The 57,671-nt window shown below is 64.6% G+C and carries 38 protein-coding genes and 4 pseudogenes (2 of these 42 running past the window's edge); 34 read left to right on the top strand and 8 right to left on the bottom strand.

Translation table 11 applies throughout. The features are described 5' to 3' along the window. The 5 genes and pseudogenes from NCR34_RS22285 to NCR34_RS22265 all read left to right on the top strand — a co-directional run. Window positions 1–968, top strand: the 3' portion of a protein-coding gene (locus NCR34_RS22285) for a CaiB/BaiF CoA transferase family protein (RefSeq protein WP_248324778.1). Its footprint begins 184 nt before the window's first position; only the last 968 of its 1,152 coding nucleotides appear in the window; its start codon lies beyond the left edge, outside the window; the stop codon is at window positions 966–968. Window positions 969–1,006: 38 nt separating this feature from the next. Further along, window positions 1,007–2,082 (top strand): annotated as a pseudogene (gene hppD / locus NCR34_RS22280) (4-hydroxyphenylpyruvate dioxygenase). Between the two features lie 86 nt (window positions 2,083–2,168). Then, window positions 2,169–3,608 (top strand): MFS transporter, encoded by a 1,440-nt coding sequence (locus NCR34_RS22275; protein WP_248324706.1) that lies wholly within the window; start codon window positions 2,169–2,171, stop codon window positions 3,606–3,608. A 50-nt stretch (window positions 3,609–3,658) separates the two neighbouring features. Further along, window positions 3,659–5,632, top strand: coding sequence for an aconitase family protein (locus NCR34_RS22270; RefSeq protein WP_248324705.1), 1,974 nt, complete (start codon window positions 3,659–3,661; stop codon window positions 5,630–5,632). A gap of 179 nt (window positions 5,633–5,811) precedes the next feature. Continuing rightward, window positions 5,812–5,925 (top strand): annotated as a pseudogene (locus NCR34_RS22265) (homogentisate 1,2-dioxygenase); the annotation flags it as partial. Between the two features lie 273 nt (window positions 5,926–6,198). Here NCR34_RS22265 and NCR34_RS22260 read toward each other — a convergent pair. Beyond that, on the bottom strand, window positions 6,199–6,852 hold the full coding sequence (locus tag NCR34_RS22260) for a helix-turn-helix transcriptional regulator (protein WP_248324704.1): 654 nt from the start codon (window positions 6,850–6,852) through the stop codon (window positions 6,199–6,201). A gap of 51 nt (window positions 6,853–6,903) precedes the next feature. Beyond that, window positions 6,904–7,890: an ornithine cyclodeaminase family protein gene (locus NCR34_RS22255; RefSeq protein ID WP_248324703.1), complete on the bottom strand. Its 987-nt coding sequence runs from the start codon at window positions 7,888–7,890 to the stop codon at window positions 6,904–6,906. 165 nt (window positions 7,891–8,055) lie between these two features. Here NCR34_RS22255 and NCR34_RS22250 point away from each other — a divergent pair, with 165 nt between their 5' ends. Together NCR34_RS22250 and NCR34_RS22245 are read left to right on the top strand one after the other, a co-directional pair. Then, window positions 8,056–8,838, top strand: a complete 783-nt coding sequence (locus NCR34_RS22250; RefSeq protein ID WP_248324702.1) for an ABC transporter substrate-binding protein — start codon at window positions 8,056–8,058, stop codon at window positions 8,836–8,838. Between the two features lie 21 nt (window positions 8,839–8,859). Beyond that, window positions 8,860–10,101: an NAD(P)/FAD-dependent oxidoreductase gene (locus tag NCR34_RS22245; protein WP_248324701.1), complete on the top strand. Its 1,242-nt coding sequence runs from the start codon at window positions 8,860–8,862 to the stop codon at window positions 10,099–10,101. Here NCR34_RS22245 and NCR34_RS22240 read toward each other — a convergent pair. From NCR34_RS22240 to NCR34_RS22230, 3 genes are all read right to left on the bottom strand, one after another. Next, entirely contained in the window at window positions 10,098–10,526 is a 429-nt protein-coding gene (locus NCR34_RS22240) for a helix-turn-helix domain-containing protein (protein WP_248324700.1), read from the bottom strand. The genes NCR34_RS22245 and NCR34_RS22240 overlap by 4 nt on opposite strands. A gap of 190 nt (window positions 10,527–10,716) precedes the next feature. Continuing rightward, complete coding sequence (locus NCR34_RS22235) at window positions 10,717–11,016, bottom strand: hypothetical protein (protein ID WP_248324699.1); 300 nt, start codon at window positions 11,014–11,016, stop codon at window positions 10,717–10,719. After that, entirely contained in the window at window positions 11,013–11,342 is a 330-nt protein-coding gene (locus NCR34_RS22230) for an ArsR/SmtB family transcription factor (protein ID WP_248324698.1), read from the bottom strand. The genes NCR34_RS22235 and NCR34_RS22230 overlap by 4 nt, the downstream gene beginning before the upstream one ends. A gap of 87 nt (window positions 11,343–11,429) precedes the next feature. Here NCR34_RS22230 and NCR34_RS22225 point away from each other — a divergent pair, with 87 nt between their 5' ends. From NCR34_RS22225 to pelG, 20 genes and pseudogenes are all read left to right on the top strand, one after another. Beyond that, window positions 11,430–12,527: an NADH:flavin oxidoreductase/NADH oxidase gene (locus tag NCR34_RS22225; protein ID WP_248324697.1), complete on the top strand. Its 1,098-nt coding sequence runs from the start codon at window positions 11,430–11,432 to the stop codon at window positions 12,525–12,527. A gap of 718 nt (window positions 12,528–13,245) precedes the next feature. Further along, a complete protein-coding gene (locus NCR34_RS22220; RefSeq protein WP_248324696.1) occupies window positions 13,246–14,583 on the top strand; it encodes an NRAMP family divalent metal transporter in 1,338 nt (445 codons plus the stop codon). A gap of 557 nt (window positions 14,584–15,140) precedes the next feature. Next, window positions 15,141–16,611, top strand: a pseudogene (locus NCR34_RS22215) (argininosuccinate lyase). A gap of 479 nt (window positions 16,612–17,090) precedes the next feature. Continuing rightward, a pseudogene (locus NCR34_RS28235) lies at window positions 17,091–17,210 on the top strand (peptidoglycan-binding domain-containing protein); the annotation flags it as partial. 169 nt (window positions 17,211–17,379) lie between these two features. Next, window positions 17,380–18,798, top strand: a complete 1,419-nt coding sequence (locus tag NCR34_RS22210; protein ID WP_248324695.1) for a hypothetical protein — start codon at window positions 17,380–17,382, stop codon at window positions 18,796–18,798. Between the two features lie 1,074 nt (window positions 18,799–19,872). Further along, window positions 19,873–20,370, top strand: a complete 498-nt coding sequence (locus NCR34_RS22205) for a hypothetical protein (RefSeq protein WP_250501062.1) — start codon at window positions 19,873–19,875, stop codon at window positions 20,368–20,370. 23 nt (window positions 20,371–20,393) lie between these two features. Further along, entirely contained in the window at window positions 20,394–24,929 is a 4,536-nt protein-coding gene (locus NCR34_RS22200; protein ID WP_250501061.1) for an autotransporter outer membrane beta-barrel domain-containing protein, read from the top strand. A gap of 214 nt (window positions 24,930–25,143) precedes the next feature. Further along, window positions 25,144–26,454: an SGNH/GDSL hydrolase family protein gene (locus NCR34_RS22195; protein ID WP_248324693.1), complete on the top strand. Its 1,311-nt coding sequence runs from the start codon at window positions 25,144–25,146 to the stop codon at window positions 26,452–26,454. Window positions 26,455–26,719: 265 nt separating this feature from the next. Next, complete coding sequence (locus tag NCR34_RS22190) at window positions 26,720–27,598, top strand: NmrA family NAD(P)-binding protein (RefSeq protein ID WP_248324692.1); 879 nt, start codon at window positions 26,720–26,722, stop codon at window positions 27,596–27,598. A gap of 123 nt (window positions 27,599–27,721) precedes the next feature. Next, on the top strand, window positions 27,722–28,006 hold the full coding sequence (locus NCR34_RS22185) for a hypothetical protein (RefSeq protein WP_248324691.1): 285 nt from the start codon (window positions 27,722–27,724) through the stop codon (window positions 28,004–28,006). A 464-nt stretch (window positions 28,007–28,470) separates the two neighbouring features. Continuing rightward, window positions 28,471–32,598 (top strand): chemotaxis protein CheB, encoded by a 4,128-nt coding sequence (locus tag NCR34_RS22180; RefSeq protein WP_250501060.1) that lies wholly within the window; start codon window positions 28,471–28,473, stop codon window positions 32,596–32,598. 198 nt (window positions 32,599–32,796) lie between these two features. Continuing rightward, window positions 32,797–32,976, top strand: coding sequence for a CsbD family protein (locus NCR34_RS22175; protein WP_248324689.1), 180 nt, complete (start codon window positions 32,797–32,799; stop codon window positions 32,974–32,976). Between the two features lie 161 nt (window positions 32,977–33,137). Beyond that, window positions 33,138–33,521 (top strand): response regulator, encoded by a 384-nt coding sequence (locus NCR34_RS22170; RefSeq protein ID WP_248324688.1) that lies wholly within the window; start codon window positions 33,138–33,140, stop codon window positions 33,519–33,521. A gap of 166 nt (window positions 33,522–33,687) precedes the next feature. Next, window positions 33,688–36,642 (top strand): bifunctional glycoside hydrolase/polysaccharide deacetylase family protein, encoded by a 2,955-nt coding sequence (locus tag NCR34_RS22165; protein WP_248324687.1) that lies wholly within the window; start codon window positions 33,688–33,690, stop codon window positions 36,640–36,642. Next, on the top strand, window positions 36,617–41,062 hold the full coding sequence (locus tag NCR34_RS22160) for a tetratricopeptide repeat protein (protein ID WP_248324686.1): 4,446 nt from the start codon (window positions 36,617–36,619) through the stop codon (window positions 41,060–41,062). Before NCR34_RS22165 ends, NCR34_RS22160 begins: the two co-directional genes overlap by 26 nt. Before the next feature lie 46 nt (window positions 41,063–41,108). Continuing rightward, entirely contained in the window at window positions 41,109–41,654 is a 546-nt protein-coding gene (locus NCR34_RS22155; RefSeq protein WP_250501059.1) for a penicillin-binding protein activator LpoB, read from the top strand. A 4-nt stretch (window positions 41,655–41,658) separates the two neighbouring features. Further along, window positions 41,659–43,116: a PelD GGDEF domain-containing protein gene (locus NCR34_RS22150; protein WP_248324684.1), complete on the top strand. Its 1,458-nt coding sequence runs from the start codon at window positions 41,659–41,661 to the stop codon at window positions 43,114–43,116. Continuing rightward, complete coding sequence (locus NCR34_RS22145) at window positions 43,103–44,158, top strand: tetratricopeptide repeat protein (protein WP_248324683.1); 1,056 nt, start codon at window positions 43,103–43,105, stop codon at window positions 44,156–44,158. The genes NCR34_RS22150 and NCR34_RS22145 overlap by 14 nt, the downstream gene beginning before the upstream one ends. After that, on the top strand, window positions 44,155–45,735 hold the full coding sequence (gene pelF / locus NCR34_RS22140; protein WP_248324682.1) for a GT4 family glycosyltransferase PelF: 1,581 nt from the start codon (window positions 44,155–44,157) through the stop codon (window positions 45,733–45,735). The genes NCR34_RS22145 and pelF overlap by 4 nt, the downstream gene beginning before the upstream one ends. Before the next feature lie 16 nt (window positions 45,736–45,751). After that, the gene (gene pelG / locus NCR34_RS22135) at window positions 45,752–47,122 is read left to right on the top strand and encodes an exopolysaccharide Pel transporter PelG (RefSeq protein WP_206470830.1); all 1,371 of its coding nucleotides are present in this window, start codon (window positions 45,752–45,754) and stop codon (window positions 47,120–47,122) included. A gap of 6 nt (window positions 47,123–47,128) precedes the next feature. Here the strand turns inward: pelG and NCR34_RS22130 are convergent, their stop codons facing one another. Continuing rightward, entirely contained in the window at window positions 47,129–48,052 is a 924-nt protein-coding gene (locus NCR34_RS22130; RefSeq protein WP_206470829.1) for a LysR family transcriptional regulator, read from the bottom strand. A 114-nt stretch (window positions 48,053–48,166) separates the two neighbouring features. Between NCR34_RS22130 and NCR34_RS22125 the strand changes: the two genes are divergently transcribed. The 3 genes from NCR34_RS22125 to NCR34_RS22115 all read left to right on the top strand — a co-directional run bounded on the left by NCR34_RS22125 (window position 48,167) and on the right by NCR34_RS22115 (window position 50,882). Next, window positions 48,167–48,910 carry an SDR family oxidoreductase gene (locus tag NCR34_RS22125; RefSeq protein WP_248324681.1) on the top strand — a complete coding sequence of 248 codons (744 nt, stop codon included), beginning with the start codon at window positions 48,167–48,169 and terminating at the stop codon, window positions 48,908–48,910. Between the two features lie 207 nt (window positions 48,911–49,117). After that, window positions 49,118–49,570: a DUF2231 domain-containing protein gene (locus NCR34_RS22120; RefSeq protein ID WP_175945446.1), complete on the top strand. Its 453-nt coding sequence runs from the start codon at window positions 49,118–49,120 to the stop codon at window positions 49,568–49,570. Window positions 49,571–49,595: 25 nt separating this feature from the next. After that, complete coding sequence (locus NCR34_RS22115; RefSeq protein ID WP_371747512.1) at window positions 49,596–50,882, top strand: PQQ-dependent sugar dehydrogenase; 1,287 nt, start codon at window positions 49,596–49,598, stop codon at window positions 50,880–50,882. A gap of 95 nt (window positions 50,883–50,977) precedes the next feature. Here NCR34_RS22115 and NCR34_RS22110 read toward each other — a convergent pair whose 3' ends face one another. After that, on the bottom strand, window positions 50,978–51,169 hold the full coding sequence (locus tag NCR34_RS22110; RefSeq protein ID WP_248324680.1) for a hypothetical protein: 192 nt from the start codon (window positions 51,167–51,169) through the stop codon (window positions 50,978–50,980). 655 nt (window positions 51,170–51,824) lie between these two features. Here NCR34_RS22110 and NCR34_RS22105 point away from each other — a divergent pair. The 4 genes from NCR34_RS22105 to otnC all read left to right on the top strand — a co-directional run bounded on the left by NCR34_RS22105 (window position 51,825) and on the right by otnC (window position 56,878). Next, a complete protein-coding gene (locus tag NCR34_RS22105; protein WP_248324679.1) occupies window positions 51,825–53,567 on the top strand; it encodes a hypothetical protein in 1,743 nt (580 codons plus the stop codon). Window positions 53,568–53,757: 190 nt separating this feature from the next. Beyond that, entirely contained in the window at window positions 53,758–54,819 is a 1,062-nt protein-coding gene (locus NCR34_RS22100) for a sugar-transfer associated ATP-grasp domain-containing protein (RefSeq protein ID WP_248324678.1), read from the top strand. Between the two features lie 101 nt (window positions 54,820–54,920). Next, the gene (gene otnK / locus NCR34_RS22095) at window positions 54,921–56,222 is read left to right on the top strand and encodes a 3-oxo-tetronate kinase (protein ID WP_248324677.1); all 1,302 of its coding nucleotides are present in this window, start codon (window positions 54,921–54,923) and stop codon (window positions 56,220–56,222) included. Then, window positions 56,219–56,878 carry a 3-oxo-tetronate 4-phosphate decarboxylase gene (gene otnC / locus NCR34_RS22090; protein ID WP_248324676.1) on the top strand — a complete coding sequence of 220 codons (660 nt, stop codon included), beginning with the start codon at window positions 56,219–56,221 and terminating at the stop codon, window positions 56,876–56,878. Before otnK ends, otnC begins: the two co-directional genes overlap by 4 nt. A 16-nt stretch (window positions 56,879–56,894) precedes the next feature. Here the strand turns inward: otnC and NCR34_RS22085 are convergent, their stop codons facing one another. Beyond that, window positions 56,895–57,671, bottom strand: partial view of a hybrid sensor histidine kinase/response regulator gene (locus NCR34_RS22085; protein WP_248324675.1) — the final stretch only. It continues 2,217 nt past the right edge of the window; 777 of the gene's 2,994 nt are visible here — the last part of the coding sequence; its start codon lies beyond the right edge, outside the window; it ends in the stop codon at window positions 56,895–56,897.

Below are 57,671 nucleotides of genomic sequence, written 5' to 3'. Positions count from 1 at the left end.
TCAATCGCAACAAGAAGAGCGTCGTGCTCGACATCAACACGGTGGAGGGCAAGGAAGCCGCGATCGAACTGATTGGCACGTGCGACGCGATGCTCGAGAATTTTCGACCGGGCCTGATGGCGAAACTCGGCCTCGACTACGACACGCTGTCGAAGCGCTATCCCGGTTTGATCTACGTGTCGCACAAGGGCTTTCTGCCGGGACCGTACGAGAAGCGTCTCGCGCTCGACGAGGTCGTGCAGATGATGGGCGGTCTTTCCTACATGACGGGTCCGGTCGGCCGGCCGCTGCGCGCGGGAACTTCGGTCAACGACATCATGGGCGGCATGTTCGGCGCGATCGGCGTGCTGGCCGCGCTGCGCGAACGCGAGCAGACCGGGCGCGGCCAGGAAGTGCAGAGCGCGCTCTTCGAGAACTGCGTGTTTCTCTCGGCCCAGCACATGCAGCAATACGCGATGACGCGCGAAGCACCGCCGCCGATGCCCTCGCGTGTATCGGCGTGGAGCGTCTACGACGTCTTCACGCTCGCCGATGGCGAGCAGCTTTTCATCGGCGCCGTCAGCGACAAGCAGTTCGTCACGCTATGCGACGTCCTCGATCGCCCCGACCTGCCGGCCGAGCCGCGTTTCCAGACGAACGCGCTGCGCGTTGCGATCCGCTCCGAACTGCTCGAAGTGCTCGGCGCAATCCTCAAGGAGCATCGCGTTGAAGAGCTATCGCCGAAGCTCGAAGCGGCCGGCATTCCTTATGCGCCGATCGTGCGGCCCGAGCAACTGTTCGACGATCCGCATCTGAAGACGAGCGGCGGGCTCGCGCCGATGGAGACGGATGATGGCAGCGTGACCGAAGTCGTGCTCCTGCCGCTGACCATGGGCGGTCGTCGTCCCGGCGTGCGCCATGCGCTCGCGCGAGTCGGCGAGCATACGCACGAAGTGCTGGCGCGCCTCAAGAGTCGGGTGATCGCATGAATTTCGCCGCCATTGCATCGAATAACGGAGCGAATCAAATGGAATCTCTTTTCGACAACCCGATGGGTCTCATGGGATTCGAATTCGTCGAATTCGCGTCGCCCACGCCGAATACGCTCGAACCCGTGTTCGAGAAGCTCGGCTTCACGCTGGTCGCGCATCACCGATCCAAGGACGTCGTGCTGTACCGGCAAGGCGGGATCAATTTCATCGTGAATCGCGAGCCGAAAAGCCCAGCTGCTTACTTTGCGGCCGAGCACGGACCGTCCGCGTGCGGCCTCGCGTTTCGCGTCAAGGATGCCCATGCCGCTTTCGCGCGCGCCATCGACCTCGGCGCGCAGCCTCTTGAGATGCCAACCGGCCCAATGGAGTTGCGCCTGCCCGCCATCAGAGGAATCGGCGGCGCGCCGCTCTATCTCATCGACCGCTTCGAAGACGGCGAGTCGATCTACGACATCGACTTCAAATTCCTCGAAGGCGTCGACCGGCGGCCCGAGGGTTATGGACTGAAGCTCATCGATCATTTGACCCATAACGTCTATCGCGGACGCATGGCTTTCTGGGCCGGCTACTACGAGAAGCTCTTTAACTTCCGCGAGATTCGCTACTTCGACATCTCCGGCGAGTACACCGGCCTTACCTCGAAGGCGATGACCGCGCCCGACGGCAAGATTCGCATTCCGCTAAACGAGGAATCGTCGAAGGGAGCAGGACAAATCGAAGAATTCCTGATGAAGTTCAACGGCGAAGGCATCCAGTTGTGGCCTTGCTGTCAGACGATCTGCTTAGCACCATCGACAAGCTCGCGATGGCGGGCGTCCCGCTAATGACTGCGCCGAGCGAGACCTACTACGAGATGCTCGAAGAGCGTTTGCCGGGGCACGGGCAGCCGGTGTCCGAGTTGCGCACGCGCGGCATTCTGATTGACGGCAACACGAGCGGCGGTAATCCGAGGCTATTGCTGCAGATCTTCTCCGATACGCTGCTCGGACCCGTGTTCTTCGAATTCATTCAGCGCAAGGGCGATGACGGCTTCGGCGAAGGCAACTTCAAGGCGCTCTTTCAGTCGATCGAACGCGATCAGGTTCGACGAGGTGTCATCGGGCAGCAATAGTTCTCGATACGCGGATCATCACTTTCATGTCGGCAGGCGTTCGCCCAAAAGAGACGCCGCCGATGCAAAGAACAGGAGACATAGACATGCAGCAGACCGTCACCGCGGACAGCCCCCCGCTCTTCGCGCCGAACGCTCGCGTCGGTATCAATCCGGGTGCTGAAATCTCAGCGCGGATGGACCGATTGCCGATTACCCGGCATCTTTGGATGCTCGTGTTGCTCATCTCCCTCGGCGGGTTCTTTGAAGTCTACGACCTGATCTTCACTGGCTATATCGCGCCGGGCATGGCCAAAAGCGGCCTCCTGCGAACCACTACACATTCATTCTTCGGTTTCAACGGAATAGCGGCGTTCATCGCGGCAACGTTCGCCGGCCTGTTCGTCGGCACCTTCGGTTTCGGCTGGATGCCGGATCGCTACGGGCGCCGCACCGTCTTTACGTTCTCTCTGCTGTGGTACTCGGTCGGCTCGGCGGTCATGGCCTTCCAGACGACGCCCGAAGGCGTGCTGCTGTGGCGCTTCATCACAGGCATCGGCGTGGGCATCGAGATCATCACCATCGACAGCTACGTGACCGAACTCGTGCCGCAGTATATGCGCGGCCGTGCCATGGCGTTCAACCAGATGGTGATGTTCGCTGCTGCCCCGGTCGCCGCGATTCTCTCGTACTGGCTCGTGCCGACGACGCTGTTTGGCATCGACGGATGGCGAATCGTGGTGCTCGCCGGATCGGTGGGCGCGGTGCTCGTGTGGTTCATCCGCCGGGCGGTGCCGGAAAGCCCGCGCTGGCTCGCGACGCATGGCCGCGTCGAGGACGGCGAGCGGATCGTAGCGAAGATGGAGAGAATCATCGCGAGTCAAAGCGGTGAACCGCTGCCGCCGCCGCTCGCGGTGATCGAGCAGCCAGTGCATCGCCGGGCTTCGTTTTCGGAACTGCTGCAGCCGCCGTACCGTTCGCGCCTCATCATGCTGATCGTCTTCAACTTCTGTCAGGCAATCGGCTATTACGGGTTCGTGAACTGGGTTCCGACGTTGCTGATCGGACAGGGCATCACCGTGACGAAGAGTCTGTTGTACTCGTTCATCATCGCCTTCGCCATGCCGGCGGGTCCGATGCTCGCGATGCTTTACGCCGACAAGATCCAGCGCAAATGGTTGATCGTGGGCGGCGCGCTCGCAGTGGCCGCTTGCGGATTGACCTTTGGACAAATGAAAGAGGCCACGCCGCTGATCGTGCTGGGCGTCCTGATCAGTCTGGCCGGGCAGACGATTTCCGTCGCGTTCCATGCTTATCAGGCGGAACTCTTCCCGACAGCGGTGCGGTGCCGTGCAAGCGGCTTCGTTTTCTCCATCAGCCGCATCGGCGCGATGTTTTCAGGGTTTTTCATTGCCTTCCTCCTACGCAATTTCGGGGTCGTGGGCGTCTTCACGGGCATCACCGGTTGCATGCTGGTGGTTGCAATAGCGATTGGCGTCTTCGGACCCCGGACCAATGGTGTCCGACTCGAGGAACTCAATCACTAAGTCGTACGACCGCCCCAGTTCTCTGCACCATTTCAGTATCGGAGACAGACATGTCCCAATCACCTTCCTGGCGGTCTGAACCGTCGAAGACCGTGCGCTTCGATGGTCGTGTGTTGTTTCTGTCGCAAAGCGCAAGCGTCATCGAGCGCCAGTTGCTCGGTGAAGACGTCACGCTCGAAGATGCAGGGCCGCTGCGCAACGACATCTCCACCGATGAGATTACGCCCGCCTACATCTGCTACTACTACGACGAGAAGCTGGGCGAGTACCCTTACCTTGGCCTCGACTGCATGGCCGCTCGGCCAGTCAGACAAGGCAGCGTCAAGGCGGGCGGCTTCGCAGTCACTGTGGCAGGTCGCCGCTATGGAAAAGGATCATCGCGCGAGGCCAGTCCGTTCGCCGAGTGGTGCGCGGGTATCCGTCTGGTCATTGCCGAGAGCTTCGAGCGGATCTACCGGCAGAACTGCCATAACCTTGGCATTTTCACTTCGACGGACTTTGGCCTGATTGCGCGGATCCGTCGAGGCGAGAACATTCCGGTGGAGGAATTCACCCGCGGAGAAGATGCGCTCACGGTGGAACTGATTCGGAGGGGCGGATTGTTCCGCTTGACGGAGGCCAGGCGGAATGGATGGCGGCCTTCGGAGCAACCTCTCGGGTCACGGCCCATGACCTACGCCGAGAAGATTATCAGCCGAGCGGGCGGCTGCTCGGGCGTCGCGCCGGGTCAGAGCTTGTTCGCGAAGACCGACTGGCGTTACGCGCACGAGTACGTTTCTCCGATGTCTATCAGCTTCCTGCGCCGGGAGTGCGGCGACAAGATCGAACTGCGCGACCCCAGCAGCATCGTGTGCTTCTCCGACCATCTGACATTCATCCACCGCAGCATGCCACCTGAGCGTCGCGCGCTTGGCCTGCTGGACATTGCGCAAGCGATGGGGCAGGTGCAACAGCGCTTCTGTGAACAATACGGGCTGCGCCATCATGGGCTGTTGACTGACCGGGAAGGCTCGGAGGGAATCAGCCACTCCATCATGGCCGAGCGGTATGTCAAACCGGGGCAGCTTGCCGTCGGCACCGATTCTCATACTCCGCATTGCGGCGCATTGGGCGCACTTGCGTTCGGGATTGGCGCCACTGAAATGGCCAACGCGTGGCTCACCGGCGACGTCCGTGTGAAAGTACCCGAGACGTGCCGAATAAACTTCAATGGAACCTTGCCGGCTGGAGTGGAAGCGAAAGACATCGTCCTGCACCTGCTTCGCTTGCCCTATTTTCGTGAGGGTAATGCGATCGGGCAGATATTCGAATATCGTGGGGAGACCCTCACGTCTCTATCTACCGACGAGCGGGCGACCTTGACGAACATGGTCGCGGAAATGGGTGGCTTCAGCGGCATCATCGCTCCTGACGATGAAACGCAGCGCTTTCTGCGCGAGCGCCGGGGGATTGATTTCGAGATCGAGCCGTGGATGCGCAGCGACGACGATGCGGTGTTTGCGCATACCATCGACGTCGACTGCTCCCGACTGGAGCCCATGCTTGCGCGCCCGGGCGACCCTGGCCAAGGAATCGCCCTGTCCGAGGTTCGCGACTCGATACCGGTGGATATCGCTTACGGCGGCTCCTGCACGGGTGGCAAACGCGAGGATTTGCAGCGCTGCTACGAGGTGTTGAACTGGGCGTTGAGCCGCGGCTTGAGGGTTGCCGAGTCGACTCGCTTCTTTTTGCAGTTCGGCAGTCAGGACGTGCGCGACTACTGCAGCCGCGCAGGAATGCTCGATGTTTTCACGCGTGCCGGAGTCGAGCTCATCGAACCCGGGTGCGGTGCATGCGTCAACGCGGGTCCCGGAGTTTCGGAACGGCCCGACCAGGTGACGGTCAGCGCCATCAATCGAAATTTTCCCGGCCGATCTGGACCCGGGATGGTGTGGCTAGCCAGCCCTTCGACCGTTGCCGCAAGCGCGGTAGCCGGGCGGATTATCAGCTTCGAACGACTGCGAGCATCGGTCGGCGAACCATGACAATGCCCTCACACATTCCATCCCTCGCTCGGCTCTCACCTGCTGACGAACCTGGCGCGATGGCCGTGCGACGGATCCCAAGCGCGGTCGACTCTTGGTCACACAGGTTGAATCCTCCGCAGTGCAACGCCGTGCTGCTGATTAACGGAATGAGGAATGACATGCCGAAGAGCGGACCCGGCATGCTCGATGTCGAATCGCAGGAGATCGCGGTGATTCCGCGCGGCGTGCGCGTCACGGTCGCGCTGCCCGACGGGCGCGCGCGTGGTTACGTCTGCGAGAACTTCGGCGCATAGTGAGATCGATTCACAGAATCGCGTGCGCGGATTCTCGTATTGGCTTGGCGAGGCGACAGCCGTCGATCGAGCTTTAGGCAGGTACAGCTCGCCCCGCTGCGACGCGGCGCGAGCTCGTGCCTGGCCGCGCCGTTCAGTGTCGGGCAATACCACGGCCGCCATGGAGTTAGCGTTGACGATCGCTGAATGCTTACGGTTGCATCCTTATCCATAGAAAACTCAACCGCTAGCCGCAAGCCGCGCGGGCTCCCTGCCGGCGCAGGTTACCACTTAGACGCTGTTTTTCATCTCACGCAGATGCTTGTAAACGGTCGCGCGTCCCATGCCGAGCACTTTGGCCACGTAGTTCGCCGAACTCTTGCCCTTGAACGCGCCCTGCGCGTGCAGCGCCTCGACAAGCTCACGCCGATGTTCGCGCGTGAGCGAATTGAACGCGATCTGCCGCTCGCGCAGCCAGCCGTGCAGAAACGTGTTGATGCGCTCCTGCCAGTCGTCTTTGAATAGCTCGACGGGCTGCTCGACGACGCCCGCACCGCGCAGGAAGAGATCGAGCGTCGAACGCATTTCCTCGAAAGCCGCGATGTTGAAGTTGATGCACATGACGCCGGCGGCGTTCCCTGCGTCGTCAAACAGCGCCGTGCTCACGCAGCGCATGCGGCGGCCATCCCAGTTCAGCTTCTCGTAGGGACCGACGAGCCGGTCGCGCGCGGTGTCCTCGACATCCTCGAGCGCGGAGTCGTCGCCGATCTCGCGCTTCGACAGATTGTTCGACAGATACGCGACAGTCTGATCTGACAGGTCGTGGATTACGACTTCCGCATAGGGAAAGAACAGCGTCGTGATGCTGTCCGCAATGTGCGCATAGCGCGCGAGGAGCGCCTCCCGCGCGATGGCACCGGGCTTCGGCGTCTTGCGTCGTGACATTGACTGGGATTGGGGCATGAGTTCCAAAACGTTGAAGGCCGATGATACTGCTTAATCCGCGGCGCGCGGCTTCGCGAGATGAACGTAGAGCGCGTGCGCGATCGCAATGTCTTCGAGGCCGAGGCCAATAGAGCGGAAGAACACGCTGCGCTCGAAAGAAGGCGCCGGGCACGCGCCGCGCACGAGTTCCGCGAGATCTCCGCGAATCGTATTGGGCGACCAGCCGTGACACTCTTGCGCGATCACCATTTCGCCCGCGCTCGACGGCGTCGTCTGCCGATAGTCGCAGTAGACGTCGAGAGCATTCAGCGCGGCCGGATCGATCTCGTGCGCTCGAGCGACGTTCGTGCTGATCGAGGTGATGAGCGCGGGCTTCGTGAGCGCATCGAGCGAGAGCACCGGCGTACCCGACGACGTGCACAGCAGCACGACATCCGCATCGCGCACGCACTCGGCGACCGATGCCGCGACGTGCACGCGTGCGTCGAGCGCCCGCGCTTCGTCGGCGCGTTCGTGGTCGTTCACCAGGCGCGGCGAATGGATGCGGATCTCCGACCATGCGCGCAACGGTGCAACGTGCCGCAGATGCGCAAGCGCGACGCTCCCCGAGCCGATGATCGCGAGACGCTCGCTCGACTCGCGCGCGAGCCGCGCGACCGCGAGCGCCGTCGTGCCCGCCGTGCGCTCGGTGGTGAGGAGCGCGGCATCGCACCACATGAGCGGCGCGCCGGTGTGCATCGACATCAGCGCGGTCCAGGCGGTGACGATCGGCGCGCCGGGATGCACGATATACGGCGAGAGCTTTGCGCCGAAGACGCCGTGTTTCGCGAGCGCGCCGAGATAAGTGATGAAATCGCCAGCGCCGCCCGGAAAAGGCGTGAGCGTCTGCGGTGGCTGCACGGCACCGCCGCCGCCGAGCGCGTCGAACATGTCTTCGAGCGCCCCGTTGATGTTCAGCGACGGCAGGGCTCGCCGCACGTCGTCTTCGTGAACGATGAAAGGCGTCTTATCGCGCGTGGTTTCGGACAGCGAATTCATGCGGAAGCCTCCGGTTCGCGCGGCCATGGTCTCGCCATACAGCCGCTCTAGGTTGAGTAGACATTTTTGTCTATTCTAGACTTTTATTCTGATTTTCGACTATATTTCCCATGGGCGCTCGGCGAAGCCTGGGCGGCGGACTACACACGAACTTGGGTGGCGACAATGAACTGGAAGATGATTTGCTTCGCGGGCGCGGCGAGTTTCGCATTCGCATTCGGCGTGGCGCACGCGGATTCGCAGACCTTGCGCTTCGGGGTCGAGGCGTCGTATCCCCCGTTCGAGAGCAAGACCCCGGCAGGTACGCTTGAAGGCTTCGACATCGACATCGGCAATGCCGTGTGCGAGCGGGTGAAAATGAAGTGCGTGTGGGTGGAGAACAGCTTCGACGGACTGATTGCCGCGCTGCAGGCCCGCAAGTTCGACGCGATCAATTCGGCGATGAACATCACGGCCAAGCGCAAACAGGCCATCGACTTCACGCCGCCCGTCTACGTGATGCCGATCGAGATGGTCGCGAAGCGCGGCTCGCATCTGGAGCCGACGCCCGCAAGCCTGAAAGACAAGCGGGTCGGCGTGCTGCAAGGCTCGACGCAGGAGGACTACGTGCGCAAGCACTGGGCGGGCGCAGGCGTGCAAGTCGTGACGTACCAGAGCCAGGACCAGATTTTCGCGGATCTCTCGGCCGGGCGGCTCGACGGCGCGGTGCAGGAAGTGCAGACGGCGATCGACGGCTTTCTCGCGAAGCCCGAGGGCAAGGCCTTCGATTTCGCGGGCGGCCCGCTGACCGATCCGTCCACGCTTGGCGAAGGCACGGGCATCGGCTTGCGAAAGGACGACGCCGCGTTGAAAGCGAAGGTCGTCGCCGCGCTCGATTCGCTGAAGAAGGACGGAACCCTCAGCCAGCTCTCGCAAAAGTACTTCAAACGCGACATCATCGCGAAATAACCATTTCACCAGGCTCTGCACATGGCTCATGACGTGATCGTGCTCGGCGCGGGTATCGTGGGAGTGAGCGTCGCGCTGCATCTGCAGCAGCGCGGATGGGAGGTGACGCTCGTCGACCGGCGCGCGCCCGGCGAAGCGACGAGCTTCGGCAATGCGGGGCTGATCGAGGCGTCGGCAGTCGTGCCTTATGCGTTTCCGCGAGACCTGCGCACCGTGTTCAAGTTCGCGATGAACCGTTCCACCGCCCTGCGCTACGACCTGCGTTCCCTGCCCGCCTATGGGCCGTGGCTCGCGCGCTACTGGTGGGAGTCGGCGCCGGCGCGTCTCGCCGCCGCCGCGCGCGACATGCTTCCGCTCATCCGCAACAGCGTAGCCGAGCATGAGAAGCTGATCGCGCGCGCAGGTCTCTCCGATCTCGTGCGGCCCACGGGCTGGCTCGAAGCCTATCGCTCGCGTGAGCAGTTCGAGCGCGAGGCGAGCGGCGCCGAGCGCATCGCGAGCGAGCACGGCCTGGGCATGAAGGTGCTCGATGCGGCCGCGCTGCATCGGCTGGAGGGATCGCTCGCAGACGGATACGCGGGCGCAATCCACTGGACCGACCCACGCAGTGTCATCGATCCCGGGGCGCTGACGAAAGGATATGCGGCCCTGTTCGAGCGCCAGGGCGGACGCATCCTGAGCGGGGACGCCGCGACGCTCCAACGGTCGGGCAGCGGCTGGCGCGTCATGACGTCGAGCGGGCTTGTGGAGGCGCAGGCGGCGGTCATCGCGCTCGGCGTCTGGTCCGGGGATCTCGCGCGCAAGCTTGGCTACCGCATTCCGCTGGTGGCGAAGCGCGGCTATCACATGCACTACGCGAGCGACGGCCGCGCTGCCCTATCCCGGCCTGTCGTCGATATCGAGCACGGCTATGTGGTCGCCCCAATGCGGCGCGGGCTGCGACTCACGACCGGCGTCGAACTGGCGTGCCGTGATAGGCCGCCGAGTCCAGTGCAACTCGAACGAGCGGAGCGCGTTGCTCGTCCGATGTTCGGCCTCGGGGCGCGAATCGACGACGCGCCGTGGGTCGGGATGCGACCCTGCACGCCGGATATGCGGCCGGTGATCGGACCGGCGGACCGTCATCCGGGTCTCTGGTTTGCGTTCGGACATGCGCATCACGGACTGACGCTCGGGCCAGTGACGGGCAGGCTGCTGAGCGAGTTAATGGACGGAGAAGCGGGGTTCACCAGTCCACATCCCTACCGCGCGGGGAGGTTCTAGCACTGCCCAGCTGGTGATGTGGACTCGGGGTACCCTCTGACCGCCGACAACTCGGCGTGATGCCTCATCCGATACCCCTGCGGCGTCACACCATAGACGCGACGAAATTGTCGCCCCATATGGGAGGCATCGAAAAAGCCGCAGTGGCCGGCAATGTCGCTAACCGTTCGATGCGTACCGGCGAGCAGCCACGCCGCCGTTTTCAATCGAATGCGAAGCGCATACGCCAGCGGTGACTCGCCGGTTCCCTCTTTGAAAAGGCGCTGAAGCTGCCTTGGCGATGTATCGAGACGAGTTGCTAATGCTTCGACACGCAGCGGTGCGCCTATGTGCTGCTCGATCAAATGAACCGCGCGCCGCAAACGCGGATGGCACAGCAAGTCCCGTTGCAAACGACAGGACTCGAACGCATTTGCCGGCGCCATGACGTGTCGCTGGCTACTGCTGCCCTGCTTTTTCCGCTGCGGCGTCCGGTGATAAGCACGATCGTTTTCGGTGCGACGACCCAGACGAATTCAATGAGTCTGTCGCGCGTCTCTGTAAAACCTCGTCCGACCAGTTCTGGAAGGAACTGGACGCATTCCTAGTCGAGGCAAAGGATTGGGAGAAGTATGATTAAGTAATTATTGCTTTACGCAGGACTCCGCCATCCGTGCTTTCGCGTTTGAACACAACATAAGCAGCCATCGCGCTGTGCGCCTGATATGCGCGTTTAGGACAACTCAATAGTTCAATGGCACGAATAAAACCTCGATCAACAACGTCGGCGGAAATGAAATCGCTGAGCACTTTCCCAGCACGGATCAACGTTGCCGGAGGCGCTTCGAAAGTTGCCGGCGGATGATCTATAAAACGCTTATCGGCGTGGCGCGGTCCGCGCTCGCGGCCATCTTCCACGACCTTCAGTCGACTCACGATGCTTCGCTCGGTACGGAATTGCTGACGATCTGCTTGATGACCGCCTCCATCAAGCCGGGAAAGCGGGCATCCAACTCCGCGCGCCGCAGTGAATTCTGATGCACGGTGCCGGCAACGCGCGTGCGCACCAGGCCCGCTTCGCGGAGGATCCGAAAATGATGGGAGACACTCGACTTCGGTCGGCCGCCGTCGAGCTCGCCACAGGTCGCCTCGTCTACCGTCGATAGTTGACGAACGATCTCGAGGCGCACCGGGTCGCTAAGAGCGTGGAAAAGCCGCCCGAGCGTGAAGTCCTCGGCGACAGGATGGGTATAGGCGCGCATTGTGCAAACAGTAATGGGTTCTGCGATACTCGCAAGTTCGATATTTATCGAAATAACGTACAAGCCTCACAACGGGAGTTTAGCCTGATGTCCGCATTATTTCAGCCGTACCAGCTCAAAGACGTTTCCTTGCGCAACCGCATTGCAATTCCGCCGATGTGCCAGTACACCGCCGAAGACGGTTTGATCAACGACTGGCACCGCGTGCACCTGGCCGGTCTCGCTCGTGGGGGCGCGGGGCTGGTGATCGTCGAGGCAACGGCGGTGTCGCCCGAGGGCCGGATTACGCCGGGCTGCGCGGGCATCTGGACCGACGAGCAGGCGCAGGCGTTCGCGCCCGTGGTCGCATCCATCAAGGCGGCGGGCGCGGTGCCGGGCATTCAGATCGGTCACGCGGGCCGCAAAGCCAGCGCCAATAGGCCCTGGGAAGGCGACGATCACATCGCCGACAGCGATCCTCGAGGCTGGCAAACTCTTGCGCCCTCGGCAATCCCGTTCGGCGGCGGTCTGTCGAAAGTACCCAAAGCGATGACGCTCGACGACATCGCGCGCGTTCGCGAAGATTTCGTCGCCGCCGCGAAGCGTGCGCGCGACGCGGGCTTCGAGTGGCTCGAATTGCACTTCGCGCACGGCTACCTCGGCCAAAGCTTCTTCTCAACGCACTCCAATCAACGCGACGACGCGTACGGCGGCAGCCTCGAGAACCGCAGCCGCTTCCTGCTGGGGACGCTGGCCGCCGTACGCAAGGTGTGGCCGGAGCACCTGCCATTGACGGCGCGCTTCGGCGTGATCGAATACGACGGCCGCGACGAAGAAACGCTCGCTGAGTCGATCGAACTCGCGAAGAATTTCAAGCGCGAGGGACTGGACATGCTGAGCGTCAGCGTGGGCTTCTCCACCCCGACCGCGGCGATTCCGTGGGCGCCGGCGTTTCTCGCGCCGATCGCGGAGCGCGTGCGCCGTGAGGCCGGCATTCCGGTTTCGTCGGCATGGGGCATCGACACGCCCGAACTGGCGGACCGTTCGGTGAAGAACGGGCAACTGGACCTGGTGATGGTTGGCCGCGCGCACTTGGCCGATCCGCACTGGCCGTACTATGCGGCGAAGAAGCTGGGTATCGAGCGTCCGTCGTGGACGCTGCCTGCGCCGTACGCGCATTGGCTCGAACGCTATGCGGTTGCGTGAGTTTACGCGTCGGTCGTGATGTGCTGATGTGCTGATGTGTCGTTTGCCTTGAGCTTGGAGCGTCAGGGCAGACGGCACATTGGCTTGCTTCCTCGTGTGCGCCCAACGCTCAATCCTTTTTCCTAAGCACGGCGGGGCTTTTTCACTCCTCGCCTGCATTAACTCCATACCTTCTTGTTCGTGCAGCAAACGAGCGAATTTAATATCACGCCAGTGCCTTACAGCTTGCGCACGGCGCTCGAGTCGCTCGGCGAGATGGATCACAACTCGCTCGCTATCGAAGCCGGGACTGGAGCGATCCAGCGTCGCGGAAGTGATTCCGCGACTCAACGCGCGCCGGCTCGTCAGCCGCACGCAGGCGGAACACGACAAGCGGCTGCGGCTTGTCAGGCTCACGCCCGCTGGCAAACGCCCGGTCAGGAGACGGCCCCCGCAGTGCAGCGCGCGCACGAGCGCACGATCGAACATCTGTCGCCCGTCGAGCGTGATTTCTTCATCTGCAAACGATCCGGCTGGTGAAAGCCAACAACGCGGATAACCTCGTACCCTTCCGGCTGCCCGATAGCCAGTTGCTCGCGCAGGACAAAAGGGAAGCCGACGCCACGTGAACATTGCGCGCCGCCAACATGCAGCCTGCAGGTAGTCGAACTTGGTTGGCTGAAGCCGCAAAACCACAACGGCCGAGACTGCATGCCAGTCCACGCGCTAGGAACGGTTCATGCATGCGCTCGATGAAAACGCCCGCGAGTGTCTCATGTTCATTCCTCATAACAAGCCGACAACGGACAGCGACATACGAGGAAGCGCGCGCCGCGCGCATTCATGGTCGGCGCATGTCGGCCCGGGACTCGTCACGATCGCCTCGGACAACGATCCGAGCGGCATAGCCACTTACACGCTCGCGGGCGCGTGGTATGGCTTCGACCAGCTCTGGGTGTGCGTGCTCTCGTACCCGTCGACCGTCGCATTGCAACTCATTGCGGCACGCGTCGCCGCTATTACGGGGCGCGGCCTGACTGCGAACATGCGCAAGCACGACTGGCCTCCGTTCTTTTACTTCGCCGTCGCGCGCTTCCTGATCGCCAATACCTTGAACATTGCCGTCGATGTGCTCGCTATGGGCGCCGCTCTGCGCGCATTGACCGGCGGGTCCCTCGTCTGGCTCACGCTGCTATCCGGCTGCGCAGCGCTCGTTCTGCAATGGAGCATCGCTTACGCAAGCTACGCGAGGTTCCTCAAATGGCTGACGCTCGCGATGTTCGCGTATGCAGGCGTCCTTCTGCTCGTCGATGTGCCCTGGCATGCAGTCGCAAGGCGAATGATCATTCCGCGCGTCGTCTGGTCGGAACACTATGTGACGACGTTGATCGCCGTGCTGGGCACGACGGTCAGCCCCTACCTGATGTTCGCGCAAGCCGAACAGGAAGCGCGGGACATCAAGAAGAGCGAGGTTTCCCGGCGGCAGGCATTGGATCGAAAGATGGGCGGCATGCGGCGCGAGGTAGTGATCCGGACCTTGCTGTCCAATGCAGTCTCGGTCTGTGTCATGATCGCGGCGGCCGCGACGCTGCATCTCATGCAGTCGACGCCTCCGGGCGAGTTCGTGCAACTGGATCGCGTGCTCGAGCCGCTCGCGCATGGTCATGCGGGGCACGTGCTCGCGCTTGCACTTCTCGGATCGGCCCTTCTTGCGCTTCCGCCGCTGGCGGGCTCGGCTGCGCAGGCGGCCGCGAGTTCATTCAACTGGGAGAACGGCGAGCGGCGCGATACCCGTATTGCGTGGCTGCTCGCCGGGACGATCGCGCTCGGCATCGCGGTCGCCGTGAGTCTGACGTTCTTTCATGTCGAGCCTGCGCGAGCGCTCTACTGGAGCGCGGTGCTCAACGGTATGACCGTCACGCCCGTTCTCGTTCTGCTCGTCTTGCTCAGTTCGAGCCGTAAAGCCGTAGGCGATCTCGCTGCGCACTGGGCTTTGCGCGCGCTCAGCTGGCTTGCGGCGCTAGCGACCGCAGCGGCGCTCGTCGCGCATTTCGTGCTGGAGTTCGTGTCACGATGAATCCGCGCGCCCCGTCGAAGACGGGACACGGTGGCATCGGCGCCGCGGCGTTAGTCGTCAACCGTTCGAGAACTTCTGACTTGGCTCGCGGGAAGGCCGATAGTCGGCTCTTATCTGCGCGGACGAGCAGACGCGGGAGGTGCCTCGTTCGATGTTCGCCGAATCAAATTCCGGTCGATGCACCTGAACGGCGCTGTGCATCACGTCGCTGGAAAAGAGCGCCGTTTCGCCGCGCGAGCACATCTGCAGGCAGCCGCTCCGCCGATGCGCGAATGATCGAGTTCGCTCCGATACATCAACAAGCTAAATAGGGTCGCGCTGCTGCGCTGTCTCGGCCAACGCGCCCTATCGCAGTTGTGCTAGCAAGGTTCGCCACGGCGCCCTTCTCCGCCAAGCCCTAATCGCCGTGTCGCCATGCGCAGTCAGCCATCCGCCCGCCGTGCTATAACCGACACCCACGCGGACGGTGCCGTCGGCGTCCTGTTGCATCGGCCTACCAACACGAGATCGAGGCTATGTTCCGGAAGCGAGCCATTTCCTTAGCTGCTTTATTGCTGATGCACGCCGCGGCTGTCACCGCACAGGCCGAGCAAACCCCCGCCCGCGACGAGTTCTACTGGCTGGGCGAAATCAACAAGGCTACCGCCGTCATCAACACCGACGAGGGCTTGCTGGACAAGTCGCTTGCGCCGCGCATCGCGGCCGGCGTCGCCAAGGTGATTCACGACGGAAACCAGCCGGGGGCGAAGCGTCCATCCACCGTCATCACGTTCGAACCGCTGATGATCCAGGCCGCCGGCATGGATGTGACGCTGCTTCACGCTGGGCGCTCGAGCCAGGACATGCACGCGACCTACCGCGCGGCGATCCTGCGCGACGACATGCTCCGTCTGGCCGACCAGCTGAACACGACCGCGACGACGATCGTAAAGCTCGCGCAACAGCACGAACATACCATCGTACCGAACTACACCAACGGCGTGGCGGCGCAGCCCAACAGCTACGGACACTACCTGCTAGGCTACGCGGCCGCGCTCGACCGAGACGCGCAGCGCATCCGCGAGGCGTATGCGCGCGTCGACCTGAGTCCGATGGGCACCACGGTCCTCAATGGCACGAGCTGGCCGCTGGACCGCGCGCGCATGGCGAAGTATCTGGGCTTCCCGGGCATTGTCGACAACGCCTATGACGCGCATCAGATTGCGGCGGTCGATCATCCCGTGGAAGTCGCCTCGATCGTAACGAGCATCGCGTTGCATGCGGGCAGCTTCATCGAGGATGTCATGACGCAGTACGCGGAGCCGAGACCGTGGATTCTGCTGCTAGAGGGCGGCAGCAATACCTACGTGTCGAGCGCCATGCCGCAGAAGCGCAATCCTGGATTGCTGAACTCCACGCGCGCCGACGCGTCGAGCGCTATCACGCTCGCGATGGGTCCAGTCATCCGCGCGCATAACATCCCGCCGGGCATGCCCGACGCCAAGGACGTGCGCGACAACAAGGAGATGATCGACAGCGCGATCACTGTGCTGAAGAAGTGGGACAAGATCATGAACGCGCTGGTCATCGACCAGAAGCGCGCGCTGGAAGAACTGGACAGCGACTGGACGGCGTCTCAGGAAGTCGCAGATGTACTCATGCGCAAGTACAAACTGCCTTTCCGCCTCGGACACCACTTTGCGTCGGAGGTCGTCGAGTACGCGCGCGCCAACAACATCAAGCCGAGCGACTTCCCGTACGACCAGGCCCAGCGGATTCTACGCCGAGACGACGAAGGCTTATGCCGAGAGCAACGGCGTGCTGCCCATGAGCGAAGCGGAGTTCCGCGCGACGCTGGACCCGGTTGCGATCGTCAACGACCGGCGTACCACAGGCGGGCCGCAGCCTGTGGAGATGGAGCGCATGCTGAAAGAGGCAAACGGGAAACTTGCGCAACGAAGCGACTGGATCGCGGACCAGCGGAGGACCATCGATTCGTCGTTGGCCAAGCTCGATCGCGATTTCGACAAGCTCCTGCCGAAGCAATAAGCGAAACGAGCGTCGATCCTGTCGTCTTCGCCTACTGTTGTCTGGATCAGTTCGCGGAATAGCCACTCTCTCGATCTCTCGACCTCGCTCGGCTTCTGCCGGATTCACCGTTGCGACGAACGGGGGAGCCTATCGGCTTCGGAAACGAGCCGAGATCGGTCTACCTCCAGACGTGCGTAGAACACCCTGCGAAAGGGGGACTATTTTCTTTCGGCCGAAGGTCTATCGTTTTGGATGTCACCCGCTTTCGTTCTTGGCCGTCGTAGGCGCGTGCCTTTAAGCGAGTCACTGGACGATGAGTGGCATGCGTGAATCGGCGACGACGTCGGCCTCGCCGCGCCTGGACTGGCTGTTCGATCCCGGAATACGGCAATTGTCCGAATTGCCCGATTAGCGCGTCGCGCGCCAGGGATCCTTGAAGGAACCAGCCATGCACGAGGAGCGACCTCCGACAAGGCGACAGCAGCAACGACGGGAAGGCGTTGCAGCGAGCACTAGCGGAATACGGATTCAGCCGGGGCCCGCTCGACAGCGACTACCGGAAAGGACGGGTTGCGGCAGTCATCGCATTTCAGAGAACTGGCGGATCAGTGTTCGACGGCGAGCGGGACCGCGCACCTTATTCGCACTCGGCCACGCCGGCCCAGAGAGATTTCCGTCCGGCATTGCCGCCTCGCTCGCTGCAAAGAGGCCTGCCGGCGCAGCGCGTCGTCGATTCGCGATTCGCGATTCGCAGTGCGACCGAAACATCTATCGGAGGGATAAGCCATGAACTCCATACCTGTGAATCCGGTACCGGAAGACAACAGCGCCTCTTCTTCATCGGTAACGCCGATCAAGCCCGCAACGGAGCCTGCGCCGTCGACCACGTTCGAGCAGTCCAGATTCCCAGCGGAGCAACTGATTCTTCAGCGCGACCTCAATGAAGTCCTGCTGTTGCTGGATTTCATTTCGGGACGTCCGGATGTGCACATCTGGGATATCGGAGACATCAAGTATCCGGTTCGCCAAAACGCCGAGGCCAACGCGAACGCTGAGAACGGCAATCGCGTAACGAGTCCGCCGTCCGTGCTGCCGCCAATCGAAGTGATCAGAAGAATATGCGCCTTGCGTTATCCGCCGGAGCCGAACCAAAGCCTGAACGATCGCGCCGACGACGCCGCCTTGCTTCTGTGCGTGAAGGACAAAGTCAACTCGATTGCCTATCCCGCGAACGGGGTCACGATTGCCTACACCTACATGTTTCTCGAAGAGAGGTCTAGGGCGAAGCGCAACTCGCCGGCGCCGCTGGAGAACGGCGTTACGCTCGACAGAGAGACTCGCGCGGTCGTCGCGAGGTCGGCTTATCCGGGGCTCATTCCGAGCGCAAAGCGCTTCCGCTGCTTTCACAGGAACGTTTCGCGTGTCGGCGCGGCGGTCACGTTTTTCTCCGCGATCCTGCTTTGGCTCGTCGTGTACGGCTTGCAACTGACGTCCCGCTTCGAGGACGATCAGAAGAGCACCGCAGACCTGACCAGCCAGATCTACGCGGCAGTAGACAAAGAGAATTCGTCGCTCGCACAAGACAAGCAGAAGCACGACAGCGTACCGGTGCGTTGCGACTCGAAAATCGATCAGCAGAGCAGCCAGATCCGGCTGCTGTGCAACCGCTGGTCGTACTATCAGGCGCGTTACGAGAAATCCATCAACGATGCGGCGGCATTCGCCGAAACGTCGCCGTCGTCATGGCTCACCATGCCGTTTCCGATTTCCTCGATGCTGCTTACGAAGAACAAAGGCGGCAACACTGTAGCGGCGCAGGAAAACATCCAGTCCATCACGCTGGTTCTGTCAGCCTACGCGAGCTATGTATTGCCGGTGCTGTTCGGCCTCGTCGGCACCATTGCCTCGTTTTTGCGCGATATCAGCGACCGGATCACGCGAAGCATTCTGGCGCCGCGCGATGAAACGCTCGCCATCATTCGCCTGATCCTCGGCGCCATCGCAGGGCTCGCCGTCGGACTGTTCTTCACGCCCGGGTCAGTGGCGCAGACGGTGAGTTCAGGCTCGGGCGCGCTCACGCTTTCCGCGTCGGGAATCGCTTTTATTGCGGGTTATGGCGCGGACGGCTTCTTTCGGATGATCGATGCGATGATCGTGCGTGTTTTCAGCCTCGATCGCCCGGACAAGCCGTCGCAAGCGAAGTAACGACCGGAAGCCGCCAGCGGCTACCTAACAGCCGAGGGGTCCCCCCGCGCCGTGACCTAAGCGCTCCACTTCTGGCTAATACGCTGCCGTGTCTGATCGAGCAAGGCACGGATGGCGTCGAGCTTCGAGAGGTGCGCCACCGCGACGCCACCTGAGTGGCGCCGGGCTCGAACATCCGGCGCGCGTCGTGCGCATCGTAGCGGGCCATAATCGGAGCGCACATCGCAGTTGCTTCAAGATGCCGGTGGCTTTGCAACAGCAACGGAAATGCATAATCCACGCGCCATCCCGCGCGTTAAGACACCGTGCCGGCGGCGGTCTCGAGTACGCGTGACGGGTTGAGCCCGCTTGCTCGCGGCGCCTGCCGCGTCGGTGCATTGGGGCACAGAGAGGCCATTTCCAGAGTAGTCGATCGCGCCGTTTGTACGCGTCGGCGAGGACCGCTTCGAAAGTCGCCTATATGCACGCCTTAGTGCTTGCAAAGCGCGAATGGCGCTCTTGCCAAAACGGGGGCATCCATTAGCACGCTCACGGTGAGTTCGAACTGCGCAGCCGAAGGCGGCATGGCGTGGCGGCGCAACGATTTGTCTGCGAGCGATGATGCCGGTGTCCGGCAACTGATGCGCGGATACATCCACAGACATGCAGAGATTGCTGGCTCACGCGCGACGCCAAAGTCCGAGCCCGCGAGCCCGCAACGCATGTCGCTGGTCCACGTAAATGAGTCGACGAGTCGCCTGACTTACTGAGACGCAGCGTGACCGCATTTAGCCTTCACTTTCGGACGACGCGCCCTTGGCTGAAACCTACGGCAAGCGCTATCGGGCATATTCGCAATCACCGAGCGCGCCCTTTGCACGCCTCGCCGTTGGCTCAAACGAAGCAACACGGACCAATCATTGTCCCGCCTCATGCGCGAATCGCTGCGGCGCCCAACACGCGCGTTTACCTATACTGCCATTGCTCATTGGCCGTCGCGCAGGGTCTCCTATGACTCCGTTCTACGCCCGGGCCATATATTAGAAACAGCGGCGCGCATCGTTGCGTTCCCGCGTAACAGTGTGAGGCGATGGTATGTGCAGACAGCGCAATAATAAGCACATCTATGTAATTAACACTGTCCCTGTCCGCCCTCTGGCCGCGGCGATCCTCATCGGGCTTCCGTTCCCCCTTCACGCGCTGACGGTAATTACATCGAGCGACACGTCGCAGACGCTTTCGACTGATTCCGTTTATCAAATCGAAGCAGGAACGGTCATCACGACCACGTATCAGAATGCGATCAATGTCGACGGCATCGCTCCCGTCACGATGACAAACGGGGGCTCGATAACCAGCTCGGTCGACAACCTGGCCGCCGCCGTGCGATTCAACGTGCCCGGCACGCTTTCCAACCTTTCATCGGGGCGCTTGCTCGGCAACACCTTTGGCGTCGTCTTCACCTCGGGAGATAACAACGCGCTCTCCAATCAGGGCGACATCAGTGCGCGCACGAGTCACGCCGTTGCCTATCAGTCGGGAGCGGGCGGCGTCGTCGACAATTTCGGTACGTTGAAGGTAGTCCGTCGATAGGCACGACACCCAACGGCGTCTATGTGCAGACGTCCGGTCATGTGGTGGTGAACAATCACGCTGGCGGCGTCATCAAAAGCGGCACCTCGGACGGTACGTATGGATCCGGCGTACTGGCCGATGCAGGCTCGATCACCGTCAACAACGACGGGCTGATCGACGGATATCACGAAGGCGTCGGTGTGAAAGGAGCCAGTTCGGCGAGCGTAACCAACAGCACCACCGGCACCATACGCGGCCATATCGACCCGGGCGTGACGCTCGGGCCCGGCGGCACGCTCGACAACCGTGGCGTTATCTCGAGCGCGTCGCAATCGGCGGTGTTGATGAGCGGCGCAAACGGTACGGTGACGCTTGGAACAGGATCGCTCTTGAACGGCGGCAACGGTACGGACGTGCTCAGCCTCGCGCCCGGCAACGCCATCATCCTGAGCGGCTCGGGCACGGAGACAGGCAGCTTCGATACCAATTCGCCGTCCAATGGATTCGCCGCCTTGAGCGCGGTTGCAGGCAGCAATTGGACGCTCAACGGCTTCGTCAAGATGTCGAATCAATCGTCGGCGGCTGTCGTTGTGGACGGAACGCTGACACTCGCCAACACATTGACCAACGACGTCGGTAGCACGACGGTATCTCCTGGCGGCGTGCTCACGCTGGGCACGGGCGGTAGTAGCGGCAACGTGACAGGCAACATCGTCAACAACGGATTGCTGCGCTTCGATCGCGGCGACCTTTTCAGGTTCGACGGCACGCTATCCGGCGGCGGCACGCTCATGCAGATCGGCAACGGCACGACGTTGCTGTCGGCCGCCGGTTCGTCGCAAGGCGCTGTGAGCGTGAACTCCGGGGCGTTCTGGCTGGCCCAGCCGGGCGCGTTTTCCGCAAACACCTATACGACGCAGACGGGCGCGCTGACCGTCATGTCCGCCGATTCGACATTGGCCGTCGCCAACAGCTTCAATCAGCAGCCGGGTTCTACGCTCATCGTGGGACTGCGCACGGCCGAGCCGGTCATCACTGCGTCGAGCGGCACCCTGGACGGTGCGCTGCTGATCAACGGCTTCGCCCCTTCGGTGCCCGTGTCAGCGACTGGTCTTTTGAGTACCGTATTTAACGTCGTGCACACGTCGAGCCAGGCCGGCCTGTCCGGGGATTTCACCAGCGTACGTTTCGGAGGATCCATTCCCGTCGACTATCTGATACCGGCAGGCGCAAAGACGCCCGACGCACGAGATTACGACGTCCGCCTCGGCCTGACGTGGCGCGCGGGTGCAGCGCAGGGCAACGGCACGTTCACGCTTGCCAGCGCCGCCGATACTTTCGACGTCGACGTCCCGCTCATCGATCAATCGGGATCGTTCGCCAGCGGTTGGGATGGTCGCACGCTGACGAAGAACGGCGCGGGCCTGCTGATTCTCTCGGCTGCGAATGCCTACACCGGCGCAACGCTCGTCAACGATGGCATTTTGCGAACCGGCGTGGCAAACGCCCTCTTCAACAGCGGGAGTGTCAACCTCGGCAGCGGCGCGACGCTCGACCTCGCCAGCCTGCCGCAGCAGATCAACAACCTTAGCGGCAGCGGCCGCGTCCTGCTCGGCAACGCGAACCTGACCGCCCAGAACTCCGCCGACTCCGCTTTCGACGGGGCAATCGTCGGCAGCGGCCGCCTCATCAAGAGCGGCGCGGGTGCACTGGCGCTCGGTGGCATCGACACTTACAGCGGCGGCACGGATGTGCTGGCGGGCACGCTCGTCGCGCAACGCAGCGGGGCGCTCGGGACCGGCCCGGTCAGTAACGGCGCAACGCTGCGCCTCGATTTCGCGAGCGCGGGCATCGTGCCTAACGTGCTGTCGGGGCCGGGCGCGCTCGTCAAGACCGGCAGCGGCGCGGTCGCGCTCCTGGCGGCGGGATCGCAGCAAGGCAGCGTATCGGTCGATGCAGGCACATTGAGCTTCCTGCGCAGCGGCGTCTTCACGACCACCGGCGATTTCGTCACGGCACCCGGCGCGACGACGCTGGTCTCGTCGCAATCGCAACTGGCCGTCGGCGGCAGTTTCTCGATGAACGGCACGCTGGACGGCATAGCCGGCCCGGCTGACGCGGTCGTCGCAGCGAATACTGCATCCATCGCACCGAATGCAATATTCAATCTGGCGGGCTATTCGGCGCCCGCGTCGGCGAGCGCGCACGAACTTGCCAACAGCGTGTTCACGGTGATTCGGGTCGCGTCGCCCAGCGGTCTCACCGGAACGTTCGGTGCCACGCGCATCGGGGGATCGGTCAGCGCGCCGGATTTCCTGACCCTGACGAGCGGTTACACGCCGCAGACCTTCGTGGTCGCCGTCGCGCCGACGTGGTACGCCGGGCTCGGCACAACGCCTCAATTAGCCAACGGCGTGTTCACGTTGCCGGACGCGGGCGATTCTTTCGACATGGACATCGTCCTGGCCGATCAGGCCGCCAACGCCGCGACGGGCTGGGACGGCAAGACGCTTACCAAGGCCGGCTCCGGCACGCTCCAGTTGTCGAAGGCGAACACCTATACCGGCGCCACTTCGGTGACTGGCGGAACGCTCGTCGCGGGCGCGCCGGACATCATCGCCCGCAGTTCGCAACTGAGCGTGGCCTCGGGCGCCACCTTCGACCTGGGCGGCTTCGCCCAGCACGTCAATCATCTCACCGGTTCGGGCAGTGTCGCGCTCGGCGGCGCGGCACTGAACGTGAACAGCGCGGCCGATTCCACATTCAGCGGCGTCATCAGCGGCGAGGGAAGTCTCACGAAAACCGGCGCAGGCACACTGACGCTCGCGGGCGACAACACCTTCGCGGGCGTCACGACCATCGCCGCCGGAAGGCTGCAGTTGGGCGCCGGGGGCGCAAGCGGGAGCGTCGCGGGTGATATCGTCGATGACGGCACGCTCGTATTCGATCGCAGCGGCAACGTCGCGTACGGCGGCGCGATCACCGGATCGGGCGACGTCGTCCAGCAAGGCAGCGGCACGGTGACGCTCACGCGCACGCACACCTACGGCGGCAACACGGCGGTTAACAGCGGCGCGCTGGTGCTCGCGGGCGGCGCGCAACTTGCGAATACCCGGCAAGTGACCATCGCGCCGGGAGCGACCTTCGGCGGCTACGGCGCGGTAGGCGGCAACATCGTCAACAACGGAATCTTCGCGGTCGCCGATGCCGCGCCTGGCTTCGCAAGCGGGCCGGCCGGTCAGTTCGCGGTAGAAGGAGTGCTAGTCAATAATGGCGAGATCCGCATGGCCAGTCCGGCGCCCGCGAGCGTGCTGACCGTGAACGGCAACTATGCGAGCAATAGCGGAACGCTCGCGCTGTCCACCGTGCTCGCCGGCGACGGATCGGCCACGGACCGGCTGATCGTGCGCGGCGACACGTCCGGTCAGACGCGCGTCAAGGTGACGAACGCGGGCGGCGCGGGGGCGGCGACGACCAAGGGCATCGACATCGTAGAAGTCGATGGCCAGTCGAGCGGCGTCTTCAAGCTCGACGGCCGCCTCGTCGCAGGCCCGTACGAATACGTATTGCAGCAAGCCGGCGGCGACTGGTATCTGCGTTCGCTGTCGGACGGCCCCTCCCCCGCGCCGCGTCCCGAGCCCGGCGCATACCTGGGCAATCAACAGGCGGCGGCCAGCATGTTCAGGATGACGCTGCATGACCGCGCCGGTTTCGCCGATCCCTTGGCCGCGCAGCACGAGGGCGGCGGCGCATCGACCGCATGGGCGCGCACCCGCGGCGCGCATGTCGACGGCGAAGCGGCGGGCGGAAGAATCGGCGAATCGACTGATACGGCCATCGTCCAGGCCGGCATCGACGTGCTCAACCGCGTGCGCGACGGACATCGCTGGCAAGTAGGCGTCATGGCAGGCTACGGCTCGTCGACGACGGATGCAACAACGCGCAACGGCGGCGCGCAAGCACGAGGCAACACGAATGGTCTGAGCGGCGGGCTGTACGCGACATGGCACGGCAAGGCGTACTCCCTAGCCGGTCCTTACGTCGATACGTGGCTGCAGTACGGCCACTTCGACAACAGCGTGAAGGGCGATGCGCTCGCCGGCGAAAGCTACTCGAGTCACGTGTGGTCGGCATCGGTGGAAGGCGGCTGGGCGCTGCCCCTCGGCCAGACGTCGACTGGTCCGGTATTGCTCGAACCGCAGGCGCAACTGGTCTACAGTTATTATGACGCGGACGATCACACCGAGTCCGGCGGAACAGTCGTCAGCACTCCGAACGGTAGCAACTGGACGACGCGGCTCGGCATGCGGCTCTTTCATGCGCCGGGGTCGACGTCCGCACCAGGATGGCTGCCCTTCGTCGAAGTGAACTGGCTGCACGACACGCGAGTGGCGAGCGCGGCGTTCAACGGCTTCACGGTGTCGCAAGACGGCCCCAGGAACCGCTTCGAAGCCAAGATCGGTGCGCAAGGGTTGATTGGCCGGCAGTGGCGGGTGTGGGGCAACCTCGGATATCAGCAAGGCGCGGGCGGCTTTCACGCATATGAAGGCTTGCTCGGCGCGCGCTACGTCTGGTGAACGCCCGGCGTTCGTCATAACGAAGCTCCGCCGTGCCTGCCACGGCCCTACTATCCTTCCCCAACGACATGGGCTTCGCGGAAAAAAATGCCTGTTCCTTCGACCCTCAGGTCTTTTATCGTCGCGGGTAAACGATAGTGACATCGGCCGATGTGTGGTCCATATTTACTTCGTTTTCCTGATGTAATTAACACGAACGAATACGGAGGGACACATGGTGGACAGATTCTTTACACGGGCCTCCAGCCGTGCGCTGGCTGCATGCAGTGCGACCTTGTTGATGCTCGTCGCGCCACTGGCATCGGCGGACAGACCGGATGCCGAAGCACGAGACGGCTGGGTCGCCACCTGGACCGCCAGTCCGGATCGCAACAACAACATCACGACGCCGCAGAACTTCCCCGCCGCGACCACCATTCGTCAGATCGAGCATGTGAGCGTCGGCGGCGATCGCGTGCGCGTGAGGCTCAGCAACGAGTTCGGGACCGCGCCCGTGACCGTGGGCCCGGTCCATATCGCGCTATCGGCCGGCGGCGCGAAGATCGCGCCCAACACCGACCGCACGCTGACGTTCGGCGGCAAGACCACGGTGACGCTGTATGCGGGCGCGCCGATTCTGAGCGATCCCATCGAGATGCGGCTCGCGCCTTTGTCGGATGTCGCGATCAGCTTCTTCCTGCCCGACGCCACGCCCGCCTATACCGTGCATCAGCTCGCCGTGCAGAACGCTTATGTGTCGAGCGGCGACAACACCGCCGCGCCCGACCAGCCGTCTCCTCACAAATACACCAATCGCTTCTTTTTATCTGCGATCCTAACGGATACGGATCGCCCGACGCGCGCGGTCGTCACCTTCGGCGATTCGATCACGGACGGCTTTGCGTCGACCGTGGATGCGAACCGCCGCTGGCCCGACAATCTCTCCGCGCGCCTCAACAGCGCGGGGCCGCGGCGCGGCTACGCGGTGCTGAATCAGGGCATCAGCGGCAATCGCGTGGTGAGCGACGGCGCAGGCGTGAGCGCGCTCGCGCGGTACGACCGCGACGTGCTGAGTCAGTCGGACGTCAAATGGGTCGTGTTCCTCGAAGGCATCAACGATATCGGCTGGCCGAACACCGCGCTGGACCCATCGGGCCGCGTCGTGTCGGCGGGAGAGATCATCGACGGATACCGGCAGATCATCGCGCGTACGCACCTGCGCGGCATCAAGATCATCGGCGGCACGCTGACGCCCTTCCGCAACGCGCTGCAAGGCACCGCCAACGAAGGCTACTGGACGCCGCAAAAAGAAGCCATCCGTCATGCGGTGAACCACTGGATTCGCACGAGCGGCGCATTCGACGCAGTGGTCGATTTCGATGCGGTGCTGCGCGATCCGGCGCATCCCAACGACATGCAGGCCGTGTACGACAGCGGCGACCATCTGCATCCGAACGACGCCGGCTATGTGGCGATGGCCAACGCCATCGACCTGTCCTTGCTATTGCGCGGCAACGGCGACCGGAACGGTGATCGAGGCGACTGACTCGCATGAAAGCGCGATCGTCGCGGTGGCGTGCGCGCTGCTGCGACGATCGCGCGGCATCTGCCAAGCATGCTTTCCCCAATTCCCCGCAATCACACTCTCCTGCCCTGCGCTTCCGGCAAGAACTCACGCGGCCCGACATACTATCGAGCCTGACATCGCCCTTGCGGCTTGTCATACCATCGTCCTCGTGATCGGCGACGATCATGGCCTGCGCCCTCCGCACGACGGATGGGCGTTCCTCGACCCTTCACGGAAACCGAATATGACCATTCTCGTCACAGGCAGCACCGGCGTCGTCGGCAGTCAGATACTCGATCATCTCAAGGCGAGCGGCGCGCAAGTGCGTGCATTGACGCGTACGCCCGAGAAGGCGCGGTTGCCCGAAGGCGTCGTGGCGGTGCGTGGCGAGCTGTCCGACATCGACGGCTTGCGCGACGCGCTGAAAGACGTGAGCACGCTGTTTCTGCTCGCGCCGAACGCGCCCGACGAATTGACGCAAGCCATTCAGGCGCTGTGCATCGCGCGCGATACGGGCGTAAAAGGCATCGTCTATTTGTCGGTGTTCAAGGCGATGGAATACGCGGACGTGCCCCACTTCACGAGCAAGTTCGCGGCGGAAAGAATGATCGAGCAGTCCGGCCTGCCCGCGACCATTCTGCGCCCCGCGTACTTCATGCAGAACGACGTCCGCCAGAAAGAGCCGCTCATGACGCAAGGCGTCTATGCCATGCCCATCGGCGCGAAAGGCATTTCGATGGTCGATGTACGCGACATCGGCGATGCCGCGGCACGCGAGTTATTGCGCCGCGAAGAAGCGAGCGAGCCGCTGCCGCGCGAGCTGTACGAACTCGTCGGCCCGGACGCGGTGAACGCGGACTTCGTGACGGCGGCCTGGAGCGACGCGCTCGCGCGGCCCGTTCGCTACGGCGGCGACGACATCGACGCGCTCGAAGCGCGGCTCAAGGGCGCAGCACCCGCATGGCTCGCGTTCGACATGCGTCTGATGATGCAGCGTTACTTGGCGGACGGCGCGGTCGCGACGCCGCAGCAGATCGAGCGCATGACGTCGCTCCTCGGGCGTGCGCCGCGGTCGTATCGCGACTTCGCGGCCGAGACCGCGAGTGAATGGGCGAGCCGATAGCGCGTTTTCGCCGATGTGCACGACGCGACGCGCAAGCCGCCGCGCTGCGGCACAAGGATTGCATTACACGGCACCGGCCTGCATGACTTCCTGCGGGTGACCATCCTATTTCCGAGAGGACCTATGAAGACGGCAAAGATGAGCATTCTCGTTTCCGCACTGGTGCTGGCCGTATCGAGCGGCGCGTTCGCGCAAGGTTCGGGCGGCGGCCTGCCGGGCGGCAACGGCGCGGGCCAGGGCGGCGTCGGCGTCGGAACGCCGAACGGCAACGGTGAAACCGGCTCGCCGGCCGGCCCGACGGGCAAGCACGCGACGCGCAAGCACTCGAAGAGCAAGAAAGCGCACGCCTCGGGCGACGGCTCCACGGGGTCGAGCGGCTCGACCGGCTCGACCACGACGACGCAATAAGCGAAAAGCCGCGAGCCGCCTGCGCTGGCGTTATCCGCGGCGCAGCGGTGCGGCGTCTCCAGCGTGAGCGCAGCATCGGCGCACGTGGGCGGCGGCATGCAGCGTCGCAGCAACTGCGACTCGCGCACTGGTCCGGAGCCGACAGAGGCGCGTTACAACCCGCCACCCAGCGGCCATGCGAGCGCATAAGATCGATTCCAGCGCAGCGCAGACTCCCCCGGAACATGCCCACAATAACAACATGGTAGACACCGCCTCGACAGCACCGAACCTGTCATCGCGTCATGCGCGCCGCTTAGACGCCCATCGCCCGATCACTTCGCCCGTCACCGGCTGCAACTGACCGCAAAGCACTGCACGCCGACGCCGTCAGCGTCCGCTTCGCGCAATGTCGTTGCGTATCCGCCCCATACATAGCACAGTAACGAAGCCGGCCGGTGCCCGGTCAGTGCGGAGGCCAGACAATGGAAGCAAAGGCAACAGACCACCCGAAAGGCTCGGGCCTCGACTTCTCGGTCGTGGGAATCGGCGCGTCGGCCGGTGGCGTTCAGGCGCTGTTGCGGCTCTTCGAGGCGGCGCCCGCGTCGCCCGGCGTGGCTTTCGTGGTCGTGCTGCATTTGTCGCCGAATCATGCGAGCCATGCGCACGAAGTCATTCAGCGCGTGACGCCCTTGCGCGTGCGCCAGGTGAACCAACCGGTCCTTCTGGAGCCGGACACGGTCTATGTCATCCCGCCCGGCAAGTTTCTTTCGATGATTGACGGCCACCTGCGCCTGAGCGAGCCGGACCTGCCGCGCACGCCGCCGACGTCCATCGACGTCTTCTTCCGCAGCCTGGCCGACGCGCACGGCTCGCGCGCGTTCGCGGTCGTGCTCTCGGGATCGGGCGCGGACGGCTCGGTCGGCATCTCGCGCGTGCGCGAGCGCGGCGGCGTCACCATCGCGCAGCAACCGGACGAAGCGGAGTACGGCGAAATGCCGCGCAGCGCCATCGGCACCGGCGATGTCGACCTGGTCCTGCCGCTCGACGAAATCATCCCGAAGGTGCTCGCGCTTTCGCTGAACGCGAAGAAGATCGAACTGCCCGCGCCGTCAGACGACGAGTCCGCGCAGGACGACCTCATGCCGGACGCGCGGATCGACGCCATCAACGACGTCCTCGATCTGCTGCGCGCGCGGACCCGGCATGATTTCGCGAGCTACAAGCGCGGCACCATCGTGCGACGCATCGAGCGCCGCATGCAGGTGAACGGACTCGCGACCGCGGCCGCGTATCGCGACTATCTTGCGCGGCATAGCGAAGAAACGCCGAAGCTGCTCGCCGACCTTCTCATCGGCGTCACGAATTTTTTTCGCGACGCGGACGCCTTCGCCGCGCTCGAAAACACGATCATTCCCGACCTAATGCACACGCTTCACGGCCGCGACAAGGTGCGCGCGTGGGTTCCGGCGTGCGCGACGGGCGAAGAGGCTTTCTCGATCGCGATTCTCCTCGACGAAGCCGTCCGCCGTTTGCCGCATCGCGTTCAAGTGACCGTCTATGCGAGCGATATCGACGAGCGCGCCATCGCGGTCGCCCGTTCGGCAAGTTATCCGCTCGCCATCGAGAACGACGTCGGCCCGGCCCGCCTCAGCCAGTATTTCACGCGAGACGGCAACCGCTACCGGCTCGTGAAGTCCCTGCGGGATACGGTGATCTTCGCCGCTCACAACCTGTTGCGCGATCCGCCGTTCTCGCGCATCGATCTGGTCTCGTGCCGCAACGTGCTCATCTACATGGAACGCCGCGCGCAAAAACAGGTGCTCGACACCTTCTTCTACGCGTTGCGTCCGCATGAAGGCTTCCTTTTTCTCGGCACCGCCGAATCGGCCGACTTCGCACAGGAACTGTTCCGCCCCATCGACAAACAAAGGCGGATCTACCGCGCGCGGCCCACCTCGGCGGAGCCGGTCGCCACGGCCACGAGCGGACTGCTCGCCGACAAGGACGAAAGCGCAGGCCACGCTTTCCGCGGTACGACCTTCTTCCACGATGCGACGGACGTGCACCGCGTCTATCCGCGCCTACCGAGCCAGGCGCGCGCGCTCGACATGTTCGGCCCCGCCGTCATCGTGATGCGCGCCGACGGCACCATCGTGCATCGCTCGGCGCGCGCCGACACGTTCACCGAAAGCGTCCGGCACACGCGCGTGACGAACCTCTTCGACATCGTGCGCCGGGATGCCGAGGAGCGCGTGCGGCAGGCGGCAGAGCGTTGCATCGCCGGCAAGCAGCGCGAAGACGAGCGCTCCGTTCCCTTCGTGACCGCGGCGGGCGAGATCCAGGCGGATCTCTCGCTGCGGCCGTATCGCGATTTCGCGTACCGGCAGCAGCTCGTGTCGGTGATCTGCGACTTCGCCTCGCCCGGCGACGCGACGGATACGCCGCGCGCGTCGACAGGCGTGGACACGCTGGACTCGCTGAGACAGGCGCTCGAAGGAAGCGAAGAACGGCTGCGCACGTCGATCGATCATCAGCAGTCCTCGAGCGAGCAGTTGCGAGCCTCCAACGAGGAACTTCAGGCGATGAACGAGGAACTGCGTTCGGCGACTGAAGAACTGGAAGCGAGCCGTGAAGAATTGCAGTCGCTTAACGAGGAACTCCTGACGGTCAACGCCGAATTGATGTCGAAGGTGCAGGAATCGTCGCGCGTCAGCGACGACCTCCAGAATCTGATCGCGCTCGTCGGCGTGGCGACCGTGTTCGTCGACCGGACGCTGAGAATCAAGCGCTACACGGCGCCTGCCGATTCGTTCTTCAACATCCGTCCGATCGATCAGGGACGGCCGCTCGAACATTTGACGCACCAGCTCGATTATCCGGACATGCTCAAGGACCTTCGCGAGGCGTTCGAACAGTTGAAGCGTTCGGAGAAAGAGGTCAAGAGCAAGGACGGCCGCACGCTGCTTGCCCGCGTGCGGCCTTACCGCACCGACGACGACCGCATCGACGGCGCGGTGCTCGCGCTCATCGACATCACGGAACAGAAGGCCGCGCAGGATCAGGCGCAAGCGAGCGAAGAGAAGCTGAGGCTCGCGGCGCACGGCACGCATGACTGCGCGATCATCGTGATGGACGAGGACGGCACCATCGTGAGCTGGAACGTCGGGGCCACGCGCATTTTCGGATTCGACAGCGCGGAAATGGTCGGCAAGCATCTGGACCCCATCTTCACGCCGGAGGACCTCGCCGACGGCGTGCCCGCGCGCGAACGCAGGAAGGCGCGCGAGCGCGGGCGCGCCGAGGACGAACGCTGGCACGCCACCAAACGCGGCACGCCTGTGTTTTGCAGCGGCTTTTTGAGCCGCATCGACGCATCGGGCTTTTCCGGCTATGCGAAGATCGTTCACGACGCGACCCAGCGCCGCCTCGCCGAAGGCCGCAAGGACAACGTGATCGAGCAGGAGCGCGCGAACAACATCGAGATACGCAAGTTGAGCCGCCTGAAGGACGAGTTCATCGCGGTGCTGTCGCACGAGCTCAAGAATCCGTTCAATCTCATTCACATGAAGGCGGAGATTCTCGCGCGCATTCCGGAAGCGCGTCATATCGGCCGCGTTCAGGAAGTGTCGGATGCCATTCAGAAGTCGGTGCTCGCGCAGGCGCAGATCATTGACGACCTGCTCGACTTCTCGCGCATCCAGACGGGCAAGCTCTCGTTGCGCTTCGCCCCGACCGACGTGGCGGCCATCGTCCGCTCGGTCACCGATGCGATGCAGCGCGATTTCGACGAAGGCGGCATCGACCTGAGGCTTTCGCTCGCCGAGTCGCCGATGCTGATTCGCGGCGATGCGATCCGCGTCGAGCAGATCGCCTGGAACCTTCTGAGCAACGCGCTCAAGTTCACGCCGCGAGGCGGGTGTGTCACCGTGACGCTCGAACAGCGCGACGATATCGTGCGGCTGCACGTGATGGATACCGGCTGCGGCATCGCGCCTGCCGCGATCACGTCCATCTTCGACATGTTCCAGCAGACGCCCAACGTGCCCTACCGCGCGCGGCCCGGCGGACTGGGCATCGGCCTGTCGCTCGTGCGGCAACTGGCGCAACTGCACGGCGGCAACGCCGAGGCGTTCTCGGATGGCGAAGGACGCGGCACGCGCTTCGTGGTGTCGCTTCCCGCCGATGCGTCGTTCGCCCACCGGCAGGCCGGCGACATGCCCGCCGATCTCACCGTGTTCAAGGACTTGCGCATTCTGCTCATCGAGGACTCGGAAGAGTCGCTGACCGCGATGGCCGACCTTCTGTCGCTCTACGACGCGCACGTCGTTTCGTCGGCGAACGCGGCCGATGCGCTGCAAAGGGCGTCGGAAATGCAGTTCGATCTCGTCGTTACGGATGTCGGCCTGCCGGACATGGACGGCTATCGGCTCGTCAGCGCGCTCAGGAAGCTGCCCTTGTGCGCGGCGATTCCCATTGCGGCGCTGACGGGCCGTCCCGTCACGCAGGAAGAAGCGTTCGCGCAAGAGGCCGGATGCGACGCGTGTCTTGCGAAGCCGTTCAATTTGCAGGCCCTTGCGGATGTCGTCCACCGGCTCAGTCCTCGTCGATGAGGCCAACGGTTCGCTCGCGCGAACGCAGCCTCTGCTTGCAAGAATTGCCCGAATTCGCCGCGAAAAGCGCGGGTTTCCACCGGCTTGGAGAGCCCCGAGCCCTGTAATGCTCGGGCTTTTGGGCATCACGAACAACAGGCCCGATCCTTGCTCATACAAAAGCGTGGTCACCCCCACGTAACCGATAGGAGAAACACCATGAACAAGGACCAGGTCAAGGGTACCGCCGAGAAGGTGAAGGGGAACGTCAACGAAGCCGTCGGCAACATGACAGGCGACACCAGCCAGGAAGTGAAGGGCCAGGTGCAGCAGGGCGTAGGCGAAGCCCGCAAGCAGTACGGCGACGTGAAGGAAGACATCAAGAAGGACCAGCGCTAGCCGCAGCCCCGCAGCCATGCGGGCTTAAACCACGAGCCGCGTGCCGGACAGACGCGGCTTTCGCACATATGGGCCGCGGCGTAATGCGCGATGACTTTGAAGTTTCTCCCAAGTGTGCGATCTGGACGCGCCGCCGATGTCATGGCGCGCTGCCGCCTCGCGTGCTTGTCGTCGACGACTATGTCGATACGGCCGACGCCATCGGGATGGTGCTGGCCCTCGATGGCTTTCCGACCGAAGTCGTTTATAGTGGCCAGCAGGCCATCGAGGCATCGGAACGCTGGCGGCCCGACATCGTGCTGCTGGATATCTGGATGCCCGATTTGTCGGGATTGCAGGTCGCCGCCAGCCTGCGCGCATCGGCCACGCTTGCGCAACCGGTACTCGTCGGCCATTCGGCGCTTTCGACACCGAGCGATCTGCAGGCAGCGAGGCAAGCCGGTTTCGATGCTTACTGCGCCAAGCCGACGGACGCGGACAAACTCGCTCCGTTACTGCGATATCTGTGCGACGCCGACCGTGCTTGCAGTGCGCCGCCCTCGTGACACATTGAACAGGACTCCATGCAAACCGTGAAGGCCCGAGCGATATGAAACCAACGCACATTCACTCCGAGCCCGTTGCAATACAAGGAGCCGCCGACCGGGCCGGCCCCTGCCCTGCATAATGCGCGAGGCAAGCGTTGGCGTGCGACGCGGCCTCTGGCGCAAGATGGCGGCACTCGTAGCCGCTTCGTTGACGTTCGCCTGCGCGCGCGCGGATGACTCGACGTCCCCGCCTTCCATCGCATTGTTCTATGGCGCGCCGGTGCCGGTCGGGCAGCTCGCTTCGTTCGATCACGTCGTCGTCGAACCGGACAGCGGCTTCGATCCCGCCGCGCACGCGCCGGCTTCCGGCTCGTCGAAGTGGCTCGCCTATGTGAGCGTCGGCGAAGTGACGCCCTCGCGCGCGTACTTCAAGGACATGCCGCCGGCGTGGCTCAAGGGCAGCAATGCGGCGTGGGCGTCGCGCGTCATCGACCAGACCGCGCCCGGATGGCCGCAGTTCTTCGTTCAGCACGTCATCGCGCCGTTGTGGGACAAGGGCTATCGCGGCTTCTTTCTGGACACGCTGGACTCGTACCAGATTATCGCCACGACCGACGCCGAGCGTTCCCGCCAGCAAACAGGACTCGTCGCCGTCATTCGCACGCTGAAGGCGCGTTATCCCGAGGCGCGGCTCATCTTCAACCGCGGCTTCGAACTGATGCCCGACGTGCACGATCTGGCCTATGCAGTCGCGTTCGAATCGCTGTATCGCGGGTGGGATCAGGCAAGGAAGCGTTACGTCGCGGTCCCCGAAGCGGAACGCGACTGGCTGCTGGCTCAAGCCCGGACGCTGCGCGAGCGATACGGCCTGCCGGTGCTGTCGATCGACTACTGCCCGCCCGCGGACCGCGCCTGCACCAACGGCGCGATCCGCAACATCACCGCGCAAGGCATCGTTCCGTATGTCACCGACAGCGCTTTGTTGACCGTTGGTGCCGGCCCGGCACGCGCGCCTTCGGTCACGAGCGAGGTCGCCGCGCCGTTGTCCGCCGCGCCGCTTTCCACCGCGCTGTCCGCATCCGATATCGCCGCCCGGCGCGACGTCCCGCGCACGATCCTCGTCGTGCAGAACGTGCAGCCCGGCGCGAGCCTCAACGTGACCGCCGGCGTGCGTTACGTGTCGATGCCGCTCAACTGGCTCGGCTACCGCGTCGAGTTCGCGGATATCGCGAAGCCGCTGCCCGAGGGCGACTTGTCGAGCCGGTACGCCGGCATCGTCATGTGGCTGGACTCGCCCGCGCCGGATCGCACGGCGTTTCACGACTGGCTCGAAACGCAGGTCGATCATCACGTGCCCGTCGCGATGCTGACGACATTCGGCATCGACATTCAGGGCGACCTCGCGCAAAAGCTCGATCTCGTGCCCGTCGCGGGCCGGCCGGGCAATCGTTTGCGCGTCGAGTCGATGGACGCGTCGATGATGGGCTTCGAGATGAAGCCGCAGCCCGATCCGCACGACACGACCAACGTGCGCGCCGGCCCGCGCAGCCATTCGCTGCTCAGGCTCGCATCGGCGGATGCGGGCAACGACTTCGCGATCGACGCCGCCGCGATCACGCCGTGGGGCGGCTACGCGATGCGCCCGTTCGCCGTGTTCGACATGCCGATGGCGAACGAAGCGCGCTGGGTGCTGCAACCGATACGCTTCTTTCGCGCGGCGCTGCGCCTGCCCGACGACATGCCCGCGCCCGATCCCACGACGGAGAACGGCCGGCGTCTTCTGATGACGCATATCGACGGCGACGGCCTCGCCTCGCGCGCCGAATTCGACGTGAACGGCGGCCCGATGAAGGTCTCGACATCCGCCCCGCCGCAGTATTCCGGCGATGCGCTCTACAAGGTCATCCGTCAGTTCGGCCTGCCAACGACCGTGTCCGTCATCGAAGGCGAGATCTCCGACGACGGCCCGTATCCAAAGGATGCGCCGCGCCTGCGCGCGATCGCGCGGGACATCTTCGCGCTGCCGAACGTCGAGATGGCGAGCCACACGTACACGCATCCGTTGCAGTGGATGCGCGTGACCGGCCTCGGCAAGTCCGGCGGCGACACCGACACGGCCGAGGGCGGCAGCCGCGCGAACTACAACGGCCTGTCCATCGACATTCCCGGCTACCGCTACGACACCGATCGCGAGATCGGCGGGTCGATCCGCTATATCGACCGGCTCGCGCCCGCCGGCAAGCGCGTGAAAGTGCTGCTGTGGAGCGGCGACTGTCAGGTGCCCGCCCCGGTCATCGAGGCAGCGGACAACGCGGGCGTCTACAACATAAACGGCGGGGACACGCTCATCACGAAACGCTATCCGAGCTGGGCCGCCATTGCGCCGCTCGGCGTGGACAAGAACGGCTTCTTCCAGGTGTTCGCGCCGAATCAGAACGAGGAGGCGTACACCGCGCTCTGGCAAGGTCCGTACTACGGTTACGAACGCGTGCTGGAAACCTTCGACATGACCGAGCGCCCTATCCGCTTCAAGCCGGTCGATGTCTATTACCACATGTTCTCGGGCACCAAGTACGCGTCGGTGAAGGCGTTGTCGGACGTGTATCGCACGCTGTCGGCGCAACCGCTGATGCCTGTCTACGTCTCCGAATACGCGCAAAAGGTGCTCGACTTCGAGCGCATGAACATTTCGCGCGATGGCGACTTCTGGCGCATTCACGGCAGCGGCGCGCTGCGCACCGTGCGGCTGCCCGAGGGACGCGCGCCCGATCTCGCGAGTGCCGAGGGCGTGGCGGGCTATCTGCCGGGACCGGGCGGCGTGTATGTGCATCTGACGGGTGCCGACGCCCGCTTTCGCGTGATCGATGCCGCGCGCGCCGCGAAGATGCCGTATCTCGCGGAAGCCAACGGCGTGATCGATCACTTCGCGCGCACGCCGCGAGGCTTCTCGTTCGATCTCGCGTCGCACGCCGCGCCGCGCTTCGCCATCGGCGGCGAGGCGCGCGCGAACGCCTGTATCGTGAAGGCGGATGGCCGCCCGCTCGCGCCCGGCATGTCTCAGGGGCGGCGCGTGTATTCCCCGTCCGGCCCTGCTCACGCAACGAATTCCGTTCATGTCGATGTCGTCTGCGCAACCTGACCGCCAGCGGCTTTTCTCGCCGTTCGTCGTCGCGGCTTTCGGGCTGCTGGTCGGGCTCATGCTCGTGCTCGCGTTTCCTCGCGAGCGGCTCGAAGAGCGGCTGCTGGAAGGCCGCCAGGTCGATACGCTGACCGTCGCGTATCTCGAAGCGTGGCTGCGCATCGAGCCGGACAACGCCGAAGTGCTGACCGAGCTGACGCAGGAGTATCTGAAAGCGCAGCGCATCGCGGACGCGCAGAAGATGCTGCGCCGCCTGTCCGTTTCGTCCGATCCGCAGGCGCAGTCGAGCGCGTTGCGCACGCGCATCAACCTCGCCGAGACGCAGGCGTATGCGCTGAAGCCGGGCGATCCGGCCCGCGCGACGCGGCTTGCCGAACTCGATGCCCTGCTCGCCGAGGCGCTCGACAAGCCGTGGGATGCGGCGCAGATGCAAACCTTCGCGAAGAAGGCGCGCGCGTTGAACGACAGCGCGCTCGCCGGGCAGTACTACGAGCGGCTCGCGCGGATGGAGCCGGCGCAGGCGCCGCGCTGGCTCGCAGAGGGCGCGCGACTGAAGCTCGCCGCGAGCGACTACGCCGGTGCCGCCGATGCGTTCTTCGCGGCGCAGGCTCACGCCGCGACGCGCGAGGACGAGCGACGCCTCTTCCTGTCGGCGTTGCAGGCGTTGCAGTCGGCCAACCGTCCCGCCGATGCGTTGGCCGCCGCCGACGCGCATCTCGGTTCGCTCGCGCGCGACCGGGAGACGCTGCGCTATCTGACGCGGCTCGCGCTCTCGGCGGGCCGGCCGGATATCGCGGACCGCTACGCGCGACGCCTGCTCGACATGTCGTCGCGCGAGCGTCGCGACGGCGGGCCGAGGCTCGCGGGGTGGCGTCGGGGGCGCGAAGCGGGGCTGTCGCGCGAGGGGGTGAGCAGCGCGGCGAGCGCGGAGAATGCGGTGTACGCGTCGAAGGCTTCGCCCGTTGTAGTCCCGGCGGGCGCCGTGAGCATGGCGAGCGTGGTGAACGCGAGGACTGTCGGGAGCGCGGCCAGTGCCGCGAGCGCAGTTAGCGCTACGAGGGTAGCGAACGCGAACAGCAAAGAAGACGCAGCGATTGAGGGGAGCGCTGCGCCCGCGGCAATCCCAGCGGGCGTGGCAAGCGCGGCGAACGCGGGGACTGTCGAGAACGCGGCGATCGCGGGGAGTGCCGCGAGCGCAGGGAGCGCTCGGAGCGTAGTGAACGCGAAGAGCATAGAGAATGCAGTGATCGCGTCTAACGCTGCGCGCACGGTAAATCCGGCGGGCGCGGTAAGCATGGCGAGCGTGGTGAAGGCGGGAACGGCGGGCAACGCCGCGAACGCTGCGACCGTGGTGAAGGCGGCGAGCGCGGCGAGCGCGGAAAGCGCAGTGCGCGCAAGCTACGTGGTGAGCGCAGCGCCTGCGATAAGCGCAGCAAGAAACACGACGAACGCAACAAAGCCTAAGACCGCTGCATCGCAAGCGCCGTTTCTGTGCACACGCGCCTGCATGACCGGCCGCGCCCACGCGATGCCCGCCGTCCTCCGCGCCCGCGACGCCTTCTCGATCCTCCGCATAGCAAATCAGGAACCGTCCGCGCCCATCGAAGCGTCGGACTACGAACTCGGCTTCAAAGTGTTCCTGGCCAACGGCGATCTCGCGAGCGCGCAGCGCGTCGCGCAGGACGCGGTGAAGCGCGACCCCGCATCGACCGAATGGCGCGAGCGGCTCGCGCAGGTCGCCGAGTGGAACCACGCGCCCGATGTCGCGCTCGCCAACTATCTCGCGCTCGCCCGCACGCGCAACGACGAGCGCGACTGGAAGCAGGTCGAGCGCCTCGCGCCCGCGCTCGGCGACAACGACGCGATGCTCGCCGCCGCCATCCACGAAGCGGACCGCGCGCCGGGCGACATGAAACAGCTCGACCGCGTGGTGAGCGCGTACGAAGCGCAGGCCGATCCCGACGCCGCCCTGCGCTTCCTGCAAGCCCGCGCGAACGGCGCCTATCGTCGGCCGGTACTGGAACGCTACGCCCGGCTCGCCGAACGCAAGGGCGACGACGACCTCGCCATCGCGACCTACGAGCGCCTGATGCGCGAGTTCGGACCCGATCCGGCATACGCGCTGAAACTGAGCCTGATGTACTACACGCGCACGCAGTTCGACCGCTCCCTCGCCGTGCTCGATTCCGCAAAGCGCGACGCTCCCGCATCGGATGCCGACTTCTGGCGCTTCTATGCGATGCTCGCGACGGTGGATCAGCAGGAAGGCAAGGCGCGCGAAGGCTACGGCAAGCTCGTGCAGGCGGGCGTCGCGACGCCCGACGATCTCTCCGCGATGGTGTCGCTGTACGACAATCAGCCGCTCGAAGCGGGACGCATCGCGGAGTTCGCGTATCGCAAGACGGGCAACGAGCGCCTGCTGGAACTCGCCGTCTACGACTATCTGCGGGCGCGCGCGACGGGTCGCATCCGCGCGTTGCTCGCCTCGCTCGATCCGGCCTCGCTCGCCGCGGCCGAGCGCTCGCCGCGCTTCTTGCTCGCTCGCGCGCAATACCTGCGTCGCGCGGGCGATCCCGACGGCGCGCTCGCCGACACGCGCGCGGCCGCCGCGCTTGCTCCGGGCGACGACGAGGCCCGCGCCGCGCTCATCTGGGCGCTCAACGAACGCGGCAGCAACGCGGAACTGCGCGCGACGCTCGCCCGCCACGCCCGCGACGCCGAGCGCGACAGCACGCTCTGGGCGCCGTACGCGGCGTCGTATCTGCGTCTGGGCGACGCACGCGGCGCGCTCTCCATGATGCACAAGGAAGCCGCCTTGCGCCGCGACGACCCGCTGTGGGCGCTCGGCTATGCGGACGCGCTGGAATTGAACGGCCGCATCGACGATGCCTGGCGCGTGCGCAACGCCGTGTGGAAAAAGCAGATGGCGCAGCGCGCGGAAGGCAAACAGCCGGTGACGCTCGACGACGAGCAGCGCGAAGACCTGCGCGCGCGCATGGTCGGCCTCACGGACCAGTTCGCGGGCGGCGACGCGTCGCGGCAAGTGCTGATCGAACTGCTGCGCGCCGATGGCGGCGATCATGCGGACGAAGAACCTGCGCAACCGCCGTTCGCCTCCACCGGCGACGCGATGCAAAGCGTCGCGCATCGCGACGACAAGCGGCGGCGCGTGTACTCAGCGGTGGCGCGCGAGGCCGCGCTCGGCTGGCTGCAATCGCACGACGCCTACGACGCCGAAAGCCTCTGGCTGCTGCGCCAGTACATCGACAGCGCGACGCGTCCCGTGTATGCGGAGGTGACCATCGCGCTGGCCGAGCACGACCGCGCGACGCTCAATCGCCTGCTCGATACCGAAGCCGACTGGATTCCGCGCCAGAATCGCCTCGACGCCGAAGCGACGACCGGACGTTTTGGCGACGTGCAGACGCATGCGTACGAGCAGCAGTTCGCGCTGCCCGACGACGAAATCGTCAATCAGATTCTGCGCGAGCAGTTGCTGCGCAACGCGCAGGCCATCGCGCCGCGCTTTCGCGTGGTGGAGCAAGGCGGGCTGTCGTATACGGAGGCGGGCATCGGCGCGGGCTTGCGGCTTTCGCCGACGCAATCGCTCGCGCTCGATTACGCCGAGCGCAATCAGCACGGCGACGCGTCTTTGCCGAACGTGCCGCGCCACGACCGCCAGTTGTCGCTCGCGTGGCGGCATCTCGGACTCGACGACACCGAGCGCGTGAGAGTCGGCCGGCGCAACGCGCTCGACGACTTCACCACCTTCCGCCTCGACGGCACGCTTTTTGAGCAGCAGAACCTGAGCTTCAACTACGCGCTCGGCTTCAATCAGATGGCGACCGAAACGAGCCAGCTGATCGTCGGCGGCGTGAAGCATCTGGCGAGCGTGGGCGTGAATTATCGGCCGGACCCGCATGTGTTCGCGGGCGGGCGCGTGGAATATGCGCGTTTCTACGGACAGGACAAGTCGTTCCTCGGCACCGGCGCCGTCGCGGACTTCAACGCGGGCTACAAGCTGCGCGTCGATTATCCGGACTACACCGTTCGCGCCGTGCTCACGCACGGGCAGTACAGCGCGTCGGGCAATCCGGGCGGACAACTCGCGCGTCTGTTGCCCGCGGGCGCGCCGCTCATCGCGCAGCAGTTCATGCCGCAGACCTTCACGCAGGAAGGCCTGCTGTTTTCGTTCGGCGACGATCTGGAAGAAGGCTACACGCGGGCGTGGCGGCCGTTCTTCGCCGCCGGGCCGATTCACGATTCGAATCAGGGCTGGACGGCGCAGGTGCGCGTGGGACTGGCGGGCAGCGTCTTCGGCAACGATCAGGCGACGATGTATTACGAGCACGCCGGCGTCACGTCCGGCCGCACGCAGGCTTTCACGGAGTACGGCGTGCGCTATCGCTGGCTGTATTAGCCGCGGTCGCGTCACGGGCATCGAAAACGAGGCAAGCGGAGCACACATGAAAACGACACGACAATTCGAACGATGGGCGGGCCTGTTGAGCAGCGTGTGGGTCGCGCTCGCGTTGAACGCCTGCGCGGTGGTGGATCGCAGCGACAACGCAAGCGCCGCGCTCGACAAGAACGCAAGCTGGACCGTGCTGCCGATCACCAATCGCACGGAAACGCCGCAGGCGGGACTGCGCGCGTCGGCCATCGCGCAGAGTCTGCTGACGTCGGGCGGCGTGGCGCTCACGCGCTATCCGGATAGCGGCGACGAGGAGACGCTCTTCGATACCGCGAAGCCCGGCATCGACACGAAAGCGCTCGCGTGGGCGCGCTCGCAGAACGTGCGCTATGCGTTGACCGGCACGGTGACGGAATGGCGCTACAAGGTCGGCGTGGATGGCGAGCCCGCCGTGGGCCTGACCTTCGAGGTCGTCGATGTCGCGAGCGGCAAGGTCGTCTGGAGCGCGGCGGGCAGCCGCACCGGCTGGAGCCGCGACGCGCTCTCGGGCGTGGCGCAAAAGCTCGAGAAAGAGCTGCTCGGCGCGTTGACGAAGTAACGCCATGGGTACCGTCGACGGCAAACCGCAGGCATCGGCCAAGCCGGGCGGCGCGGCGCGCCCGCGACGGCAACGCGCGGCGCAAAGCGGGCAGTCGGTCTCGCGCGACATGCCGTGGGCGCGCGTCATCGCGCCTTCGGGTATTTCCGGCAGGCGGGCGGCGTTCATCGCGATGGAAGTCGCCGTCGCGACCGTCGTCATGGCCGGCGTCTGCTGGTTCATCGATCCCGCCGATCCGCTGCTGTTGCGCACGGGCTTCGGCTGGGTGTGGCTCCTGCCGGTCGTCTTCGCTCTGCGCTACGGCACGCTCGCCGGCATGGCGAGCGCGCTCATGCTGCTGCTCGCGTGGTATGTGTCGGACGCAGCCGGCCCGCCGCACCCGCACGCTGTCTTTCCCGGCAGCTTCTTCTTCGGCGGATTCGTGCTGACGCTTCTATGCGGCCAGTTCGGCGATATCTGGATCGGCCGACAGCGGCAGGCGCGCATCGCCAACGACTATCTCGCCGAGCGTCTCTCCATTCTCACGAAGAACCAGTTCCTGCTGCGCCTGTCGCATGAACGGCTCGAACAGGACGTGCTCGCGCGCCCCGCCACGCTGCGCGATTCGCTCGCCCGCCTGCGCACGCTCGCGCTCAACGACGAGGACGACGGCCCGCTCATCGGCGCGGCGCGCTTTCTGAAGACGGCCGCGCAGGCGTGTCAGCTGGAAACCGCGAGCCTCTTCGTCTGGAACGGCAACACGGTGCAGACGACGCCGGTCGCGAGCGTCGGCGAGCCGTTCGCGCTCGATCTCGCCGATCCGCTCGTCGCCGAGGCGCGCGAAACGCTCGCGCTCACGCATCCGGAATCCAGCTCGGCCTCGGGTGTGGCGGGCGCGGAAGCGAGCACGCGATACCGCGCCGTCGCGCCGCTCCTCGATGCAGGCGGCCGGCACGTCGCGCTGCTCGTCGTCGAGCGCATGCCGTTTCTCGCGATGACCCGCGACAACCTTCAGTTCCTGCTCGTGCTCGGCGGCTATTACGCGGATAGCGTGCGCCACGCCGAGATCAGCCGTTCGGTGTTGCAGGCGTTTCCCCGCTGTCCGTACGACTTCGCGCTGGATTACGCGCGCCTCGTGCGTCTGTTGCGCGATACGGGCGTGGAGTCGTCGCTCGTCGCGCTCGTCTTCGATGCCAGCGAGTTCGGCGTCTCGCTGCACGAACACGTGCTGCGGCTGCGGCGCTCGCTGGATGCGCAATGGCCCATCGTCACGCCGACACAGCGCGTCGTGCTCACGCTGATGCCGCTCTCCGGCGAAAGCGCGGTCGCGGGTTATCTGCTGCGCATCGAGGAAAACCTGCGCGCGCAGTTCGGCACGGACTTCGAATCGGCCGGCGTCGCGACGCATTCGATGCGTGTTTCCGCCGATTCGCCGATCGACGCGCTGCATCAGTTCCTGAGGCTGTGTCATGCCGACGCGTGAACGCCCGATCCATCGCGCGACGGCATGGCTCGCGTGGCTCGCGGCGCTACTCGGCGTCGCGGTGCAAATCGGCATGTTCGTGCTCGCCTCGCGCGCCGGGCCGCCGACGCGCGTGCTGCTCGTCTGCCTCGCCGCGCAGGCCGTGGCGGCCACGCTGCTCGCGTTCGCGTGCTGGCGGACGCTGCCCGCGCGCTATCGCTCGAAGGGCGCGTGGTGCTATCTGTGGATGTTCGTGTTCGCGGTGCCGGTGGGCGGCGCGCTCGTGTCCGTCGGCGCGATGGTGCTCGCGCTCGCGTTGCCGCGCCGCGTGACGGCAAAAGGCATCGCCTATATCGAAGAACCGGAGTTCGCGACGCATCTGATCCCGCATGTGTCGTACGGACGCGGCGCGCGCCTCAAGGCCGAGTTGCAGAACGCGGAAGCGGCGACGTCCCTGCGCATGACGGCGCTGCTCGCCATGCAGTCGATGCCCGCGCACACCATCAGTCCGCTGTTGCGCGGCATGCTCGCCGATCCGCTCGACGATATTCGCCTGCTCGCCTACGGCATGCTCGACAGCCAGGAGAAGCGCCTCACGCAGCGCATCCTCGCCCAACGCCCTCGCCTGTCTGAACCGCTCACGCCGCGCGAGCGTTACGAAGTGAACAAGACGCTCGCCGAGCTATACGGCGAACTGATCTACGCGCATCTCGTGCAGGGCGACGTGTATCGCAACGCGGCGGAACAAGCCGATGCCTACGCCGCCGCCGCGCTCGATATCGAACCGGCTGACGCGGCGCTGTGGCGCATGCGCGGACGGCTCGCGCTCGATCGCGGCGACCTCGACGCCGCGGACATGCTGCTCGAACGCGCGATTCAACACGGCTTCGCGCGCGACCGCATGCTGCCTTATCTGGCCGAAGCCGCGTATCTGCGCGGCGACTTCGCCCGCGTCAAGACGCTTCTCGGACAGATGAGCCCGTCCGCGGTCCTGCCCGTCATGAAGCCCGTACTCGATTACTGGCGCGGCTCGCTCGCCACGCTGCGCAAAGGCGCCTCATGAACGCAAACATCGCCGATATTCCGCACACATCGTGGCCCGCGTTGACGACGACGCTGCCGAAAGCGCCGCGTGCCGACGTCGTGCTGCTGCTCGAAGGCACGTTCCCGTATGTGAGCGGCGGCGTGTCGAGCTGGGTGAATCAGATGATCCGCGCGTTCCCGGACCTGAGCTTCGCGCTGTGCTTTCTCGGCAGCCGTCCGCAGGACTATCCGAAGGCTTCGTATGCGCTGCCGGAGAACGTCGTGCATCAGGAGAATCACTTTCTCTACGACTTCGCCGCGAACCCCGAAGTGGCGAAGCGCCGCGGCGATCGGGCGGCCTTCGCGCAATCGGCGGATCTGCACGAAGCCATGCGCAATCCGGCGATGCGCGCCGCGGCCGGCTCCATGCTGCGCGACATGCTGAAAGACCTGGCGCCGGACGGCCGTCTCTCCGAGAGCGAATTCCTCTACTCGCGCGAGGCGTGGAACTACGTGACGGAGCAGTATCGCGAGCGATGCACCGACCCTTCGTTCGTCGATTATTTCTGGACCGTGCGCGTGATGCACAAGCCGCTCTGGCTGCTCGCGCGCATCGCGGACGGTCTGCCGGATGCGGGCGTCTATCACACGGTGTCCACCGGCTATGCGGGCTTTCTCGGCGCGCTCGCGCACTATCGCACGGGCCGGCCGCTGCTCGTGTCGGAGCACGGCATCTATACGAAGGAACGCAAGATCGACCTGTTTCAGAGCCAGTGGATACGCGACAACCGCAGCATCTTCGAGCGCGACGTGTCGCAAGTCGGCTACTTCCGCGATCTGTGGGTGCGCTTCTTCGAAACGCTCGGGCGCGTGTGCTACGACGCGGCCCACGACATCATCGCGCTCTATGAAGGCAATCGCCAGCGGCAAGTGGCCGACGGCGCGCCCGCGCAAAGGACGGCGAGCATTCCGAACGGCGTCAACCTGCCGCGACTCGCGCCGCTGCGCGAAAAGCGCGCGCCGGGCGTGCCGAAGACGCTGTGCCTGATCGGGCGCGTGGTGCCGATCAAGGACATCAAAACCTTCATTCGGGCGATGCTGACCGTCGTGCGCAAGGAACCGCTCGCGGAGGCGTGGATCGCCGGTCCGGAGGACGAGGATGTCGAATACGCGAAGGAATGCCGCAGTCTGGTCGACAGTCTCGGGCTCGAAGGCAAGGTGAAGTTTCTCGGCTTCCAGAAGATCGAAGAACTGCTGCCGAAATGCGGCGTGCTGGTGCTCAGTTCCATCTCCGAGGCGCTGCCGCTCGTGGTGCTCGAAGGCTTCGCGGCGGGCGTGCCTTCCGTGACGACGGACGTCGGCTCCTGCCGACAACTGATCTACGGTCTGCCCGGCGAAGACGCCGCGCTCGGCGCAGCGGGCCGCGTCGTGCAGATCGCCGATCCGCGCGCGCTCGCCGACGCCGCGCTCGATCTGCTCGACGAGAACAACTGGCGCGCGGCGCAGGCGGCGGGCATCGCGCGAGTGGAACGCTTCTATACGCAGGAGCGGATGGTGGGCGCGTATCGCGTGCTGTACGAGCGGCTCATCGCCGACGAAACGCGCGACAAACAATAGAGGATACCTAAACTTCATGGCGGGAATCGGCTTCGAACTGCGCAAGATGCTTCGGCGCGACACGCTCGTCGGGCTGATGCAGGCGTATGCCTACGCGGGCCTCATCAGCGCGGGACCGTGGATTCTGTCGATCATCGGCATGCTGCTGATCGGCATTCTGAGCCTGCCGTTCGTGCTGCCGACCGGACTAATCACGCAGTTTCAGGTGTCGGTGACGTACCTCATTTCGCTGTCGCTCGTGCTCACCGGGCCGCTGCAACTCGGCTTCACGCGCTTCACCTCCGACCGCCTCTTCGAAAAACGCGCCGACATGGTGCTGCCGAACTATCACGGCGCGGCGCTCGTTTCGACCGTCGCCGCGACGCTGCTCGGCGGCATCGCAGTCGTCTTCCTGTTTCGCGATCAGTCAGCGGCGTACCGTCTGCTGATGCTCGCCGGCTTCGTCGTGATGAGCAACATCTGGCTCGCGACCATCTTTCTCTCCGGCATGAAGCAGTACATGTCGATCCTGTGGGTCTTTTTCATCGGCTATACGCTGACGGCGGGCGCGGCGATCACGCTGAACGTGTTCGGCCTGACGGGGCTGCTCGGCGGGTTCGTGTTCGGGCAGACGGTGCTGCTCGCGGGCTTGCTCACGCTCATTTATCGCGATTACACGAGCGACCGCTTCATCGCGTATGACTTCTTCTCGCGGCGTTACCGCTATCCGACGCTGATGGCGACGGGCTTTCTCTACAACCTCGGCATCTGGGTCGACAAGTACATGTTCTGGTACGCGCCGGGCACGGGGCAGACGGTGATCGGACCGCTGCGCGCGTCGATCATCTACGACATTCCCGTGTTCCTCGCCTACCTCGCGATCATTCCCGGCATGGCCGTGTTTCTGATGCGCATCGAGACGGACTTCGTCGAGTACTACGACGCGTTCTACGGCGCGGTGCGCGAAGGCGCATCGCTGCAACACATCGAGCGCATGCGCAACGCAATGGTCGAGGCGCTGCGCAATGGGCTCTACGAGATCGTCAAGGTGCAGGCGACGGCCGCCCTGCTGCTTTTTGCGATCAGCGCGACGCTGCTCAGCTGGCTGCGCATTTCGACGCTCTACTCGCCGCTGCTTTATGTCGATGTGATCGCCGCGAGCCTGCAGGTGCTCTTCATGGGCGTCATCAACGTGTTCTTCTATCTGGACAAGCGGCGCGTGGTGCTGGCGCTCGTCGCATTGTTCGTCGCGTCGAACGTGGTGCTGACGGGACTGACGCTCATGGCGAATCCCGGCTGGTACGGCTTCGGATTCGCGGGATCGCTGCTCGTCGTGGTGCTCGCGAGTCTCGTCTGGCTGGATCGAAAGCTCGATTCGCTCGAATACGAGACCTTCATGATTCAGTGAGCGCGGCTAGCGCGAGTCGAGGCGCGCGTTGATCCGCCCGGAGCGAAAAGCGTCCACCACGAAATCGACGAACACGCGCGTTTTCGGCGGCAAGAGCTTCTTGCTCGGATAGTACAGACTGATCGCGCCGAGCTCGGCGAACCAGCCCGGCAACAGACGCATGAGGCTGCCTTGCTGGAGCCAGCGCGCGGCGTGCGGCATCGGAATCAGCGCGATGCCGAGTCCTTGCATGGCGGCGGCGGCCATCGCTTCGGGGTCGTCGAAGATCAGGCGCGTGCGATGCCGGACGAGACACTGTTCGCCCACGGCGTTGCGCAGCTTCCATGCGAAGACGCGGCCCGACGACACCGAACGGCGCGCGATGCCGTCGAACGCTTCGAGTTCGGACGGATGCGCGGGCATCGGCTTGTCCGCCATGTACGCGGGCGACGCCACCACGATCACATGCGCCGGCGCGAGTTCGCGCGCCACGACGCCTTCGTTCAGTTCGATGCCGCCGCCGATCGCGGCGTCGTAGCCCTCGCCGATGAGATCGACAGGCCGGTTGTCGAAATGCACGTCCGGGACGATGGCCGGGTAACGGTCCAGAAATTCCCCGAGGATCGGCACCAGATACTCGCGCCCGAAACCGACGCCGACGCTCACTTTCAGCGTGCCGGACGGCGCGCCGTTTTGCTCCGCCGCGTGCGAGACGGCGTCGCGCAGCGCGTCGAACGGCGCGCGCACTTCCTGATAGAAGCTCTCGCCGCTGTCGGTCAGCGTCAGGCTGCGCGTGCTTCGATGAAAGAGCCGCAGCCCGAGTTGCTGCTCCAGCCGCGCGACGTTCTTGCTGACGCCGGCCGGCGTCATGCCGAGCCTGCGGGCCGCCGCCGAGAAACTGCCGGTCTGCGCCGTGACGACGAACGACTCCAAAAAGTTGAACGATTCCACGGCGCCCTCGCCTGATACTGCCGGTTGAAACTGCTTGCCCTCATTATGCGCTACCGGGCGATGAATCCGACGGCCATACTGGCTTCACTTTCACTCAACCAGCAGGAGCAGATCATGGCAAACAGTCTCAGCGGCAAGATTGCTTTCGTCACGGGCGGCGCGCGCGGCATCGGCGCGGCGGTCGTCAGCCGGCTCGCGGCCGAAGGCGCGGCAGTCGCGTTCACGTATCGCGGATCGACGGCGCAGGCATCGGCGCTCGCCGCGAAGATCGAAGAAACCGGTGGCCGCGTGCTCGCGATCCAGTCCGACGCCGCCGACGCCGACGCGCTGACTCTCGCGATCGATCAGGCCGCGCGCCACTTCGGCAAGATCGACGTTCTGGTCAACAACGCAGGCGTGCTGTATCTCGGCCCGGTCGATGCGTTCTCGCTCGACGACTTCGACAAGACCGTGGCCGTGAACGTGCGCGCCGTGTTCGTCGCGACGAAAGCGGTGCTGCCGTACATGCCGGCTGGCGGACGAATCGTGAACATCGGCAGCACGAACGCGGATCGCATGCCGTTCCCGGGCGGCGCGGCCTACGCGATGAGCAAGGCGGCGCTGCAAGGTCTCGTGAAGGGTCTCGCGCGCGATCTCGGCCCGAAAGGCATCACCGTGAACAACGTGCAGCCCGGTCCGGTCGACACCGACATGAACCCGGAGCAAGGCGAGTTCGGCTCCGCGCTGCACGCGCTGATGGCCGTGCAACGGCACGCCAGGGCCGATGAAATCGCCGCGATGGTGGCGTACGTCGCGGGGCCGGAAGCGTCGTTCGTGACGGGCGCGAGCCTGATGATCGATGGAGGCTTCAGCGCGTGACATGCAGCTTCGCCGGCAGCGTTACGTACGGGCTCCGTAGCGAATTGTCGGCGTTGCGTCGGCGTTGCGTCGGGCGGACGGAATCTTCGCGTAAGCCTCGCGCGAAGCGGTGGTTGGACGGAAGAAGGTGGCAGCTTACGGGCACGCGCCGTGCGTGGCGGCATGGCGCTTCTCGCCCGTTCCGTTCAACTACAAAGAGGCTCGTTCATGAAACCGATTCGCCCGCGCTACCGCTCGCGCCTGGCCACGGCGCTTTTCGAGTGGCTCAATCCGATTCCATATGGTCTCTTCGTCGGCACGCTGATCTTCGACATCATCTATGCGATCAACGCCGTCATCTTCTGGGCGAAGGGCGCGGCGTGGCTCGTCACCGTGGGCCTGCTCTTCGCGATTATTCCGCGGTTCATCAATCTCGGTCACGTCTGGTTCGGCGGGCGAGGCACGGTCACGAGCCTGGAACGCACCGACTTCTGGCTCAATCTGCTCGGCATCATCGCGGCGGTGGTGAACGCATTCGTTCACTCGCGCGACGCCTACGCGATGGTCCCGCTCAGCGTCATCCTCTCGGTCGTCACGGTCGTCCTGCTGAGCGCCGGACAAGTGATGCTCGCCTTCGACAAGTTCAACCGCTTCAACCTGCCGGAGGCCGTCCGTGAATAACATCATGCGCACAAGCCTCGTTTCGATGGCCGTTGCGGCCTGCCTCGCCGGATGCGACGAACACGCGTCCTACGAATCGCAGCAGCAGGCCGGCGCGAATCCGCCGCTGCCGAACGCGCGCAACTTCCTCGCCCCGCCGATGCAGGTGCCGAAGCACGTCGGCTGGAAAAGCGGCGAGACACCCAAGGTTGCGGACGGGCTGAAGATAGAAGGCATCGCGTCGGGACTGGAGCATCCGCGTCAGGTGTACGCGCTGCCGAACGGCGACATCCTCGTGGCGGAATCCAGCAGTCCTGACGAAGAGCCGGTCACGACGCCGAAGCAGCTCATCGCGGGCATGGTGCAGACGCGCTCGGGCAAGGAAGCGAAAGGCGGCAACCGCATCACGCTGCTGCGCAAGCCCGCGAACGGCAGCGGCGAATGGGAGAAGCACGTCTTCATCGACCATCTGCATTCGCCGTTCGGCATGCAACTGGTCGGCAATACGCTCTTCGTCGCCGATACCGACGCGATTCTCGCGTTCCCGTATCAGACCGGCGCGACGCATATCGACGGCACGGGCGTCGAGCTTACCGATCTGCCGAGCACCATCAACCATCACTGGACGAAGGCGCTGCTTGCGAGCCCCGATGGCAAGAAGCTCTACGTGGGCGTCGGCTCGAACAGCAATGTCGGCGAGAACGGACTGGAAGTGGAATACCGCCGCGCGGCCGTGCTGGAAGTCGACATTGCGACGGGCGGCAGCCGCGTGTTCGCCTCCGGCATCCGCAATCCGACCTCGCTGCAATGGGAGCCGAAGACGGGCAAGCTGTGGGCGGTAGCGAACGAACGCGACGAGATCGGCGCCGATCTCGTTCCTGACTATCTGACTTCGGTGAAGGAGCACGCTTTCTACGGCTGGCCGTATAGCTACTATGGACAGCACGTGGACGAGCGCGTGCATCAGCAAAGACCCGATCTCGTCCAGAAAGCCATCAAGCCGGATTACGCCATCGGGTCGCACGTCGCGCCGCTCGGGCTGCTGTTCTATACCGGCGGCAATCTCCCCGAGCAGTATCGCGGCGGCGCGTTCATCGGCGAGCACGGCAGCTGGGACCGTTCGCCGCTCGCGGGCTATGCGGTCGCGTACGTCGCGTTCCAGGACGGCCAGCCGGTCGGCGCGCCGAAGCCCGTCGTCACCGGATTCGTGTCGGCCGACGAGAAGCAGTTGCGCGGCGCGCCGGTCGGACTGGCACAGGACAAGGACGGCGCGCTCCTGATCGCCGACGACGCCGGGAACGCCGTCTGGCGCGTGACCAAGGCAGGCGGCTAGCGCGTCTTTCGTGCGGAAGCGAACACGGCGGGCCTTCGTTTCGAGGGCCCGCTGTGTTTTGCGGTCGTTACCGCCCGTTATCGTTCGTTATTGCGTCAGGTTCTGTTCGGGTACGCGATATCGCGATCACGCGACACCGCGCCCGGATGACCTCGCTCGCAACGAGCGGCCATGCGGTGTTGAAGCCAGTCGCGCGCGAGCACGATGCGCAAGGTGCTCATTGCGACCAGCCAGATGAAGCCCGATGCGAGCGCATCGAACAGGCGTATCAGCGTCGTCCTTTTCATTCACGATCCCCGAGAAACGTGCGGTCTTTCGCATCTTTGCCGGCGTGCTTCGTTTTTGTATGGCATGTGATCGCGCGGCTGTGCGTTTGTGCTGACGAGTCTAGCCCGGTTGTGGTGTTCGCCGTTATCTCTTTGTCAAGTTGTGAGCGGTCGCGAACGATTCAGCGCCGGGCGCGGGGGTCGGCGCGGATCTGCATTTTGAATGCGGGTTCGCACACGCATATGTTCGAAGACACGTGCTAGTGCAGTCGCGCGGTTTGGTGAAGCGCGGCGCCATCTATTGGCAGTTACCGCTTCGTTTCTTCCCGGCCACTTCGAGAACCTGACTTCGGCGCTCCAGGAGCGGCCGCTTCGAGCGCGTTCGCACTCTCGCATGTCTTTCGCACTTCGAACGATGACCATGCGAAGAAGATGCGAATTGTCCTACCTCATTCTGAATTCACGTTAAGATAAATCCGAGTTTCGCGTCGAGCTATTGCTTGCTTTTAGGCAGCTGTATCGATCGAAACATCGACACTTCGGATTGCTTGCCGACGAGCAGCAAAGACGCTCAAGACGATCGGCTCGCGACCACTTGCGATATCGATAGCTCGTCGTTGCTGCGATTCGCAGCAACCCGGCTTTACAGATGCATAAAAAATACACGAGGGGAAAATTGAACAATAACGACGCATCTGCCACGCCCTTTTTCAAGCTGTTCCGCCAGATGCGAAGCTGCGTCTGCGCGATCGTTTTTTGCAGCGTCCTGCCCGGATGCAGCGGAAGCAATAACGCCAGCGATGCGACCGTCTCCGCAACGACGGCAGCGCCCGTTGCATCGCCCGCGCCTGCTTCACAAGTCACCACCGCCGATACCGGCTACTTGCCCATTTCGATCGAAAGCCTCAGCTATCCGATCAACTTCCTGCAAGCCTTCGGCCCGACGACGCAAGCGGCGCAACAGCGTCTCGTCGGCCAGGTCGGCGCGATGTGGTCGTCGGGTTACAGCGCGCAGCTCGGCATCTACTCGATGTCCTACGCGCCCGCGTACCGCCTCTACTTCATGCCCGCCGGATGGACAGGCGCCGGCGCCGACTATCCCGCGACGCAACTCGGCTGGCTGTACTACCACCATCCGGACTGGATCGAATACGGCTCGGACGGCAACGTGCTCTACGAATTCGGCGACACGCGCTATCCGGTCGTCGATATCGCGAATCCCGCCGTCCGTCAGCACCTGTTCCAGTCGATGGCGGCGCTCGCGAGCGGCTATCAGGCGCTTTCCCTCGACAACGTGAGCACTGCGAACATCAGAAACGGAGCCGTCTATCAAGCCGGGCACTATAGCGGCACCGTTTCCCCGTGTCCGGCTTCGTTGCGTCCTGCATGTGGCGGAACGTTCGTCACGCAATACACATCGGCCGACGATGCCAACTGGAGCGCAGCGAACCTCGACTACATCAAGTATCTCAGCGCGCAAGCGAAAACAATGGGCCTTGCGACGGTGGCCAACGTAAGCTATCAAGGCGGCGTCAAGTGGACCGACATCGCCGATGCAGTGAGCGGCGTGATCGAAGAAAACGTTCCGCAGCATCAAGGCACGACCTTGGCGAACCGGTGGTACAACGGCTTCATGATCGACGATCTCTTCGCCGCGCATCTCTACAACGCCGAACGCGCGAGCCAGAAGTTCTACGGCGCGATCAGCTATCTCGACGGACACGACACCGGCGGCATGACGCGCGCCGAAGAGACGTGGGCGACGGCATGGCTGCTGCTCGTCACGCAGGGCACGCAGAACTACCTCTCGGCCGGACAAATCTCGTCGCGCGCGGCGCAAGCGTATCCGCCGTCGATGGGCGGCTACGTCGACCTTGCGCTGACCGGGACATTGGCGCGCGGCAGCGCGACTGTCACTGGCCTTTCCGGCACGCGCGGCCTCGCGGCGGGACTTCACGTGAACGGCGCGGGCATCGCGCCGGGTTCGACCATCGCAACCGTGGACTCATCGACGAGCGTCACGCTCGACACCGCGGCCACCGCAAGCGCCACGAGCGAGAGCCTCGCGTTCAGCGGTTTCCCGCGGCTGCCAGTCGGCCGGCCGGTTGCGCCGCCGCCTTCGGTCGATCCGTACGGGTCGCCGCCTTCCGGCGCATGCGGCTGGGTGAACGGCGCCAATGCCGGCGTCTGCGCGCGGCAATATTCGAACGGATGGGTCTACGTAAATCCGGTGTGTCAGTACGACGGCACCGCATGCGCGGTTGCATCGACCTCGGTCACGATACCGCCAGCCGCGTCCGGAGGCAGTTGGTACGACCAATACTGCAACGTGGTGCCTGACGGACGCTATGCGCTCGCCGCTGCAACGGCGCTCGTGATCGCGCGCGGTTCCGCAGACGTGTGTCCGTGGCCGCAATGACGTGCGCGCAACGCATCGCCACTACCGTATTCGTATGCCGAAAGCCGCCGTATTGTCTGCTCATGCCGCCCGCCAAAAGTCAGCCGTTTCTCGCCACGATCCCGTTCCTTAAGGGTTTCGTCAGTTACGGCCGGTAGGCTCTGTTGCTCGATAAAGTCAAACAACAAAACTCAGTCAGAGCGGAACCACCATGCCCGCACCGTACGTCGAAAGCCTCGTCAAGATCTCGTGGAAGAACCTCTCGCAACATCGCTTTCATCGGAAGCATGCGCGGGAGGCGCGCGAGGTGCTGCGTAGCATCGAGAGCAGGCAGGGCAAAACGAATGCCGCGCAACTGCGGCTCGCGGATGCGTACGCACGCGACGTGCTCGGCGACGCCTGCTATGCGCCGTGGCTCCACGTCTACACGGCGCTGAACGGCGAGTTCAAGGAAGGCTGGATTCCGGACAACTACTACGGCTGGATCGTCGTTCCGAAGATGAAGGGCCTCTACGGGCAGATGTCGCACTTGAAGCCAGTGTCGCGGCTGCTCTTTCAGGACGACGCGTTCCCCGATCTCGGCTACTACGTGAACGGCATCTTCTACACGGCCGATCACACCGCCATCCACAAGTCTCAGGTCGCGAACTTCGTTTTCAGCACGACGGACCGGATCGCGTTCAAGCTCGATCACTCGATGCAGGGCAAGGGCGTCTTTCTGATGGACCGCAAGGACTTCGATGCCGAGCGCATCAGCCAGCTCGGCAACGGCGTGCTGCAACGCTTCATCGTCCAGCACGCGACGTTCGACCAGTTCGCGTCGAAGGCGGTCGCGACGGTGCGCCTGACCACCGTCGTCGACGATGCGGGCCATATCTCGCTGCGCGCCTGTTTTCTGCGCCTCGGCCGGTCCGCGGACACGTACATTCGCCCCGACAGCGAAGTGTGCGTGCCGGTGCATCTGGAAAGCGGGCGACTCTTCAGCACGGGCTATCTGAGCGACTGGACCCGCGTCGACGCGCACCCCGATTCGAAAATCCGCTTCGACGGCGTGACCTTGCCCGCGTTTTCAAAGTGCGTGGAGAAAGTGATCGCGCTGCATGCGAAGGCGCCGTTCGCGCGCTGCGTCGGCTGGGACCTGACCGTCGATATCGATGAAAACGTGCTCGTGATGGAGTGGAACGCCGAGCATAACGACGTGAAGTTCAGCGAGGCCACGCAAGGGCCGTGCTTCACCGATCTGAAGTGGGAAACGTTGCGGCCGATGGCATAAGCGTCTTTGCGTTATGGTCTGAGCGAATGCGTGGTTCATAGTCCATTGCGCCACCGCTTTCGCACCGATCGCCCGTACAATCGTCGCAACGGAGGTCGCACATGCACACATCCACCCGGCATCCCGTCCTGGGATGCATCGCCGACGACTTCACCGGCGCCACCGATCTCGCGAGCATGCTCGTGCGCGGCGGCATGCGCACGGTTCAGACCATCGGCGTGCCCGCCTCGAACACGCGCCTCGACGCCGACGCCGTGGTCGTCGCGCTCAAATCGCGCACGATCGAAGCGGCCGATGCGGTCGCCCAATCGCTCGCGGCGCTCGACTGGCTGCGCGCGCAGGGTTGCCGCCAGTTCTTCTTCAAATACTGTTCGACGTTCGATTCCACCGATGCGGGCAACATCGGCCCGGTCGCCGAGGCGCTGCTCGATGCGCTCGCCGGGCAAAGCGGCGCGGACTTCACGATAGCCTGCCCTGCGTTTCCCGAGAACAAGCGCACGGTCTATCGCGGGCACCTCTTTGTCGGTGACGCGCTGCTCAGCGAATCGGGCATGGAGCACCATCCGCTCACGCCGATGCGCGACCCCAACCTCGTTCGCGTCCTCCAACGGCAAAGCAAATCGAAGGTCGGTCTGATCGCGAGCGATACGGTCGCCGCGGGCGCCGATGCCGTGCGCGGCGCGATTGCCGCCTTGCGTGCCGACGGCGTGCGTCTCGCCATTGCCGACGCGCTCACCGACGCCGACCTGCGCACGCTCGGCGCGGCCTGTGCCGATCTCGCGCTCATCACGGGCGGCTCGGGCGTCGCCATCGGCTTGCCGGAGAACTTCCGGCGCGCCGGACTCATCGAGCCGAACGACAAGGCAGCGGACCTGCCCGCCGTCGAGGGCGCGGCGCTTGTCTTGGCGGGCAGCGCATCGAACGCGACCAACGCGCAAGTAGCCGAATGGATCGCGACGCGGCCGGCGTTTCGCGTCGATCCGCGCGCGCTCGCACGGCGCGAGGCGGTCGTCGACGAGGCGCTCGCCTTCATCGACGCGCACGCGCCGCAGCCGGTGCTGGTCTACGCCACGGCTTCACCCGACGAAGTCAAAGCGGTGCAGCAAGAGCTCGGCAGCGCGGCGGCGGGTCAGCTCGTCGAGGATGCGCTCGCCGCCATCGCCCGTGAAGCCCGCGCGCGCGGCGTGCGCAAGTTCGTCGTCGCGGGCGGCGAGACATCGGGCGCGGTGGTGCAGGCGCTCGGCGTGCAGATGTTGCAGATCGGGCCGCCCATCGATCCGGGCGTGCCGGTGACCGTCAGTGTCGGCGACACGCCGCTGGCGCTCGCGTTGAAGTCCGGCAATTTCGGCGCGCGCGATTTCTTCGACAAGGCGTTGCGTTACATAGAAGGAGAGCGCGCGTGAGCGACACCGTCATCGCATCGGCCAGCGACGCGAAGCTGCGCGAGGAAATCTGCACGGTCGGCGAAAGTCTGTACGCGCGCGGCTACACCGTGGGCACGGCGGGCAACATCAGCGCGCGCTGCGACGACGGCTGGCTTATCACGCCGACGGATGCCTGTCTCGGCCGGCTCGATCCCGCGCAGATCGCCAAAGTGGATGCGCAGGGACGGCACGTTTCCGGCGCGCGGCCTTCGAAGACACTGGAGTTGCATCGGCGCATCTACGAGGGCAGCGTCGAGACGCGCGGCATCGTGCATACGCATTCGACGTCGCTGGTTGCGCTGACGCTCGCAGGCGTCTGGAGCGACGAGGACGTGCTGCCGCCGATCACGCCTTACTACGTAATGAAGGTCGGCCACGTACCGCTCGTGCGCTACCGCCGCCCCGGCGACCCGCAGGCGGCGGCCGAGATCGCGGCGCGCGCGGCCGACGTGCGCGCCGTGCTGCTGGAGCGGCTCGGGCCCGTGGTGTGGGAGCGCAGTGTCTCGCATGCGTCGTATGCGCTCGAGGAACTCGAAGAAACCGCCCGCCTCTGGCTGATGACCACGCCGCGGCCCGCGCCGCTCGACGACGCCGCCATCGACGAACTGCGGCAGAGCTTCGGCGCGCGCTGGTAGCCCGCGACTAAAGCGCCTATACCGAGCCGTCCGCGGCGGCGTGTCCGTCCGATGCCGCTTCGGAAAACTGCGCGAGCACCGCGTTCAGGCTCGCGAGCGTATAAGGCTTCGCCAACACCGTGCCGCTGCTGTCGGCGCCCGCTTCGATCGCCTCGCCGTAGCCCGTCGCATAGATGACGCGCAGGCCGGGCTGCTCTGCCTTGAGCCTTCGCGACAGCGCGACGCCGTCCATGCCGGGCAACCCGACATCGGTAAAGAGAATGTCGAAGTCGTCCTTGGCGAACGACGCGAGCGCTTCCTCCGCGCTGGCGGCCGCCGTCACCCGATGCCCCAACGCCCGAATGAGTTCGACCGCCATCTCGCGCAATTCCGGGTGATCCTCGACGACGAGCACGCCGAAGCGCTGCGGCAACGGCGCGACCGGAGCCACCGTCTGCCTCGCCGGCTGTGAACGCGCAAGCGCGACCTGCTTTCGGTTCGACAGCATGTGCCGGATCTTGCGCGCGAGTTGTTCGCGCCGATAAGGCTTCGTCAACAATTGCACGCCGGCGTCGAGCCGTCCGCCATGCACGATCGCGTTTTGCGTGTACCCGGAAGTGAACAGCACTTCGATGTTCGGCAAGAGCGCCTTCGCGCCTCGCGCGAGCTCGGGACTGCGCAGCTTGCCGGGCATCACGACATCGGTGAACAACAGGTCGATGGCCAAGCCGCTCTGCAAGATGCCGAGCGCGCTCTCGGCGTTGTCGGCCTTGAGCACCTGATACCCGAGCTCGCGCAGCATTTCGACGACGGT

Source organism: Caballeronia sp. GAWG1-5s-s (assembly GCF_023631445.1).
Taxonomy (GTDB): Bacteria; Pseudomonadota; Gammaproteobacteria; order Burkholderiales; family Burkholderiaceae; genus Caballeronia.
This window is presented reverse-complemented; position numbering and strand designations above follow the sequence as displayed.

What these genes read in the sequence shown, in the direction of transcription:
- NCR34_RS22180 (WP_250501060.1), top strand. Translation starts at nt 28,471, where the DNA reads ATGGAAGCAAAGGCAACAGACCACCCGAAAGGCTCGGGCCTCGACTTC.
- NCR34_RS22150 (WP_248324684.1), top strand. Translation starts at nt 41,659, where the DNA reads ATGGGTACCGTCGACGGCAAACCGCAGGCATCGGCCAAGCCGGGCGGC.
- NCR34_RS22220 (WP_248324696.1), top strand. Translation starts at nt 13,246, where the DNA reads ATGCATGCGCTCGATGAAAACGCCCGCGAGTGTCTCATGTTCATTCCT.
- NCR34_RS22260 (WP_248324704.1), bottom strand. Translation starts at nt 6,852, where the DNA reads ATGTCACGACGCAAGACGCCGAAGCCCGGTGCCATCGCGCGGGAGGCG.
- otnK (WP_248324677.1), top strand. Translation starts at nt 54,921, where the DNA reads ATGCACACATCCACCCGGCATCCCGTCCTGGGATGCATCGCCGACGAC.
- NCR34_RS22240 (WP_248324700.1), bottom strand. Translation starts at nt 10,526, where the DNA reads ATGGCGCCGGCAAATGCGTTCGAGTCCTGTCGTTTGCAACGGGACTTG.
- NCR34_RS22190 (WP_248324692.1), top strand. Translation starts at nt 26,720, where the DNA reads ATGACCATTCTCGTCACAGGCAGCACCGGCGTCGTCGGCAGTCAGATA.
- pelF (WP_248324682.1), top strand. Translation starts at nt 44,155, where the DNA reads ATGAACGCAAACATCGCCGATATTCCGCACACATCGTGGCCCGCGTTG.
- NCR34_RS22275 (WP_248324706.1), top strand. Translation starts at nt 2,169, where the DNA reads ATGCAGCAGACCGTCACCGCGGACAGCCCCCCGCTCTTCGCGCCGAAC.
- NCR34_RS22245 (WP_248324701.1), top strand. Translation starts at nt 8,860, where the DNA reads ATGGCTCATGACGTGATCGTGCTCGGCGCGGGTATCGTGGGAGTGAGC.
- NCR34_RS22255 (WP_248324703.1), bottom strand. Translation starts at nt 7,890, where the DNA reads ATGAATTCGCTGTCCGAAACCACGCGCGATAAGACGCCTTTCATCGTT.
- NCR34_RS22185 (WP_248324691.1), top strand. Translation starts at nt 27,722, where the DNA reads ATGAAGACGGCAAAGATGAGCATTCTCGTTTCCGCACTGGTGCTGGCC.
- NCR34_RS22205 (WP_250501062.1), top strand. Translation starts at nt 19,873, where the DNA reads ATGTGCAGACAGCGCAATAATAAGCACATCTATGTAATTAACACTGTC.
- NCR34_RS22270 (WP_248324705.1), top strand. Translation starts at nt 3,659, where the DNA reads ATGTCCCAATCACCTTCCTGGCGGTCTGAACCGTCGAAGACCGTGCGC.
- NCR34_RS22100 (WP_248324678.1), top strand. Translation starts at nt 53,758, where the DNA reads ATGCCCGCACCGTACGTCGAAAGCCTCGTCAAGATCTCGTGGAAGAAC.
- NCR34_RS22230 (WP_248324698.1), bottom strand. Translation starts at nt 11,342, where the DNA reads ATGCGCGCCTATACCCATCCTGTCGCCGAGGACTTCACGCTCGGGCGG.
- NCR34_RS22165 (WP_248324687.1), top strand. Translation starts at nt 33,688, where the DNA reads ATGGCGGCACTCGTAGCCGCTTCGTTGACGTTCGCCTGCGCGCGCGCG.
- NCR34_RS22155 (WP_250501059.1), top strand. Translation starts at nt 41,109, where the DNA reads ATGAAAACGACACGACAATTCGAACGATGGGCGGGCCTGTTGAGCAGC.
- NCR34_RS22175 (WP_248324689.1), top strand. Translation starts at nt 32,797, where the DNA reads ATGAACAAGGACCAGGTCAAGGGTACCGCCGAGAAGGTGAAGGGGAAC.
- pelG (WP_206470830.1), top strand. Translation starts at nt 45,752, where the DNA reads ATGGCGGGAATCGGCTTCGAACTGCGCAAGATGCTTCGGCGCGACACG.
- NCR34_RS22210 (WP_248324695.1), top strand. Translation starts at nt 17,380, where the DNA reads ATGAACTCCATACCTGTGAATCCGGTACCGGAAGACAACAGCGCCTCT.
- NCR34_RS22195 (WP_248324693.1), top strand. Translation starts at nt 25,144, where the DNA reads ATGGTGGACAGATTCTTTACACGGGCCTCCAGCCGTGCGCTGGCTGCA.
- NCR34_RS22125 (WP_248324681.1), top strand. Translation starts at nt 48,167, where the DNA reads ATGGCAAACAGTCTCAGCGGCAAGATTGCTTTCGTCACGGGCGGCGCG.
- NCR34_RS22160 (WP_248324686.1), top strand. Translation starts at nt 36,617, where the DNA reads ATGTCGATGTCGTCTGCGCAACCTGACCGCCAGCGGCTTTTCTCGCCG.
- NCR34_RS22250 (WP_248324702.1), top strand. Translation starts at nt 8,056, where the DNA reads ATGAACTGGAAGATGATTTGCTTCGCGGGCGCGGCGAGTTTCGCATTC.
- NCR34_RS22145 (WP_248324683.1), top strand. Translation starts at nt 43,103, where the DNA reads ATGCCGACGCGTGAACGCCCGATCCATCGCGCGACGGCATGGCTCGCG.
- NCR34_RS22225 (WP_248324697.1), top strand. Translation starts at nt 11,430, where the DNA reads ATGTCCGCATTATTTCAGCCGTACCAGCTCAAAGACGTTTCCTTGCGC.
- NCR34_RS22115 (WP_371747512.1), top strand. Translation starts at nt 49,596, where the DNA reads ATGGCCGTTGCGGCCTGCCTCGCCGGATGCGACGAACACGCGTCCTAC.
- NCR34_RS22110 (WP_248324680.1), bottom strand. Translation starts at nt 51,169, where the DNA reads ATGAAAAGGACGACGCTGATACGCCTGTTCGATGCGCTCGCATCGGGC.
- NCR34_RS22120 (WP_175945446.1), top strand. Translation starts at nt 49,118, where the DNA reads ATGAAACCGATTCGCCCGCGCTACCGCTCGCGCCTGGCCACGGCGCTT.